Annotated in this window: 28 protein-coding genes and 1 pseudogene (2 of these 29 cut by a window edge); 19 read left to right on the top strand and 10 right to left on the bottom strand. The window is 72.8% G+C overall.

The window, feature by feature from the left end; translation table 11 throughout:
• The 4 genes from aztB to aztD form a co-directional block, all read left to right on the top strand.
• Positions 1 to 825, top strand: partial view of a zinc ABC transporter permease AztB gene (gene aztB / locus ACFIF2_RS23725; RefSeq protein WP_395575236.1) — the 3' portion only. The gene continues 72 nt to the left of window position 1, outside the view; only the last 825 of its 897 coding nucleotides appear in the window; its start codon lies beyond the left edge, outside the window; it ends in the stop codon at positions 823 to 825.
• Between the two features lie 10 nt (positions 826 to 835).
• Complete coding sequence (locus ACFIF2_RS23730) at positions 836 to 2,074, top strand: hypothetical protein (protein ID WP_395575237.1); 1,239 nt, start codon at positions 836 to 838, stop codon at positions 2,072 to 2,074.
• Positions 2,071 to 3,033, top strand: coding sequence for a zinc ABC transporter substrate-binding protein AztC (gene aztC / locus ACFIF2_RS23735; protein WP_395575238.1), 963 nt, complete (start codon positions 2,071 to 2,073; stop codon positions 3,031 to 3,033). Before ACFIF2_RS23730 ends, aztC begins: the two co-directional genes overlap by 4 nt.
• 89 nt (positions 3,034 to 3,122) lie before the next feature.
• Positions 3,123 to 4,325 (top strand): zinc metallochaperone AztD, encoded by a 1,203-nt coding sequence (gene aztD, locus ACFIF2_RS23740; protein ID WP_395575239.1) that lies wholly within the window; start codon positions 3,123 to 3,125, stop codon positions 4,323 to 4,325.
• An 89-nt stretch (positions 4,326 to 4,414) separates the two neighbouring features.
• Here aztD and ACFIF2_RS23745 read toward each other — a convergent pair whose 3' ends face one another.
• Positions 4,415 to 6,007, bottom strand: a complete 1,593-nt coding sequence (locus ACFIF2_RS23745; protein ID WP_395575240.1) for an MFS transporter — start codon at positions 6,005 to 6,007, stop codon at positions 4,415 to 4,417.
• A gap of 143 nt (positions 6,008 to 6,150) precedes the next feature.
• Positions 6,151 to 6,321: a hypothetical protein gene (locus ACFIF2_RS23750; RefSeq protein WP_395575241.1), complete on the bottom strand. Its 171-nt coding sequence runs from the start codon at positions 6,319 to 6,321 to the stop codon at positions 6,151 to 6,153.
• A gap of 118 nt (positions 6,322 to 6,439) precedes the next feature.
• Here ACFIF2_RS23750 and ACFIF2_RS23755 point away from each other — a divergent pair, with 118 nt between their 5' ends.
• On the top strand, positions 6,440 to 6,919 hold the full coding sequence (locus ACFIF2_RS23755) for a MarR family winged helix-turn-helix transcriptional regulator (protein WP_395575242.1): 480 nt from the start codon (positions 6,440 to 6,442) through the stop codon (positions 6,917 to 6,919).
• Between the two features lie 10 nt (positions 6,920 to 6,929).
• On the opposite strand, the gene ACFIF2_RS23760 is transcribed toward ACFIF2_RS23755, so the two are convergent.
• On the bottom strand, positions 6,930 to 8,204 hold the full coding sequence (locus tag ACFIF2_RS23760) for an APC family permease (protein ID WP_395575243.1): 1,275 nt from the start codon (positions 8,202 to 8,204) through the stop codon (positions 6,930 to 6,932).
• Positions 8,205 to 8,605: 401 nt separating this feature from the next.
• Between ACFIF2_RS23760 and ACFIF2_RS23765 the strand changes: the two genes are divergently transcribed.
• The 3 genes from ACFIF2_RS23765 to ACFIF2_RS23775 all read left to right on the top strand — a co-directional run bounded on the left by ACFIF2_RS23765 (position 8,606) and on the right by ACFIF2_RS23775 (position 13,569).
• Entirely contained in the window at positions 8,606 to 9,328 is a 723-nt protein-coding gene (locus ACFIF2_RS23765; RefSeq protein ID WP_395575244.1) for a class I SAM-dependent DNA methyltransferase, read from the top strand.
• Positions 9,329 to 9,651: 323 nt separating this feature from the next.
• Positions 9,652 to 12,459, top strand: a complete 2,808-nt coding sequence (locus tag ACFIF2_RS23770; protein WP_395575245.1) for an AAA family ATPase — start codon at positions 9,652 to 9,654, stop codon at positions 12,457 to 12,459.
• Positions 12,460 to 12,630: 171 nt separating this feature from the next.
• The gene (locus ACFIF2_RS23775; protein WP_395575246.1) at positions 12,631 to 13,569 is read left to right on the top strand and encodes a proline iminopeptidase-family hydrolase; all 939 of its coding nucleotides are present in this window, start codon (positions 12,631 to 12,633) and stop codon (positions 13,567 to 13,569) included.
• A 74-nt stretch (positions 13,570 to 13,643) separates the two neighbouring features.
• Here ACFIF2_RS23775 and ACFIF2_RS23780 read toward each other — a convergent pair whose 3' ends face one another.
• A complete protein-coding gene (locus tag ACFIF2_RS23780; RefSeq protein ID WP_395575247.1) occupies positions 13,644 to 13,892 on the bottom strand; it encodes a phosphopantetheine-binding protein in 249 nt (82 codons plus the stop codon).
• Between the two features lie 181 nt (positions 13,893 to 14,073).
• On the opposite strand from ACFIF2_RS23780, the gene ACFIF2_RS23785 reads away from it, so the two are divergent.
• From ACFIF2_RS23785 to ACFIF2_RS23805, 5 genes are read left to right on the top strand one after another with little or no spacing between them, the layout of a single operon-like run.
• Positions 14,074 to 15,621, top strand: a complete 1,548-nt coding sequence (locus ACFIF2_RS23785; RefSeq protein WP_395575248.1) for an AMP-binding protein — start codon at positions 14,074 to 14,076, stop codon at positions 15,619 to 15,621.
• Positions 15,618 to 16,925, top strand: coding sequence for a type III PLP-dependent enzyme (locus ACFIF2_RS23790; RefSeq protein WP_395575249.1), 1,308 nt, complete (start codon positions 15,618 to 15,620; stop codon positions 16,923 to 16,925). Before ACFIF2_RS23785 ends, ACFIF2_RS23790 begins: the two co-directional genes overlap by 4 nt.
• The gene (locus ACFIF2_RS23795; RefSeq protein ID WP_395575250.1) at positions 16,922 to 17,431 is read left to right on the top strand and encodes a cobalamin B12-binding domain-containing protein; all 510 of its coding nucleotides are present in this window, start codon (positions 16,922 to 16,924) and stop codon (positions 17,429 to 17,431) included. Before ACFIF2_RS23790 ends, ACFIF2_RS23795 begins: the two co-directional genes overlap by 4 nt.
• Positions 17,428 to 18,843 carry a methylaspartate mutase gene (locus ACFIF2_RS23800; RefSeq protein ID WP_395575251.1) on the top strand — a complete coding sequence of 472 codons (1,416 nt, stop codon included), beginning with the start codon at positions 17,428 to 17,430 and terminating at the stop codon, positions 18,841 to 18,843. Before ACFIF2_RS23795 ends, ACFIF2_RS23800 begins: the two co-directional genes overlap by 4 nt.
• 4 nt (positions 18,844 to 18,847) lie before the next feature.
• Positions 18,848 to 22,039: an AfsR/SARP family transcriptional regulator gene (locus ACFIF2_RS23805; RefSeq protein ID WP_395575252.1), complete on the top strand. Its 3,192-nt coding sequence runs from the start codon at positions 18,848 to 18,850 to the stop codon at positions 22,037 to 22,039.
• 211 nt (positions 22,040 to 22,250) lie between these two features.
• On the opposite strand, the gene ACFIF2_RS23810 is transcribed toward ACFIF2_RS23805, so the two are convergent.
• The 3 genes from ACFIF2_RS23810 to ACFIF2_RS23820 form a co-directional block, all read right to left on the bottom strand.
• Positions 22,251 to 23,816, bottom strand: a complete 1,566-nt coding sequence (locus ACFIF2_RS23810) for an MFS transporter (RefSeq protein WP_395575253.1) — start codon at positions 23,814 to 23,816, stop codon at positions 22,251 to 22,253.
• A 96-nt stretch (positions 23,817 to 23,912) separates the two neighbouring features.
• Positions 23,913 to 24,785 carry a glucose-1-phosphate thymidylyltransferase RfbA gene (gene rfbA / locus ACFIF2_RS23815; RefSeq protein ID WP_395575254.1) on the bottom strand — a complete coding sequence of 291 codons (873 nt, stop codon included), beginning with the start codon at positions 24,783 to 24,785 and terminating at the stop codon, positions 23,913 to 23,915.
• A complete protein-coding gene (locus ACFIF2_RS23820; RefSeq protein ID WP_395575255.1) occupies positions 24,782 to 26,065 on the bottom strand; it encodes an activator-dependent family glycosyltransferase in 1,284 nt (427 codons plus the stop codon). Before ACFIF2_RS23820 ends, rfbA begins: the two co-directional genes overlap by 4 nt.
• Before the next feature lie 260 nt (positions 26,066 to 26,325).
• Between ACFIF2_RS23820 and ACFIF2_RS23825 the strand changes: the two genes are divergently transcribed.
• Complete coding sequence (locus ACFIF2_RS23825; protein ID WP_395575256.1) at positions 26,326 to 27,288, top strand: ACP S-malonyltransferase; 963 nt, start codon at positions 26,326 to 26,328, stop codon at positions 27,286 to 27,288.
• 21 nt (positions 27,289 to 27,309) lie between these two features.
• A complete protein-coding gene (locus ACFIF2_RS23830; protein WP_395575257.1) occupies positions 27,310 to 28,857 on the top strand; it encodes an AMP-binding protein in 1,548 nt (515 codons plus the stop codon).
• Positions 28,858 to 28,928: 71 nt separating this feature from the next.
• On the opposite strand, the gene rfbB is transcribed toward ACFIF2_RS23830, so the two are convergent.
• Genes rfbB through ACFIF2_RS23845 form a run of 3 tightly spaced genes read right to left on the bottom strand, consistent with a single transcriptional unit; the run spans position 28,929 to position 32,412 of the window.
• Complete coding sequence (gene rfbB / locus ACFIF2_RS23835) at positions 28,929 to 29,909, bottom strand: dTDP-glucose 4,6-dehydratase (RefSeq protein ID WP_395575258.1); 981 nt, start codon at positions 29,907 to 29,909, stop codon at positions 28,929 to 28,931.
• A complete protein-coding gene (locus tag ACFIF2_RS23840) occupies positions 29,903 to 30,925 on the bottom strand; it encodes an aldo/keto reductase (RefSeq protein WP_395575259.1) in 1,023 nt (340 codons plus the stop codon). The genes rfbB and ACFIF2_RS23840 overlap by 7 nt, the downstream gene beginning before the upstream one ends.
• Positions 30,922 to 32,412 (bottom strand): NDP-hexose 2,3-dehydratase family protein, encoded by a 1,491-nt coding sequence (locus ACFIF2_RS23845; RefSeq protein WP_395575260.1) that lies wholly within the window; start codon positions 32,410 to 32,412, stop codon positions 30,922 to 30,924. The genes ACFIF2_RS23840 and ACFIF2_RS23845 overlap by 4 nt, the downstream gene beginning before the upstream one ends.
• Positions 32,413 to 32,657: 245 nt before the next feature.
• On the opposite strand from ACFIF2_RS23845, the gene ACFIF2_RS23850 reads away from it, so the two are divergent.
• The 4 genes and pseudogenes from ACFIF2_RS23850 to ACFIF2_RS23865 all read left to right on the top strand — a co-directional run.
• The gene (locus tag ACFIF2_RS23850) at positions 32,658 to 33,830 is read left to right on the top strand and encodes a DegT/DnrJ/EryC1/StrS family aminotransferase (protein WP_395575261.1); all 1,173 of its coding nucleotides are present in this window, start codon (positions 32,658 to 32,660) and stop codon (positions 33,828 to 33,830) included.
• Between the two features lie 98 nt (positions 33,831 to 33,928).
• Positions 33,929 to 44,794, top strand: coding sequence for an SDR family NAD(P)-dependent oxidoreductase (locus ACFIF2_RS23855; RefSeq protein ID WP_395575266.1), 10,866 nt, complete (start codon positions 33,929 to 33,931; stop codon positions 44,792 to 44,794).
• 34 nt (positions 44,795 to 44,828) lie between these two features.
• Positions 44,829 to 49,709 (top strand): SDR family NAD(P)-dependent oxidoreductase, encoded by a 4,881-nt coding sequence (locus ACFIF2_RS23860; RefSeq protein WP_395575262.1) that lies wholly within the window; start codon positions 44,829 to 44,831, stop codon positions 49,707 to 49,709.
• A 162-nt stretch (positions 49,710 to 49,871) separates the two neighbouring features.
• Positions 49,872 to 57,671 (top strand): annotated as a pseudogene (locus ACFIF2_RS23865) (type I polyketide synthase); its annotated part runs 2,847 nt beyond the window's last position; the annotation flags it as partial.

The following is a 57,671-nucleotide window of genomic DNA, read 5'->3' on the forward strand; positions in this document are numbered from 1 at the left end:
GCGATATGCGCCCTCGCGGGGACGTGGGTGGTGCTGAGGGGGATGGCCTTCCTCGGTGACGCCATGTCCCACGGACTCCTGCCGGGCGTCGCGGTCGCCGCGCTGCTCGGGGGCAACCTGCTGGTGGGGGCGGTGGTGAGCGCGGCCGTCATGACGGCCGGCGTCACCGCCCTCGGTCGTACTCCGCGACTGTCCCAGGACACCGGCATCGGCCTGCTCTTCGTCGGCATGCTGTCCCTCGGCGTCATCGTCGTGTCGCGCTCCCAGTCGTTCGCCGTCGACCTCACCGGGTTCCTCTTCGGCGACGTCCTCGCCGTGCGGGAGAGCGACCTGGTCCTCCTCGGGGCGGCGCTGCTGCTGGCACTGGTCGTCTCGGCGCTCGGTCACCGCGCCTTCCTGGCCCTCGCGTTCGACGAGCGCAAGGCCCGGACACTCGGCCTGCGTCCCCGGACGGCGCACGCCGTGCTGCTCGGCCTGCTGGCCCTGGCCATCGTCGCCTCCTTCCACATCGTCGGCACACTGCTCGTCCTCGGCCTGCTCATCGCACCGCCGGCGGCGGCCCTGCCCTGGGCGCGCGGCGTGCGCGGCGTCATGGTCCTCGCCGCGGCCCTCGGCGCGACGGCCACCTTCGGCGGGCTGCTGCTCTCCTGGCATCTGAGCACCGCGGCCGGCGCCACCGTCTCGGCCCTCGCGGTCAGCCTCTTCTTCCTGTCCCACCTGGCGTCCGGGATCCGGCACCGGCGTCGCGCGCGCCGCGACGGTCTCCCCGCCGACGCGGGCCCCTTCACCCCACACGCCCCCACGATCCGACCGAACGAAACCTGAGGCGATCTCCTTGTTCGTCCGAAGAAACGTCACATCCCTGATGCCGGCGCTGCTGTCCGTGGTCCTGCTGACCGCGGGCTGCGCGGGCCAGGACGGCGCCAAGTCCGACCCTGAGAAGCCTTCTTCCTCCGCCACCCCCCACGGCTACGTCGCGGGTGCCACCGAGGCCGCCGAGCAGCAGTCCCGGCTCCTGCTCAGCGACCCCGGCACCGGCGGCACGCGAGTGCTGGACCTGATCACCGGCGAGGTCCACGACACCGCGCGCAAGGCCGGCGTCACCCAACTCACCACCGACGGCCGCTTCGGCTACCTCCACGGCACGGAGGGCACCCACGTTCTCGACACCGGTGCCTGGACGGTCGACCACGGAGACCATGTGCACTACTACAGCGCGAAGATCCAGGAGGTGGGCGGACTCCCGGGCGGCACCGGCACGAGCGTCCGCGGAGACGCGGGCGTCACCGTCGTCACCGCAACGGACGGTCAGGCGGGCGTACACCTCCGCGCCGACCTGGAGAAGGGCACCCTCGGCACCCCCGACCGGCTTCCGGGCACCTACGCCGGTCCCGTCGTGCCGTACGCGGACCACCTGGTCGCCCTCACGCGCGACGGCGACGCTCCCGCGAAGGCCGTCGTGCTCGACCGGTCCGGCAAGCGCGTCGCCACCCCCGAGTCCGCGTGCGAGGACCCGAAGGGCGACGCGGTCACCCGGCGAGGGGTCGTCCTCGGCTGCGCCGACGGCGCCCTGCTCGTCCACGAGGACGACGGCACCTTCACCGCCGAGAAGATCCCCTACGGCGAGGACGTGCCGCGGACGGAGCGGGCCGCGGAGTTCCGGCACCGCCCGGGCAGCGCCACGCTCACCGCACCCGCGGGCAAGGACGCCGTCTGGGTCCTGGACGTCACCGAGCGTGCCTGGACCCGGGTGGAGACCGGCCCCGTGGTCGCCGCCAACACCGCCGGTGAAGGCTCCCCGCTCGTCGTCCTGGAGAACGACGGAGCCCTGCACGGCTACGACATGTCCACCGGAAAGGAGACCACGGTCACCGACCGTCTGCTGAAGGACGTCCCCGAGGCCGCCACCGGCGAAGCCGCGGCACCGGTGATCGAGGTCGACCGCAGCCGGGCCTACCTCAACGATCCCGCGGGCAGGCGCGTCTACGAGATCGACTACAACGACGACCTCCGTGTCGCCCGCACCTTCGACCTGGACATCCGGCCCGCCCTGATGGTGGAGACGGGCCGATGAGGGTGCGGGTGGGGGCGGCGAAGGTGCGCGCCCTGGTGCTGACCCTGGTCAGCTTCTTCGTTCTCGCCGCAGCGGCGACCGGCTGCGCGAGCGGCGACGGCGACCGGCCCCGGGTCGTGGTGACGACCAACATCCTCGGCGACATCACCCGGGAGATCGTCGGGGACGAGGCGGAGGTCAGCGTGCTGATGAAGCCCAACGCCGACCCGCACTCCTTCGGCCTGTCGGCCGTCCAGGCCGCCGAGCTGGAGCACGCGGACCTGGTCGTCCACAACGGCCTGGGCCTGGAGGAGAACGTACTGCGGCACGTGGCGGCGGCCCGCGCGTCGGGCGTGGCCACGTTCGCGGCCGGTGAGGCGGCCGATCCCCTCACCTTCCACGCCGGCGAGGAGGGCGGTCCCGACGACGAGGCCGGCGAACCCGACCCGCACTTCTGGACCGACCCCGACCGCGTCCGCAAGGCGGCCGGCCTGATCGCCGACCACGTCGTGGAACACGTCGACGGCGTGGACGAGAAGGCAGTCCGGGACAACGCCGAACGCTACGACCGCCAACTCGCCGACCTCACCGCCTGGATGGAGAAGTCCTTCGCCGCCGTGCCCGAGGACCGGCGCGCCCTGGTCACCAACCACCACGTCTTCGGCTACCTCGCCGACCGCTTCGGCTTCCGCGTGATCGGCGCGGTCATCCCCAGCGGCACGACACTCGCCTCACCCAGCTCCTCCGACCTGCGCTCCCTGACCCAGGCCATGGAGAAGGCCAAGGTGCGCACCGTCTTCGCCGACGTCTCCCGGCCCACCCGGCTCGCCGAGGTCCTGCGCCGGGAAATGGGCGGCGACGTGGACGTGGTCCCGCTGTACTCCGAGTCGCTGACCGAGAAGGGCAAGGGCGCCGACACCTACCTCGACATGATGCGCGCCAACACCTCGGCCATGACCGAGGGCCTCACCGCCGGCTGACCGGCTTCCCCCGAGGACCGGCGTAGCGACCGCCGGCCGCCCCCACCACCCGAACCCGAGCCCTGAGGGCCGGAGAGGACACACCCACCATGAACAGGCCGACACGCGCCAGAATGCTCACGGGCACCGCCCTCGCGCTGACGACGTCCCTGGCGCTGACCGCCTGCGGCGGCGGCGACGGCGCCTCGTCCGGCGCCGAGCCGAAGAAGCAGACGAAGGGCAGCGCGGCCACCGCGGTCGAGAACCCGCTGGTGGCCTCGTACGACGGAGGACTGTACGTCCTCGACGGCGAGACCCTCGAGCTGGCCGAGACCGTCGAGCTGCCCGGTTTCAACCGGGTCAACCCGGCGGGCGACGAGGACCACGTCATCGTCTCCACCGACAGCGGATTCCGCGTGTTCGACGCGGCCCGGCAGACCTTCACGGACGCCGAGTTCAAGGGTGCCAAGCCCGGTCACGTCGTGCGGCACGGTGGCAGGACGGCCCTGTTCACCGACGGCACGGGCGAGGTGAACGTCTTCGATCCCGCGGACCTGGCCGGCGGGAAGCAGCCGGAGGGCCGCACCTACACCTCCGCCGAGCCCCACCACGGCGTCGCCATCGAACTGGCCGGCGGCGAACTCGTCACCACCCTGGGCACCGAGGAGAAGCGCACCGGCGCCCTCGTCCTGGACGAGAACGACAAGGAGATCGCGCGGGCCGAGAACTGCCCGGGCGTGCACGGCGAGGCCGCCGCCCGGGACGACGTGGTCGGTCTCGGCTGCGAGGACGGCGTACTGCTCTACAAGGACGGCGCGTTCACCAAGGTCGACGCCCCCGACGACTACGCCCGCACCGGCAACCAGGCCGGCAGCGACGTCTCCCCGATCCTCCTGGGCGACTACAAGACCGACCCCGAGGCGGAGCTGGAGCGGCCGACCCGCATATCGCTGATCGACACCCGCACGGCGAAGATGAAGCTGGTCGACCTCGGCACCAGCTACTCCTTCCGCTCGCTCGGCCGCGGCCCGCACGGCGAGGCCCTGGTGCTCGGCACCAACGGTGTCCTCCACGTCATCGACCCGGAGACCGGGAAGGTGGAGAAGAGGATCGAGGCGGTCGGCGACTGGACGGAGCCCCTGGACTGGCAGCAGCCCAGGCCCACCCTGTTCGTCCGTGACCACACGGCGTACGTCTCCGAACCGGGCGAGCGCCGGCTGCACGCCTTCGACCTGGACTCGGGCGAGAAGCTGACGTCCGTGACGCTGCCGAAGGCCACCAACGAACTGTCCGGGACGGTGGACGGTCACTGACCGGCCCCTCCGGTGGCCCGGCCGGGGCGCAGAGGAGTGTCCGTCCCCACAGCCACTCCCTCGCCCCGGCCGGGCGGCCCGTCATGCCCTCAGTGACGGGCCGCCTCGGGGCTGCGCCGTACGCCGACGACGGCGAGCAGGGCGCCGAGCACACACAGGACGCCGGAGACCAGCACGGCGGTGTGGACGCCGTTCATGAACGCCTGGTGGCTGCCCTCGACGACCGCGGACGCGAACGAGGCGGGCATGTCGCCCGAGACCGGGGCGACCCCCATGGCCACCGCGTCCTTCGCCTCGGACAGGCCGTGGGCCGCGTCGGCGGGCACGCCGGAGGAGGTCAGCTCCCCGGTCAGGGTCGAGCCGACCCGGCTGCTGATGAGGGAGACCAGGACGGACGTGCCGAGCGCGCCGCCGACCTGGAGCGCGGTGGCCTGCAGACCACCGGCGACGCCGCCGTCCCTGACCGGCGCGTTGCCGACGATCGCGTCCGAGGAGGACGCCATCACCATGCCGACGCCGAGGCCGAGCGCGATGAACGGCGGCCACATGGCGGTGTACGAGGAGTGCGCGTCCCAGCCCAGCATCGCGAAGCAGGCGACGGCCTGGAGCGCCATGCCGAGCGGCATCGTCAGACGCGGGCCGAACTTGTCGGTGAGCGCGGCGCCCAGCGGGGAGGCGACCACGGAGGCGAGGCTGAGCGGCAGGGTGCGCACGCCGGCCTCGACCGGGCTGAAGCCCCGCACGTTCTGCAGGTACAGCATCACGAAGAAGATCACGCCGAGCAGGATGAAGAAGTTCAGGGCGGTGATGACGGTGCCGATGGTCAGCGCCGGGTTGCGGAAGAGGCGCATGGGCAGCAGCGGGTGCGCCACCCGGGTCTCGTACCAGCCGAACAGCAGCAGGACCACGATGCCCGCGCCGATGGCGCCCAGGGTGCCGGCCGAGGTCCAGCCCCAGGTCTCGCCCTTGACGACACCGAAGACGACGGCGAGCAGACCGAGCGCGAGCAGCACGACGCCGGGTATGTCGAACTTCTCCCGCGCCGCCGAGGTGTTCTTGCTCTGCGGCAGGACCGCCATGCTGAAGGCGAGCGCGATGACGCCGATGGGGGCGTTGATGTAGAAGACCGACTCCCAGTTGACGTGCTCGACCAGCAGGCCGCCCACGATCGGGCCGAGGGCTGTCGAGACCGACGACACCATGGCCCAGATGCCCACGGCCATGCCGAACTTCTTCGGCGGGAACACCGCGCGCAGCATGCCGAGGGTGTTGGGCATCAGCAGAGCCCCGAAGAAGCCCTGGAGGGCGCGGAAGGCGATGACGCCCTCGATGGACCCCGCCAGGCCGATGGCGACGGAGGCGAGCGTGAAGCCGGCGACGCCGACCAGGTAGAAGGTCCGGCGGCCGAAGCGGTCGCCGAGCTTGCCGCCGAGGATGAGGGCGGCGGCGAGGGCCAGGAGGTAGGCGTTGGTGACCCACTGGAGGTCGGCGGTGGACGCGTTCAGGTCGCGGCCGATCTCCGGGTTGGCGATCGACACGACGGAGCCGTCCAGGCCGACCATGAACAGGCCGAAGGCGACGGCGAGCAGGGTCAGCCACGGGTTGGCCCGGCGGCCGCGCGGCTCGGCGGCGGGCGCCGGACCGGTCTGCGGGGACGGTGAGTTCAAGACCTCGGAGGGCATGGGAGTGTGAGTCCTTGTTCAGGCAAAGGTGCAGGTGACAGTGGACGGCGGCGCGCGTCCGCGCAGGATGGCCGGCCGTGTCGGCGCGGGTGCGGCCGGACACGGCTCGGGCGGTGCGGGGAGCGAGGGGCAGGAAGGCGGGATCAGCCGACGGCGGGCTGAAGGCGCTCGTTCCGTGCGTGCAGTGAGGACAGCGCCGAGCCGAGGGCGTCGAGTTCGCCGTCGGTCAGGGCCCGGCGCCGCGCGGGCAGGCATGCCACGGGCCCGGAGGCTACGTGGTCGATGTCCTGGGCGGACGCGCTGGTCTCGGGCATGCCGACCACTGTAGGGCCGTAGATATAGCTATGTCAAGATAGCTATATGTGAGGCGGGGGTGGAGGCGGTGAGTGGGTATATTGACATACCTATATGTGCCTACCTATAATGCGGACCATGCCCGAGCCCAGCCGACCCGATCCGGACATCGACCACGTGGCCACCGGTCTCGTGGCGTTGCTGCCCGCCCTGGCTCGGGCCATGGAGCGGCAGATCGGTCCGGAGTTCGACCGGCCCAAGCCGTCCGAGGCGCAGATCGCGCTGCTCCGCCACGTCGAGGCGAACGACGGGGCCACGGTGCGCAGGGCGGCGGAAGCCCTGCTGATGAAGCCCAACAACGTCAGCGCACTGGTGACCCAGCTGACCGAGCAGGGCCTGCTGGAGCGCCGTCAGGACCCCGCCGACAAACGCGTCGCGCACCTCCATCTCACGCCCACCGCGCGCAAGCAGCTCGCCGAGGTGCAGCACCTGATGAGCGGCCTCCTCGTCCGGGCGCTGCGCACGATGTCCGTGAGCGAGGTGGACGCCCTCGGCTCGGCGCTGAACGCGCTCCGTTCGCTGAACGACCGTATGCATCCCGCCCGTTCGACGCCGTGAGCGCCGGCTGTCACATCCGGCGGGCGGCCCACGTCCGGCGTGCCGCGTGGGCGACGGCTCCGGCGGCCAGTACCGCGGCGCCGAGGGCCACCGACGCGAGCGGCAGGGCGAAGGCCAGCGCGAGGCAGCCGGCCAGTCCGACGGCGGGGACCGCGCGCGGCGGGCGGCCCTCGCTCGGACGCAGGGTCCAGGCCGAGGCGTTGGCGACGGCGTAGTAGGCGAGCACTCCGAACGACGAGAACCCGATGGCGTCCCGCACGTCCGCCGTGGCCGCGACCACGGCCACCACGGCGCCGACGGCCAGTTCCGCGCGGTGCGGCACCTGGAAGCGGGGGTGGACCGCGGCCAGCGCGTGCGGCAGGTGCCGGTCGCGGGCCATCGCCAGCGTGGTGCGGGACACGCCGAGGATCAGGGCGAGGAGTGAGCCGAGCGCGGCCACGGCGGCACCGGTCCGCACGACCGGCGCGAGCCAGCCGGCGCCCGCCGCCTTCGCCGCGTCGGACAGGGGTGCCGCGGAGTCGGCCAGCCCTCGCGGGCCGAGCACCGTCAGCACGGCGACGGCGACGACGGCGTAGACGACCAGGGTGATGCCGAGGGCGAGCGGGATCGCCCGGGGGATCGTCCGGGCGGGGTCGCGGACCTCCTCCCCGAGGGTGGCGACGCGCGCGTACCCGGCGAAGGCGAAGAACAGCAGGCCCGCCGCCTGGAGCACCCCGCCGAACGAGGCGTCCGGGCCGATGTCCAGCCGGGCCGCGTCCGACTCGGCCGAGGTGAGGGCGGCGGCGGCCACGGCCGCGAGCACGGCCAGGACGACCGCGACGATCGCGCGGGTGAGGAGCGCGGACTTGCGCACCCCGGCGTAGTTCACGGCCGTCAGCGCCACCACCGCCGCGACCGCTACCGCGTGTGCCTGGCCGGGCCACACGTAGGAGCCGACGGTGAGCGCCATCGCCGCGCAGGAAGCGGTCTTGCCGACCACGAATGCCCAGCCGGCGAGGTAGCCCCAGAAGTCGCCCAGGCGTTCACGGCCGTAGACGTAGGTGCCGCCGGAGGCCGGGTAGCGGGCGGCCAGCCGGGCCGAGGACGTTGCGTTGCAGTACGCGACCACGGCGGCCAGGGCCAGGCCGAGCAGCAGCCCGGAGCCGGCCGCGCGCGCCGCCGGGCCGAGCGCGGCGAAGATGCCCGCGCCGATCATCGATCCGAGGCCGATCACCACGGCGTCGGGCACGCCGAGCCCGCGCCGCAGTTCGGCCGGTCTGCCGACGGGGGGTGACGGCTTGCTCATGGGCGCTCTCCTCGGCGGGCCGGGGGACCCGTTCCTGACGGTCTCGGACATCAGGAGACGATAGAGGAGCCGCCGCACCGGTCCCGTGGCCGCCGGCTGAACGGCGTGTGGCAAGAGGTGCCCGCGCGCCGTGGTTCTCTACGGGGAAGGGTGCGGCGGCCGGTCCTGTGTGGACGGGACCTCGTAAGGCGTGATCCATTTTCTTACGCGAATTCGCACGCGGTCAACGAGGGCCCGCAAAAGCAAGTATGACAATGTGACAGTGTGACTCTCCTGTGATAGCCTGCCGATATCGGTGAAAACCGACTGGTAGCTTGGCAGTTGTGCTTCGGGGGAAGCTGGCGAGGACGGCCGGTATGCGCGGGCTCCTCCATGTTCTCAGTGAGACAGGGTGAGCAAGCTTGTATGACGACCAGTTCGCCGATGTATACGATCGGGTCTATTGCGCCCTCTACGACTATGCCGAGCACGCCGAGTTGATCGGCGCTCTGGCTCGACGGCATGTCGACAGTCCCAGAACCCTGCTGGACGTGGGGTGTGGCACGGGCGAACATTTGAGATACCTCGCCAAGCAATTCTCGGTGACCGGTGTCGACCTCTCCGAATCCATGGTCCGGGTGGCCCGCCGGAAGCTCGCTGACATCGCGGTTCATCAGGCCGACATGCGGGATTTCGACCTCGGTCGGACCTTCGACGTCGTGTGTTCGATGTACAGCTCGGTCGGATACCTGGGCGGTCCCGAGGAGTTGCGGGCGGCCACGGCGCGCATGGCGGCCCACGTGGCCCCGGGCGGGGTGCTCGTCGTCGAACCCTGGATTCTCCGGGAGAAGTGGAACGGCGGGGTTCTGGCGCACGCCACCGTCGAGCACGAGGGCATGACCATCTCCCGGATGGGTCACTGGCGCACCGAGGGTGCCCGCTCCCGGGTCGACATGCACTATCTGGTCTCCGAGCCGGACGGCGTGCGTCATTTCGTCGACCGTCAGGACCTCGCCCTGTACTCCCTGGAGGAGTACCAGGAGGCCTTCGCCCGGGCCGGTATGGAGGCCACGCTGCTGCCGGCGGGCCGCGCGGACCGGGGGGTCTTCGTGGCCGTGCACCGGACCGGGGCGCAGCGCGGCTGACCCGCCTCTTCTCCCGACCCGCGACGGGCGGGATCCGCACCGCCGGGTCCGCCCGGGGGAGAGGCGTGCCCCTCGTCGCGAGACGCCCGCCGACGCCGGCGCCGGCCGCCGCGAATCCCTTTTGCAAAACCTTGACGAAACGCTTGCGATTGGTAGAGCATCACGGTGGGTCACCGGGGTGCAGGAGTGTTATCGCCAGTCGGCACGGAGTGCCGGCATGCGCGAAACCGAGAAGTGTGAGTAACCGGGTGCTTTGACCGCCGGGGCGAGTTGTGTCATGGACAGGGGACGCTCGCGGTCAACAGGGGGAACACGGGAGAGAGATGTTGGTCGAACGTGCACGCATACTTTCCGAACTAGGCGAACTCATACGGTGTGTCCATAGCGGCCGGGGTGGCGTCGCCGTCATCACCGGACCCGTCGCCGTAGGTAAAACAGAATTGACGCATTCGCTGGCCGAGATTGCCGAAGAAGGCGGACTGAAAGTCCTTCGAGCGCGCATGTGCAGGCCCGGCAGTCAGGGTCACCGGGAATTATTCGAGCAGCTCACCGACAGTCTGCGCCCAGAAGCCCGGCGAAGTGCCGGGATGTTCGCCGGCGAAAAGCCCGACGCCGTCGACGACACGCACCCGGTCCCCGGCCGGGCCGTCGCGCCGAGCCCGGTGCGGGCCGCCGAGGAGATCGCCCGGCACTCCCACCGGTCACCGCTGCTCGTCGTCATCGACGACCTGCACCACGCCGACCCCGACTCCCTCGACGGCATCCTCCACCTGGTCCGGATCTGCCGCACGGCCCGCATCATGATGGTGCTCGTCGCATCCGACTCCTCCTACGAGCACATGCCCCTGTTCCACGCCGAGTTGCTCCGCGCCCCCCACTACCGGCGCGTCCGCCTGCGCCCGCTGTCCCGCGTCGGCGTCGCCGAGGTCGTGGCCGACAGTCTGGGCCCCGAAGTCGCCGACCGGGCCGCCGCCGACTACTACCGCTACAGCGGCGGCAACCCGCTGGCACTGCGGGCCCTCATCCAGGAATGGTCCTCCACCCGGTTCATCGACGAGGCCGGCCCCGAGACCGCCCGGGGCGGTGTGCTCACGCCCGGCAAGGCGTCCGCGCTGGCCGTCTTCACCTCGCTGCACCGCAGCGGTCCGCAGGCCATGGCGGTGGCCCGGGGCATCGCCCTGCTGGGCCCGGCGGCCGGCCTCGACCCGCTGTGCCAGCTCCTGGGAAGCACCCCCGAGGACGTCACCCGACAACTGCAGGACCTGGAAGCGGCCGGCGTGCTGGGCGGGTTCGGCTTCCGCCACCCGGGCGTCGCCCAGGTCGTGCTCGCCGACCCGGAGTTCCACGGGATCAGGGAACTGCACCAGGAGGCGGCCGCCCTGCTGGAGGCGGACGGACACAGCTCGCTCCAGGTGGCCCGCCACCTGATCGCAGCCGACATCGTTGCCGAACCCTGGACCATCCCCGTACTGCGGGAGTCGGCCAGGGAAGCGGTCGGCCACAACGACTGGGACTTCGCCCTCAAGTGCCTCCAGCTCGCGCTGCGCGGAGCCCTCACCGACGAGGAGAGAGGCCTCGTCGTCAGCGAGTTCCTCCGCGTCGGATGGCGGCAGAACCCCGCCCGCGTCACCAAGTACTTCCAGGAGTGCTTCGAGCTCCAGCAGAAGGGCCACGTCCCGGACGCCGAGACGCTCACCCTGCTGACGATCTTCCTGTGGCACGGGCACGTCGAGGACGCGGTGACCATGCTGCTGGACGTGGCCGACCGGTGTGCCGACGGCCCGCTCCGCACCGAGATCCAGCACTTCCTGGACTGGGCCCGGCTCAGCCACCCCGGCCTGCTGGACCGGATCCGCCGGGCCGACGAGCACCTGCTGAACCGGCTCCTGGAAACCTCCGCGACCTCGCTGCGCCCGCTCACCTCCCTCTCCCTGGCCCTGTGCGAGACGGGCCACGCCAACGTCCCCGCCACCGCCCAGGAGGTCCTGGCCGACCGGCGACTGACCGGTGACACCGCGGGAGCGGTCCTGCAGGCCCTGCTCTACGCGGGGGAGCCGGGTCCCGCCGAGCGCTGGGTCGCCCGGGCCGTCCAGGAGCCCGGACGGCTCGCCACCCCCCTGGCCCGCGGCATGCACCAGGCGGTCTGCGCCGAGATCGCCCGGCGGCGCGGTGACCTGCCGGGCGCACAGCAACTGGCCGAGCGGGCCCTCACCCACCTGGCCCCGCGCGCCTGGGGCGTCGCCCTCGGACTGCCCCTGAGCGTCCTCGTCGCCGTGCACACCGCCCGGGGCGACACGGAACGCGCCGCGGAGCACCTGTCGTGGAGCGTGCACCCGGAGATGTACCAGACGCTGTACGGCCTGCACTACCTCCAGGCCCGCGGCCGTCACCACCTGGCCGTCGGCCAATACCCGGCCGCACAGCGGGACTTCCGGGCCTGCGAGGACCGCGTCCGCTCCTGGGGACTGGCCCCGCCCGTCCTCGCGCCCTGGCGGCTCGGCCAAGCCGAGGCGGCCCTCGCCCTCGGCGACCGGGGCGAGGCCCGCCGCGTGACCGAGAGCGAACTGCACCAGGCCCGGGGCCGTCACCCGCACCTGCGCGGCGCGCACCTGCGCGTGTACGCCAGGCTGGTGGACCGCAGCCGTCGGCGCGACGTGCTCACCGACGCGGCCGAGCTGGTCGCCGACGGGCGCGACCGGTACCAGCACTTCCTGGTACTGACCGACCTCAGCCGTGCCCACCAGGAGGCCGACGACACGGCGAGGGCACGCGTCACCGGTCAGCAGGCCTGGCACAGCGCGGTGCGCTGCGGCGCCGAACGCCTGGCCCGGACGCTCCTGCCGGAGAGCGCCGTCACCGCCGCCGACGAGCCGGCGGCCGTCCCCGACCAGCGGCTGAACACCGCCATGCTCAGCGAGGCGGAGCTGCGCGTCGCGGAACTGGCCGCGGCCGGCGAGACCAACCGGGAGATCTCCGGAAAGCTGTTCATCACCGTCAGCACCGTGGAACAGCATCTCACCCGGGTCTACCGCAAACTGGGCCTGTCCGGACGGGCCGATCTGCGGGCCTGCCTGGCCACCGAGCCCGGGGTCGGCGCGGGAATCCCCGAACACTGCGCGCCGGGCGGCTGACCGGGCGCGCCCGGGCCCGGCCCGCCACGTAGGGGGCCGGGGAGCCGGGTAGGGGTTGGCCGCCGCCCCGACCGTGCGTAGCGTCCCGAATGCCCCGGGGAGGGCCGCCGCCCGTCGCCGCGCGGTCCGACGCACGCCCGGCTCAGCCGCCCACTGCAGAGGTGATCGACCATGGCAACCGCTCCCCGCCTCGCCGCCCCCAGCGCCAAGGGGCAGCTCTCCTTCGGCGAGTGGCACACCTGGTACCGGGTCACCGGCGACCTGGGCAGCGGCCGCCCCGCCCTCGTCGTCGTCCACGGCGGCCCCGGATCCACCCATGACTACCTGCTGCGGATCGCCGAACTGGCCGAGGACGGCTGGCCCGTCGTCCACTACGACCAGCTCGGCAACGGCGGCTCCACCCACCTGCCGCACAAGGGCGCCGACTTCTGGACCGTACGGCTCTTCCAGGACGAACTCGCCAACCTCCTGCGGAGCCTGGGCATCGCCGACGACTACGTGCTCTTCGGCCACTCCTGGGGCGGGCTGCTGGCCGCCCGGCACGCCGCCGAGCGCCCCGCGGGGCTGCGGGGCCTGGTCATCGCCAACTCACCGGCCTCCTACCCGCTGTGGCTGAGCGAGATGAAGGTGCTCAGGGCGCGGCTCCCGGCGGGCACCGACGACACCCTGCGACGCCACGAGGAGGCCGGCACCACCGACAGCGAGGAGTACCGGGAGGCCGTCAAGGTCTTCTACGCCCGCCATGTGTGCCGGCTGCGGCCGTGGCCGCGTGAGTTCATGGCGTCGTTCTACGAGATCGCCAACGACCCCACCGTGTACCACACCATGAACGGCCCCAACGAGTTCCATGTGATCGGGACCCTCAAGGACTGGTCGGTGGTGGAACACTGTTCCGCCATCGCGGCGCCCACCCTGCTCATCTCGGGCCGGCACGACGAAGCCACCCCCGTGACGGTGCGGCCCTACGCCGAGCACATTCCGGATGTCCGCTGGGAATTGTTCGAGGAATCCAGTCATCAGCCGCACCTGGAAGAGCCGGAGCGTTTCCGGGCCGTACTCGGGGATTTCCTCGCGAGTGTTTCGGCGCAGCCGCCCGGCGCGGGGCGATGACCTGAGGGACACGCACGACGACCGGGCCGGAACCCCTCGGGGCTCCGGCCCGGTCCGTGTCCCCGGCGCGGTTCTCAGGCGGCCGACGCGTCGAGCCCGCGGAGGGTCAGCCACAGCCGCTCCGGCGTCGCGAACGTCGACAGGGTCAGCGCCTCGTCGACGAACCGCAGGTCGTAGGCGTGCTCCAAGTCGCTCAGCAACTCCACCGTGGCCAGCGAGTCCAGGCCCAGGTCCCGCAGCGCGGTGCTCGCGGTCAGCTCCTCGTCATGGCCCAGGAACGGCAGGTGCCTGCGCACGATCGCTTCGAACTTCTCGTCCCACATGGTGTCTCCGCATCCGAGAAATGGCTTGTAGCCATAGCAGTCCCGAACGCCCGCGGTGACAACCCTTATCACCGTCCTCTGGGGTCGGCTAGGGGTGTTTCAGTCGCCGTTCCGTTCTTACTGTTCCGGGGAAGCGGAAACAACGCGGTGCGAATACGCGCGAATGCGAAGCGGAGAGACCATGACGGAACTCGCGGTTTCAGAGACCGCCCCGGATTCCCCGGTGACGGCGCCGTCCCTGGTGCACGAGCTGCTGGACGAGGCCGCGCGAGCCGTACCCGACGGCACCGCCGTCCGCGACGCGGCCGGCGCCTGGACGTACCGGGAACTCCACCGGACGAGCCGCGCCTTCGGCGCCTGGCTGGACGCGCGGGGGCTGCGTCCCGGGGACCGCCTGGTCGTGCAGGCGCCCAGCCGCCGCGACCTGGTCGCCCTGTTCTACGGCGCGGTCTCCCGCGGTGTGGTCTTCGTGCCGCTCAACCCCGGGATGAAGCCCTTCCACCTCCAGTCGGTGCTGGGCAACGCCGAGCCCGCCCTGGTGATCGGATCGGGCCCGACCGTGCCGCGGCTGCGGGAGCTGTCCACCGTCCCGGTCCACGACCTCGCCGACCTCTGGCCCGACGTGACCGGACGCGCCGAACGGGGAGAGTCCGCGCCGCCCGTCACCGTCCACCCCGACGACATCGCCGTACTGATCTACACCTCGGGGTCCACCGCCGCCCCCAAAGCCGTGATCTGCCCGCACGCCCAGGTCACCTTCGCCTCCCGGGCCATCGTGGACGCGCTCGGCTACCGCGCCGACGACGTGGTCTTCTGCCGCTTCCCGCTCTCCTGGGACTACGGCCTCTACAAGGTGCTGATGACCTGCCTGGGCCGCAGCGAGATCGTCCTCGCCGACGAGGAGTCGGACCTGACGCTGCTCGACCGGATGCGGCGGACCGGCACCACGGTGGTGCCCATCGTCCCGTCCCTGGCCCAGATGATCGTGTCCCTGGCCCGGCGCGACGCGGACGCGCTGCCGCCCGTGCGCATGTTCACCAACACCGGCGCCGCCCTGCCCGCCCCCACCATCCGGGCCCTGCGCGACCTGTTCCCCGGCGTCCGGGTGGTCCGCCAGTTCGGCCAGACCGAGTGCAAGCGGGTCTCCGTCATGCCCCCCGCCGAGGACGCCGGCAGACCGGACTCGGTCGGGCTGCCGCTGCCCGGCACCCGGGTACAGATCCTGGACGAGGACGGCCGGGACGCCCCCACCGGTGACATCGGCGAGATCGTGGTCGGCGGACCGCACGTGATGCCGGGTTACTGGCGCGACCCCGAGCAGACCGCCCGCTCCTTCCGCCGGGACCCGCACACCGGTGAACTGCGCCTGCACACCGGCGACTACGGCAGCCTGGACGAGGACGGCTACCTCTACTTCCAGGGCCGGCGCGACGACATGTTCAAACGCAAGGGCATCCGGATGAGCACCGTCGAGATCGAGGCCGCCGCCATGGACGTCCCCGGGGTGCGGGCCGCCGCCGTCGTGCCGCCCGCCGACGGCGCCGACCTCGCACTCGTGGTGGAGGCCGACGACCTGCAGCCGCACACCGTGCTGCGCGCCCTGGCCGCCCGCCTGGAGCCCGCCAAGGTACCCGCCCTGTGCAAGGTCGTCGCGAGCATGCCGCTCACCGGCCACGGCAAGAACGCCCGGCACGAACTGGCCACGCTCGTCCGGGAGGGCGCCCGGTGACCGCCACGCCCTCCGACCCGCACGGCGCGCTCGTCGAGCGCTTCGGCACCCCGCTCTACGTGTACGACCTCGACGAGGTCACCGCCGCCCGCACCGAACTGCTGGACGCCCTGCCCGACGGGTCCGCCCTGTACTACGCGCTCAAGGCCAACCCGCACCCCGACGTGGCCCGCGCCCTGCGCGGCGACGACGGCCGGGTCCGCGCCGAGATCAGCTCCAGCGGAGAACTCCACGCCGCCCTGGAAGCCGGCTTCGATCCCGCCCACTGCCTCTACACCGGCCCCGGCAAGACCACCACCGAGATCGGCCACGCGCTCGACCTCGGGGTGCGCACCTTCTCCACCGACTCGGTCAGCGACGTACGCCGGGTCGGCCGGGCCGCCACCGAGCGCGCGGTGACCGCCGGGTGCGTCCTGCGCGTCAACGCCGTCAACACCGACACGGGCGGCGCCACCACCGGCATCCGCATGACCGGGCGGCCCAGCCAGTTCGGCTTCGACGCCGAGAGCCTGCCCGCCGCCCTGCCCGACCTGCGCCGCGTCGAGGGCGTCCGGCTGACCGGACTGCACTTCTTCCCGCTCAGCAACGCCAAGGACGAGGCCAACCTCGTCTCGGAGTTCCGGCACACCGTGGCCGCCGCCGTCCGCCTCGCCGACGACCTCGGCCTGCCACTGGAACTGCTCGACCTCGGCGGTGGCTTCGCCGCGCCCTACGGGACACCCGGCACCCGCGACAGCTACCCCGCCCTGCGCGGCGAGCTGGAGGCCATGCTCGACACCGCCCTGCCCCGCTGGCGCACCGGCAGCCCCGAGATCGCCTTCGAATCGGGCCGCTACCTCACCGCCTGCGCCGGCACCCTGCTGCTGGGCGTCAGCAACGTCAAGATCGGACGCGGCCGCACCCACGTCATCCTCGACGGCGGCATCAACGCCTTCGGCGGCATGTCCGGCCTCGGCCGGCTCCTGCCCACCCACGTCGAGCCCGCCACCACCACGGCCCCCGCCGACGCCCCCACGGTGACCGCCCGGCTGGTCGGCCCGCTGTGCACACCCGGCGACGTCCTCAGCCGCGACCTGCCCGGCCCCGCGCTGCGCCCCGACGACGTGGTCACGGTCCCCAACACCGGCGCCTACGGCCCCACGGCCAGCCTGCTGGCGTTCCTCGGCCGCCCCGCCCCCGCCGAGATCGTCCTGCGCGGCGGGGAACTCGTCTCGGCCACCCGCATCGACTACCGGCGTACGCCCGTCGAGGACGCCGGCCTCCCGGCCCCCGCACGCCGATCCGCTCAGGAGCCCGCCCCGTGACCCACCTCTCCACCGCCCCGCCCCGCCCCGGCGACGTACACCCCGCCGAGACCGCGGGCACGGTGATCGTCACCACCGTGGCGTCCGACTCCCACACCTGGAACCTGGTCTTCCTCCAACTCCTCCTGGAGGAGCGGGGCTACCGGGTCGTCAACCTCGGCCCCTGCGTACCCGACGCGCTGCTGCTGTCCGAGTGCCTGCGCCACGAACCCACCCTGGTCGTCGTGAGCAGCGTCAACGGCCACGGCCACGTGGACGGGCTGCGGCTGGCCCGCACCCTGCGCGCCCACCCCGCGCTCGCCACCGTCCCCGTGGTCATCGGCGGCAAGCTCGGGGTCTCCGCGTGTGCCGCCGAGCGCGGCCGCCAGGCGGCGGCCCTGCTGGAGGCCGGCTTCGACGCCGTCTTCGACGACGGCCAGGAGGAGGACCTGCGCCGCTACCTGGACACCGCCCGGCCCGCGCCCGCCCTCACCGGCGCCCGGTCCGGAGCCCCGGGTACGCCTTGACCCCCGACAGCCGGCCCGCGCCCCGGCCCGGCCCGCTCGCGGGCCCGGCCGGCGGCGTCGCGCACGCCTCGGACTTCGGGAACTTCGTACGGCGGGAGGGCGGGGCCGGGCGCCTGGTCGTCCAGCCCCGCATGGGCTTCGACGACCCCGGCCGGATGCGCGCCGGACTCGCCGCCACCAAGGCCGCCCGCGCGGTCACCGTGGGCACCGTGACGCTGGACAGCTACACCCGGCTCGGCAAGAGCGAGGCACTCGCCGACGCCCTCGCCCAGGGCCGCGAACTCAACGGCTACCCGATCACCACCCACGCCCCGGCCGTCACCGCCCGGATGCTGGCGGGCATCCGCGACCGTACCTTCCCGGTGCAGGTCCGCCACGGCTCCGCCGTCCCCCAGCACATCTTCGCCGCCCTCATCGACCAGCGCATCGACGCCAGCGAGGGCGGCCCGGTCTCCTACTGCCTGCCCTACGGGCGCACCCCGCTCGCGGACTCGGTGCGCAACTGGACCGAGGGCGTACGCCGCTTCGCCGCCCTGCGCGACCTGGGCAGCGAACCCCACCTGGAGTCCTTCGGCGGATGCCTGCTCGGCCAGCTGTGCCCGCCGAGTCTGCTCGTCGCCGTGTCGGTGCTGGAGGCGCTGTTCTTCCACCGGCACGGGGTGCGCGACGTCTCCGTCAGCTACGCCCAGCAGACCGATCCGGCACAGGACCGGGAAGCGGTGGCCGCGCTGCGGCGGCTGTGCGCCGAACTGCTGCCCGCGCCCACCTGGCACGTGGTCGTCTACGCCTACATGGGGCTGTACCCGGTCACCGAGCGCGGCGCCTACGGCCTGCTGTCCGACGCCGCCGCGCTGGCCGTGCACTCCGGCGCCGAGCGGCTGATCGTCAAGACCGTCGCCGAGTCCCGTCGCATCCCCACCATCGAGGAGAACGTCGCCGCGCTGGAGGCCGCGGCCCGGTCGGCGCGGACCGCCGTGCGGGGAACCACGCCGCCCACCCGGCAGGAGTCGGCCGCCGCGGACAGCGAGACCTACGAGGAGGCCGCCGCCCTGGTGCACGCGGTGCTCGACCTGCACCCCGACCCCGGCGTCGGCCTGGCGAGGGCCTTCGCACGCGGCTATCTCGACGTCCCCTGGTGCCTGCACCCCGACAACCGGGGCCGCACCCGCAGCTACATCGACGGCGACGGCCGGCTCCGCTGGGCCGACACCGGATCCCTCCCGTTCGGCCGCACCGCCTCCCGCTCGGCCCCGGCGCGCCGGATCGGCTCCGCCGACATCCACGCCGACCTCCACCACGTGCAGCGCCGCTACGACACCGCGGGCGGCCGGCTCCCCGCCGCGGCCGGGGCGGAACCGGAGTCCCCGGAGATCACCGGGGGTGGGAACGGCTCGCGGGTAAGCCATAATTGACGCCATGTGGTTCGGGGTCCTGGGCGAGTTCGTGGTGCGGCGCGATGACGGAAGCTCGGTGGCCGTCCGAGGCCCGCGAGCCCGGTCCCTGCTCGTCCTCCTCGCCCTGGAGGCCGGCCGGCCCGTCACCGTCGACTCCCTCATCGAGGGCCTCTACGGCGACAAGCCGCCCGGTGACGCCCTCAACGCCCTCCAGTCCCAGGTCTCCCGGCTCCGCCGCGACCTGCGGGGGGCGGCGTCGCACGAACTGGTCGAGTCCCACCCCCTCGGCTACCGGCTGGCCGTCGACCCCGACAGCGTCGACGCCCACCGCTTCGAACGCCTGGCCGCCGAGGGCCGTCGGCAACTCGCCGCCGGCGACCACGCCGCCGCGGCCGCCACCCTCCGCCAGGCCCTCGACCTGTGGCAGGGCCCGGTCCCCGTGGAACTCGGCGAGGCCGTCACCGCCCGCGCCCGCGCCCGACGCCTGGAGGACCTCAGGCTGGCCGCCGCCGAGGACCGGGCCGAGGCCGAACTGGCCCTCGGCGGCCACCGCGAACTCGTCGCCGAACTCCAGCAGCTCGTCGCCGCACACCCGCTGCGCGAACGCCCCCGCGGCCAGTTGATGCGGGCGCTGTACGGCTGCGGCCGGCGCGCCGACGCCCTGGCCGTCTACGACGACGCCCGCCGCACCCTCGCCGAGGAACTGGGCAACGACCCCTCCGAGGAACTGGCCGCCGTCCACCTGGCCGTGCTCCGCGGCGACCCGTCCCTGACCACCCCGGCCGCCCCGGCCCCGTCCGAGCCCGCCACCGTCGCGCGGACCGGGCCGCCCGCCCAGCTCACCACCTTCGTCGGCCGGCGCGACGAACTGGAACGGGTCTCCCGGCTCCTCGGCCCGCTGGACCGCGGCGGCGGCGCCCGCCTGGTCACCGTCGTCGGCTCCGGCGGCTCCGGCAAGACGCGCCTGGCCATCGAGGCCGCCGGCCGCGACCCCGGCGGCGTCGTGTTCGCGGACCTCGGCGGCCTGCGCGACGGCGGGGACCTGCCCCGGCAGGTCCTCGACGCGTTCGGCGTCCGCGAGGGCGTGCTCAACGCCGGCGGCCGCCAGAACCAGCCGCCGGACACCGTCGAGCGCCTCGTCGCCGCCCTGTCCGACACCGAGATCCTGCTCGTCCTGGACAACTGCGAGCACATGGTGGAGGAGGTGGCACGCCTCGTCTTCCGGCTGCTCACCTCCTGCCCCCGCGTCCGGGTCCTGGCCACCAGCCGCGAGGCGCTGGGCATCACGGGCGAGGTCCTGTGCCCCGTACCCCCGCTGGCGGCCCCACCGGAGGGGGTCAGCGCGGCCGAGGCCCTGGAGTACCCGGCGGTGCGCCTCTTCGCCGACCGCGCCATGGCGGTCCGGCCCGACTTCACCGTCGACGCCGCCACCGTCGCCCCCGTGGTGCGGGTCTGCCGCGCCCTTGACGGCCTGCCCCTGGCCATCGAACTCGCGGCCGCGCGGCTGCGGTCGCTGCCCGTGGACGAGGTCGCCGCCCGCCTCGACGACCGGTTCCGGCTGCTCAGCCAGGGCAGCCGGACCGCCTCGCCCCGCCACCAGACCCTGCGCGCGGTGGTCGGCTGGAGCTGGGACCTGCTGGAGGAGGACGAACAGCGCCTCGCCCGCCGGCTCACCGTCTTCGCCGGCGGCTTCACGCTCGGCGCGGCCGGACGGGTCTGCGAACTGTCCGATGCCGAGGCCGTCGAGCGGCTGACCGGCCTCGCCGACAAGTCCCTGATCGAGGGCGACGGCGGCCGCTACCGCATGCTGGGCACCGTCCGCGCGTTCTGCGCCGAACGGCTGGCCCAGGCCGGTGAGGAGGAGGAGGTCCAGGCCCGGTTCACCCGGTACTTCCTGGACCTGGCCCGCACCGCGGAGCCGTACCTGCGCAGCGCCGACCAGCTGGCCTGGCTCGAGCGGCTGGCCGCGGAGCACGCCAACCTCCAGGCCGCCCTGCACCGGGCGGTCCGCGCCGACCAGGACACCGCGCTGCGTCTCATCGCCGCCCTGACCGGCTACTGGTGGCTGCGCGGCCTGCGGGGCCACGGCGCCGCGGCCGCCGCCGAACTGCTGCGCAAGGTCGGCACCGAGCCGCCGCGGGAGCTGCGGGAGGAGTACGTGCTGTGCGTGCTCAACGCGGCCGCCGGCGGCGACGACGGCGCCGGCGGCTCCACCCTCCAGCCGCACTGGCTGCGGGCCGAGGAGATCATGGCCGAGCTGGAGTGGCCGCCCCGGCACCCCTTCCTGACGGTCCTGTGGGGCATGGGCACGGGCGCCCCGCGCGCCGCCCAGGCCGGCGGCCCCCGGCGGCCCGACCCGTGGTCCGACGCGCTGGCCCGGCTCGGCCGGGGGCACATGGCGCTGTTCGGCGGCGAGGTGGACGAGGCGGCACGCCAGTTCGAGGACTCCCTGACCGGGTTCCGGTCCACCGGCGACCGCTGGGGCATGGCCCTGTGCCTCGCCGAACTCGCCATGCTGGCCGGGTGGCGGGGCGAGGGACGGCGCTCCATGGCCCTGTACGACGAGGCGCTGGAGTCGGCCGGACAGCTCGGCGCGGTCGAGGACCTGGCCGACCTGCTGTGCCGCAAGGCCGACGGACTGGTCCGGGCCGGGGACTTCGCCGCCGCCCGCACCGCCTACGAACGGGCGGCGCGTACCGCCCGGGAGGCCGGCGCACCCACCCTGCCCGCCGCCGTGGAGTGGGGACTGGGCGAGATCGCCCGGCTCAGCGGCGACCTCACCGAGGCCCGCCGGCTGGTGGAGGCGGCCCTCGCGGGCTGCGCCACCGGATGGTTCGCCGTGGAGGAGCTGCGGGCCCGGGTGTTCGTGGCGCTCGGCCGGATCGCCGAGGCCGAGGACGACACGGCCCGCGCCCGGGAGTGGCACCAGCGCGCGCTGAACGTGATGATCGGCAGCCGCAATCTCGCCGGCGCGGCCGGAGCGGTGGAGGCGCTGGCCGGCGTGGTGCTGCTGGAGGGCGACGCGGAAGGGGCCGCGCTGCTGCTGGGGCTGGGCGCGGGACTGCGCGGCGTCTCGCTGGCCCAGGACCCGGACGTGGCACGCACCATGAGCCGGGCGCGGGAACTGCTGCCGCCGGACGTCTACGAGGCGGCGTACACGCGCGGACGCGCCATGACCGGCGAGGAGGCACTCGCCTTCCTCGGCCGGCCCTGACGGTCCGGATCGCCGGGGGACCGCAGACAAGGGGAGGCCCGGGCCGCGCGAGCGCGGCCCGGGGGGGGCAACGAGCGGATGCCGCCGCCGTCGGAACGGGGGATGGCCGCGGCGGCGGCACCCGGTGCGGGCCGTTTCCCGCGCGACAGGGACACGCGGGAGGACACAGGCACCGCGTCCGGCGCCCCGTGGGGGCGCCGGAGCCGGAGGTTCAGCGGGTCGTGGGAACGGGCAGGGCGGGCTCGTCGCCCGGCTCCTCCTCCTCGATGACCTTGGGGACGCCGCGCAGGGTCACCAGCGAGACCACCGCCACCGAGGCCATCACGCCGGCCGCGACCAGCGCGGAGAGGTGGAAGGCGTCCACGAACGCGTGCCGTGCGGCCTCCAGGACCTGCGCGGCGAGTTCCGCCGGCAGCGAGGCGGCCACCTGCGCGGCGGAGGCGATGGAGTCCTCGATCGCCGGCACCGCCGAGGCGGGCACCCCGTCGGGCACGTCCAGGCCACTGGTGTAGGCGGAGTTCAGAGCGCTGCCGAGCACCGCGATGCCCAGCGCGCCACCCACCTCCATCGCCGTCTCGGAGATCGCCGCGCCGGAGCCGGCCCGCTCCTTGGGCACGGTGGCCAGCAGCGTGTCCCCGGTGACCGCGAAGGCCATGCCGAAGCCCACGCCGACCGGCACCATCGCCACGACCAGCATCAGGTAGTTCGACTCCATGCCCGCCGTCGTGTAGAGCGCCAGGCCGATCGAGCCCAGCCCCAGCCCCAGCCCCACGGTCCTGGCCCGGCCGATCGCCGAGATCAGCGGCGCCGCCAGCGCGCCGCCGCCCACCGCGGACGCCGCCGCGCCCGGCAGTCCGGCCAGGCCCGCCTTCAGCGGCGACCAGCCGAGGACGAGCTGGAAGTACTGCGCGAAGATCAGCGACTGCGCCACCATCGCGAACATCGCGAAGAGGTTGGCGAGGACCGCGCCGGTGAACGCCGCCCTGCGGAACAGCCGCACGTCGATCAGCGGGTGCGTCAGCTTCGTCTGCCGCACCACGAACACCGCCAGCGCCGCGGCGCCCAGCAGCGCGGTCGCCCACACCTTCGGCTGGTCCACGCCGCCGTGCGCGGCCTCCTTCACCGCGTACACCAGGGCGATGAGGCCGCCGGTGGACAGCACCACGCTCGGCCAGTCCAGCCGCCCGGGACGCGGGTTGCGGGACTCCGGCAGCACCAGCAGCGCGGCGATGAACAGCACCAGCAGGATGGGGATGTTGATCAGGAAGACGGACCCCCACCAGAAGTGGTTCAGCAGCACCCCGCCGATGATCGGCCCGAGGACGAACCCGGAGGCCGACATCCCGCTCCACAGACCGATCGCCGCGGTGCGTTCCTTGGGGTCGGTGAACACGTTCCGCAGGATCGACAGGGTGGACGGCATGATGGTGGCGCCGGCCACGCCCAGCAGGGTCCGCGCCACCAGCAGCGTCTCGGCGTTGGGCGCGTACGCGGTGAGCAGCGAGGCCGCGGCGAACCCGACCGTACCGATCAGCAGCAGCTTCTTGCGGCCGATCCGGTCACCGATCGAACCCATGGTGATGAGCAGACCCGCCAGGACGAACCCGTAGATGTCCGCGATCCACAGGATCTCGGTGGCCGAGGGGTCGAGATCGCTGATCAGCTTCGGAATGGCGAGGTGCATGACGGTCAGGTCCACCGTCAGCAGGACCACGGCCGCGCAGGCGATGGCCAGGACGAGACCCTTGTGCAGGCGTCCGTTGACTGGAGTGTGCATGCTCCCAGCCTGGGGGGCCGCGCTTACCGCCCGCGCACCGCGCGCTTACCGCGCGCGCACCGCCCGTACGCCGGGCGGTGCGCGCGGCCCCGCGGGCTACGCCAGCTCGGAGGCGATGGCCCGGACGTACGCGCCGTAGGCCGAGGACGGAAGCCGCGCGCCGAGCCGCTCGCACGCCTCCGCGTCGATGAAGCCCATGCGCAGCGCCACCTCCTCCACACAGGCGATCCGCACACCCTGGCGCTGTTCCAGCACCGACACGTACTGGCTCGCCGCCAGCAGCGAGGACGGGGTGCCGGCGTCCAGCCACGCGAACCCCCGGCCCAGGTCGACCAGACTGGCCTTCCCGCGCCGCAGGTAGTGCAGGTTCACGTCGGTGATCTCGAGTTCGCCGCGCGGCGAGGGCCGCAGGTTCTTGGCGATGTCGATCACGTCGTTGTCGTAGAAGTACAACCCCACGATGGCCCGGTTGGAACTCGGCCGGGCCGGCTTCTCCTCGATGGAGACCAGCCGTCCCTCCGCGTCCGTGACACCGACCCCGTACCGCTCCGGGTCCTCGACCGGATACCCGAACAGCACGCACCCGTCGACGTCGTGGGCGGCCCGCTGGAGGATCTCGTAGAAGTTGTTGCCGTGGAAGACGTTGTCCCCCAGCACCAGTGCCACCGGATCCCCGCCGATGTTGTCCGCGGCCAGGATGAACGCCTCGGCCAGACCGCCGGGCACCGGCTGCTCCACGTAGTCGAGCCGGAGCCCCAGCGAGGACCCGTCGCCCAGCAGCCGCCGGATCTGCGGCAGGTCGTGGGGTGTGGAGATGATCGTGATCTCCCGGATGCCGGCCAGCATCAGCACCGACAGCGGGTAGTAGATCATCGGCTTGTCGTTCACCGGCAGCAGCTGTTTGGACACGGCGAGCGTCAGGGGATGGAGCCGGGAGCCGTGTCCGCCCGCCAGCAGGATGCCCTTCATGCCCGCTCGGCCGCCAGCCGCTCCAGCTCGGGCACGATGTCCCGTGGCGCCGGCGCCGACAGCAGTTCCTTGGCCAGCCGCTCGGCGCTGTCGGCGAAGGAGGGCTCGCTCAGCACCCGTTCCACCGCGGCCTGCAACGTGTCGGCCCGGAACTCCCGGGGCTCGATCATCAGACCCGCCCCCTGCGCCTGGACCGCGAGCGCGGTGGCCCGCTCGTCCCACAGCCAGCCCGGCACGATCACCTGGGGCACACCGTGCCGCAGGGTGTTCTGCAACGTGCCCATGCCCCCGTGGTGGATGATCGCCGAACAGGTCGGCAGCAGTTCGTTCAGCGGCACGAAGTCCACCAGCCGCACGTTCTCGGGCAGCTTGGTTCCCGCCAGCGACTCGACCACCGCGGGGCCGACCGTGGCGATCAGCTCCACGTCCATCTCGGCCGCCGCCGCCAGCAGGTCGGTGACCGGGAAACCGTCGTTGTACGCCTCGGGCAGGGTCAGCCCGAGGGTGAGCACCACCCGCGGCCGCTCGGGCTTCTCGTGCGTCACCCAGTCCGGCACCACCGACGGCCCGTTGTACGGCACCGGGCGCACCGGGACGCGGTTCAGCCCGGCGTCGATCCGCAGGAACGACGGCAGCGGGTCGATGGTGCGCTGACCGACCACCAGCTCCTCGTCGAACCGCCCGTCGCCCTCCGGGTCGCAGCCGAGCCCCGCCAGCCGGCCGGTGATCCAGTCCCGCAGCACGTCCACCCGGGCCTCCTCGGGCTGCTCCGCGGCCAGACGCAGGAACAGCTCCCGCATCCGGGCCCAGTGGTCGGTGCCGAACAGCAGCCGCGCGTGTGCGGCGCCCGAGGCCCGGGCGACGGCCGGGCCGACGTAACTCATCGCGTCCCACAGCACCAGGTCCGGCTGCCACGCGCGGGCGAACCGGGTCAGGTCGGTGAGCATCTCGGTGTTGGTGGACAGCTCCGCGATGTGCGCGTAGGCACCCAGCGTGTCCCGGACGTACTCCCAGGTCAGCTTGGCGGGGTCGGTCTCGGCGATGTTGAAGCCGCTGCCGTAGCCGGCCTCCGCCGACTCCGGGGCCTGCTGGGACTGCTCCATCAGGTTCAGTGCCTGGCCCACCGGAACGGCCGTCAGGCCGGCCCGGGTGATGGCGGGCACGAGGTCGGGCTGGCTGGCCACCCGGACCTCGTGCCCGGCGCTGCGCAGCGCCCAGGCGATCGGCACCGTGTTGTAGAAGTGCGAATCGAGCGCGAGTGTCGTGACGAGGACACGCATGTGACATCTCCCTGGTGAACGGAATGCCGGGTGCGACGAGTCCGGGTTCGGCGCCGGGCTCTTTCCCATCTCCGATCAGCGGGGAACGCACCACACGGCTTCCCTCATGTGCGAAGTCACGGTATTCCGGCCACCCGGGCCGCCCAACCCCTAGCGTCCGGGGCCTGCCCCTACGGACCGCCAAGGGCCCCTAGGGGTTTTTCCGGCCATCGGTGTTCCCTACTTTTGACGCCTGCGGCAGGAACGAAAGGCGGTCGGCCATGCACATGGAACCGAGCACGGAATCGTCGTCCCGCTCCGCGATCGTCTTCCCCGGCATGGGGGCGATGTCCTTCGCGGACGTGGGCCGGTTCATGGTGGCCAACCCGTACGCACGGCGGTTGGTCGCCATCGCCGAGGAAGTCCTCGGCTATTCACTCATCGACGGATACCGGCAGTCCGAACACGACTACAGCGAAGCCGCCCAGGTCGCGTTCCTCGTCAACTGCCTGGCGCTGGCGGAATGGGCGGAGGCCGAACTCGGCGTCGCGCCCGACCTGTGCGCCGGCCCCAGTTTCGGCGGAAAGGCCGCCGCGGCCTACACCGGCTGTCTGCCCTTCTCGGACGCGGTGCTGATGACCACGCGGCTGGCCGCCTGCCAGGACGACTACTTCGCCGAGCACCACACGGACGTGGTCACCCACTCCTTCGTCCGCACGCCCGAGCCGAAGCTCCGTGAGCTGCTGGCCGAACTCGACGCGCGCGACGAGTGGTATGAGATCTCCTGCTACGTCGACCACGACCTCTACATGGTCTCGCTGCGCGAGGGCGGCCTGGAGCGGTTCAAGAAGCGGATCCGCTCTCTCGGCGGCCTCTCCCTCTACACCATGCGCCCGCCGCTGCACGCGGCCCTCTTCGCCGGCCTGCGCCGCCGGGCCGAGGACGAGGTACTGGGCAAGCTGCCCTTCGCCGACCCCCGGATGCCCGTCGTCTCCGACCACGACGGCACCCTGCTGACCGAGGGCGACCAGATCCGCACCCTGCTGCTGGACGGCATCGTCCGGCCCATGCGCTGGCCGGACGTCGTGGACACCCTGCGCCGCGAGGACGTGGCCACGGTGCACGTGTCCGGCCCCGACAACCTGTTCGGCCGGGTCGCCCGCACCACCGACCACTTCGACGTGGTGCGTGTCAACCCGCGGCTGGCGCTCCAGCCGCGCAGCCGGCCCCACGCCGAGGCGTGACGACCCGTCCGAGGAGCACCCATGCCCGAGGCGTACGCCGACGCCCTGCACGCGCGGTTCCTGCGCGGACTCGCCCTGGCCCCCGAGCGGGTCGCGGCCCGCGGACCCGGCTGGGCCCTGACCTACCGGGAGCTGCACGAGCGCGCGCTGACCTGGGCCGGTGCCCTGCTGCGGGCCGTCGACGGTGACGCCCGGGGCGGCCCGGGCACGGTCGCGGTGCTGGCGGACAAGGGACCCGACGCGTACACCGGCGTCCTCGCGGGACTGTGCGGCGGCCTGACCGTCGTACCGATGAGCACCGGCTTCCCCGCCTCCCGCATCCGGCAGATGCTGGACGCGGCCGGCGTGTCCGCGGTCGTCGCCGACGCCGCCGGACGGGCACTGCTCGCCGAGGCCGTCGGGCCGGACGGCCGTACCCCGCCCGTGCTGGCCGCCGAGGGCGGCACCGTCCGGGCCGACGCCGCCCACGCGCTGACCGAGCCCCGCCCGGTCCGGGCCGACGACACCGCCTACGTCCTGTTCACCTCGGGTTCCACCGGCCGGCCCAAGGGCGTGCGCGTCACGCACGGCGCCACCGACCACTACTTCCAGGTGCTGGACACGCGTTATCCCTTCACGCCCGAGGACGTCTTCTCCCAGACCTTCGACCTCAACTTCGACTGCTCCCTGTTCGACCTGTTCTGCGCGTGGGGCGCGGGAGGCACGGTCCAGCAGATCCCCGCGACCGCCTACCGGGACCTGCCCGGGTTCGCCGCCTCGGCGGGACTCACCGTGTGGTTCTCCACGCCCAGCGCCGTGGCCCTGGCCCGCCGCACCGGAGGACTGGCCGAGGGAGCCCTGTCCGGCCTGCGCTGGAGCTTCTTCGCCGGCGAGGCGTTCACCTGCCGCGACGCCGGGGACTGGCACCGGGCGGCCCCCCACTCGCACGTGGAGAACCTCTACGGGCCCACCGAGCTGACGGTCACCGTCACCGGCCACCGCTGGTCACCCCAGGACCCGGCGGACCGGGCCGGCAACGGACTCGTGCCCATCGGCACCGTGCACAAGGGCCACGACTGGCTGCTGCTCGGCGAGGACGGCGGACCCGTGCCCGACGAGGGAGAACTCGTCGTCACCGGACCGCAGATGACCCCCGGCTACCTGGACCCGGCGGACGAGGAGGGCCGCTTCCTCGAACGCGACGGCCGCCGCTGGTACCGCACGGGCGACAGGGTGCGCCGCGTCCGCGGCGAGGTACTGGCGTACGTGGACCGCCTCGACGCCCAGGTGCAGGTCCAGGGCTGGCGGGTCGAGCCCGCCGAGATCGACCAGCGGCTGAGGGGACTGACCGGCGTGCAGGACGCGGTCACCATCGCGGTGACCGGGCCGGACGGCCAGACCGCGCTGGTCGGCTTCTACACCGGCACCCGGCAATCCCCGGCCGTCCTGGTCCGCGGCCTCCGCGCCCACCTGCCGGAACGCATGATCCCGCGCCGCTTCGAGCACCTCGCCGAGTTCCCCCTCAACGCCAACCGCAAGACCGACCGGAAGGCGCTGCGCGCCGTCGCCGCCGGACTGCTGGGCGCGTGACCGGCCCCTGACCGCCCGCAGGCCCCGCCCGTCACGGGCGGGGCCTGCGGGCGCACCCGCTCAGGCCGTCGTCAAGCCGACGTCAGACCCTCGCGCAGCGGCTTCCACCAGGCCGGGTTGTCGACGTACCAGCGGACCGTCGCGGCCAGGCCCTCGTCGAAGGGGACACCCGGCCGGAACCCCAGCGCCCGCAGCTTGCCGTCGTCCAGGGAGTACCGCCGGTCGTGCCCCTTGCGGTCCGGCACCCGACGCACCATCTCCGGACCCACGTCCAGGGCCCGCAGCAGCCGTTCGGTCAGCTCCAGATTGGTCAGCTCCGTACCGCCCGCGATGTGGTGCACCTCGCCCGGCACACCCCGCTCCGCCACGAGCTGGATGCCCCGGCAGTGGTCGTCCACGTGGATCCAGTCCCGCACGTTCAGCCCGTCCCCGTACAGCGGCACCGGACGGCGCTCCAGCAACCGGGTCACGAACAGCGGGATGACCTTCTCCGGATACTGGTACGGCCCGTAGTTGTTGCCGCACCGGGTGACCCGCACGTCCAGTCCATGGGTACGCGCGTACGACAGCGCCAGCAGATCCCCGCCGGCCTTCGCCGCCGCGTACGGGGAGTTCGGCGACAACGGCGCCTCCTCCGTCCACGAGCCCGCGTCGATCGAGCCGTACACCTCGTCCGTGGACACGTGCACCAGCCGCGCCCCCGCAGCCAGGCAGGCCGCGGCAAGACGGTGCGTCCCCACCACGTTGGTCAGCGTGAACACGTCCGCCGCCGTGATCGACCGGTCCACATGCGTCTCGGCCGCGAAGTTGACCACCACGTCGTGCCCCGGGACCAGCGACGCCAGCAGCCCGCTGTCGCAGATGTCGCCCCGCACGAAGGCGTACCCGCCCGCGACCGGCTCGAGATTCGCCATGTTGCCGGCGTACGCCAGCTTGTCCAGGACGGTCACCTCGGCGTCCGCCCAGGCGGGGAACCCGCCCGTCAGCAGGGTGCGCACATAGTGCGAGCCGATGAACCCGGCCCCGCCCGTCACCAGCACCCGCGTCACCATGCCCACGCCTCCGGTCCCGGACCGCCGTTGCCCAGCGGCGGGAACAGCTCCTCCAGCTCGGCCAGCAGCCCCTCGTCCAGCCGCAGACCCAGCGCCCGCCGCGCCCCGTCCAACTGCGCGGTGGTGCGGGGACCGACCACCACCGACGTCACCCCCGGACGGTTCAGCACCCACGCCAGGCCGACCTCCGCCGGATCCAGCCCCGCCTCGGCGCACAGCTTCTCGTAGCGGGTCACCGCCGCCCGGTGCTGCTCCAGCGCCACCGACGCCCGGCCCTGCGCCGTCTTCACGGCCGTACCGTCGGCCAGCTTGCGCAGGGCCCCGCCCAGCAGCCCGCCGTGCAGCGGGGACCACACCAGCACACCCATGCCGTACGCCCGCGCGGCCGGCACCAGCTCCAACTCCACATACCGGGTCACCAGGTTGTACACGCACTGCTCGGAGACGATGCCCAGGAAGTGCCGCCGGTTCGCCGCCTCCTGCGCCGCCACCAGGTGCCAGCCCGCGAAGTTGGACGACCCCACGTACCGGATCTTGCCCTGCTGGACCAGCACCTCCATGGCCTGCCACACCTCCTCCCAGGAGGCCGCGCGGTCCACGTGGTGCATCTGGTAGAGGTCGATCCAGTCCGTGCCCAGCCGCCGCAGCGACTCCTCGCACGCCGCGATGATGTGCCGGGCCGAAAGACCCTGGTCGTTGGGCAGATCACTCATCGGGTTGAACACCTTGGTGCCCAGCACCACCCGCTCGCGCCGGCCGCCGCCCTGGGCGAACCACGCGCCGATCAGTTCCTCGGTGAACCCCTTGTACTGCTGCCAGCCGTACTGGTCGGCCGTGTCGAAGAAGTTGATGCCGCGCTCCAGCGCCTCGTCCATCAGGGCGAACGCCTCCTCGCGCGTGGTGCGCACCCCCAGGTTGAGGGTGCCCAGGCACAGCCTGCTCACCTGGAGCGCCGTCCGCCCCAGCCGGGTGTACGCCATGGCGTCCGCGCCGCCGCCTTCGTGTGCCGTGCTCATCGTGCGGGAACCTCCTCGCCCGGGCCGGCCGCCGGGGCGCCGCCGGCCAGACTGTGCAGGCACGCGACGAGACTGCGGGCCTCGATGTTCAGGTAGTGACCGTGCCGGAGAAGCCCGGCGAGCTGATGAAGGGCGACCCAGCGGAACGTCTCGTCCTCGATCCGGTGATCACCGTGCCAGTCGACGACCAGATAGCGGTTGACCGCGTGATGGAACCGGCCCCCCTCCTCCGACAGACGGCTGTCGAAACGGACCCGCTCCGCCGGCGCGCCCAGCACCTCGTCGAGGAAACGCAGCGGCGGCGGACGGTCCGCCCGCGCGTAGTTCGACGGCACGCACTGCACCGTCGGCGCCAGCTCCACCTTGTCGACCAGACCCGCCTGCGTACGGGCGTGGACCAGGGCGTGCACCACTCCGCCGATCTCGGTGACGAGGAACGCCACCACGCCCTGCGCGACCGGCTCGATCAAGGGCTGCGTCCACTGCCGCACCTCGCGGCCCGCGGCCCGCACATCCACCCCGATCACGCGGAAGAACCGCCCGTCCTCGTGGGTCACGGACTCCTCCGTGCGCTTCCACCCCCGCACCTCGTCCAGCGGCACGCGCCGCACCGACAGGCCGCTGCCCGCCCGCAGACCGGCCAGCCAGCTCAGGATCTCCCCGGTGGTGTGCAGCGCGCCCGCACCGTCGGCGCAGGAACGCAGCAACGCCGTGGACGCCGGCGCCGTGACGTCGGCGCCACCGAAGGGCAGACAGGCCAGGACCGACCGGGCGTCCATGTTGATCACGTCGTCCTCGGCCAGCAGCCGGTGGATCTGGCCCAGGGTGAGCCACCGGAAGCCCTCCCCGGCCTCGACCTCGACCTCCTCCGACACCTCCACCACGATGTTCCGGTTCCGCTTCCCGGCGAACCACGACCCCTGCTCCGACTGGAGCGAGTCGGCCAGCACACGGTGCCGCTCCGGCCGCTGGAAGAACTCCAGATACGGCACCGCGGCACCCCGGTGCACCCGGGTGTAGTTGCTCCGCGTCGCCTGCACCGTGGGGGACAACTGGACCCCGTTGTGGTTGCCCGGCTCGTTCTTCGCCTGCATCAGGAAGTGGAGCACACCGCCGAACTCCCGGGCGAGAAGCCCCAGGACGCCGATCTCCGGCTGCCGGATCACCGGCTGGTCCCAGCCCGGCAGACCACCCTCGGCGTCCTCGGCCGCCAGCCCCTCCACCGAGAAGAAGCGACCCGAGTCGTGCACCAGGTTGCCGGTGCCCGGCTCGGCACGCCAGCCGGACAGCTCGGCCAGCGGTATCCGGCGGACCTCCGCGACGTCCTCGCGCACCCGCCCGGCGTACCAGTCCCGGAACTCCCGGCTGCCGGTGGCCACACCCTCCACCGCGAGCGCCGACTCGGCCAACCGCGCGGCGGTGCGCGACGCGCCCTGCCGGTCCGGCGGTTTCAACGGCGGCGCCACCGCGGGAAATACATCGGCCATGGGAGATCCCCTTCGGTCGTACCTTTCCCATTCGCCGGCGAGCCTATTGAGGACCGGACCGCGCTGGGAATGCTCCACGACCCCGGGAATACCGCCCCCCGCCACGGTCAGCGTCTTCCACCCAAGATTAGGGGTGGTCTCCGACGACCGCCTCGCCCACCGCGGCCAGGGAGGGCACCGCGTAGGGGGTGGCCCCGAAGACCTAGGGGTTAACACCGCGCGTTCCCGCTCTTTAGGCTCCCCCCGTGTTCCGACCTCCCGTATTCCGCGAGCCACTGCACGTCGGCCGCCCCAATATCGGTGACCGTGAAAAACTCCGGGAAAAAATCGACGAAGCGCTGAACCGCCGGTGGCTGAGCAGCGGCCCGCTGGTGCGCGAACTCGAGGACCGGGTCGCCGAGCTGGCCGGCACCGCCCACGCCGTGGCGACGTGCAACGCCACCGTCGCCCTCCAGCTCGCGGCCCGCGCCACCGGTGTGCGGCCCGGCGCCGAGGTGATCGTCCCGTCCTTCACCTGGGTGGCCACCCCGCACGCGCTCGACTGGATCGGTCTCACACCCGTCTTCGGCGACATCGACGAGGAGACCGCCGGCCTCGACCCGGCCCACGCCGAGAAACTTATCGGCCCCGCCACCGGCGCCATCCTCGCCGTCCACGCCTTCGGCCGCCCCTGCCCGGTCGACGAACTCACCGAACTCGCCGACCGCCACGGGCTGCCGCTCCTGTTCGACGCCGCCCACGCCCTCGGCTCCACCCACCACGGGCGCCCGATCGGCTCCTTCGGCAGCGTCGAGGTCTTCTCCTTCCACGCCACGAAGTTCATCAACAGCTTCGAGGGCGGCGCCCTGGTCACCGACGACCCACAGATCGCCGAACGCGCCCGCGCCATGCGCAACTTCGGCATCGGCGAGGAACGGGAGGTCGTCTCCTGTGGCACCAACGCCAAGATGAGCGAGGCCAGCGCGGCCATGGGGCTGGTCTCACTGGAACGCGTCGACGCCCTGATCGAGCAGAACACCCGCAACCACCGCCTCTACGAGGAGGGCCTGGCCCAGCTGCCCGGAGTCTCGGTACGGGGACAGGCGGCGGGGGAGCGGGCCAACCACCAGTACCTGGTCATCGAGATCGACCAGGCCCGAGCCGGCGTGCACGCCGACCACGTACGTGCCGTACTGGAACGCCACAACGTGCTCTCCCGCCGCTACTTCCACCCCTGTTGCCACCAACTCGCCCCCTACCGCGATCGGCCCGAGGCCCACGCCCCCCTGCCGCTGCCGCGCTCCGAGGCACTGGCCGAGCGGGTGCTGGCACTGCCGACCGGAGAGGTCATCGGCGAGGAGGAGATCGACGGCGTCTGCCGCATCATCCGCTGGGCCGTCGAGACCGGCGCGGACGGCGACGCGAGCACGACGGACTGAGACGACGGGAACGCCGGCCGCCGGACGCGGCCGCGCCCACGACGGGCCGGGTCCGTGACACCTGGCCCCTGCCATGTACGGAAGAGGCTGGTGTGCGGATGCCGAACGAGTCGAGTAAGCCGAACGAGTCGAGTAGGTCGAGTAAGTCCAGTGAGTCCAGTGAGTCGAACGAAGCGAAGCTGCTCGATTACCTCAAGCGGACCACGGCCGACCTCCGCGAAGCCCGGCGGCGTCTGAGCGAGGCCGAACAGTCCGCACGCGAACCGCTGGCCATCGTGGGCATGAGCTGCCGACTGCCCGGCGGAGTCACCAGCCCCGACGAACTGTGGCAGCTCGTCGCCGACGGCCGCGACGGCATCACCCCGTTCCCGCGCGAGCGCGGCTGGGACGTCGACGGCCTGTACGACGCCGACCCCGACAAGGCCGGCAAGAGCTACGTGCGCGAGGGCGGCTTCCTCGAGGGCGCCGCCGAGTTCGACGCGGGCTTCTTCGGGATCAGTCCGCGCGAGGCGCTGGCCATGGATCCGCAGCAACGGCTGCTGCTGGAGGCATCCTGGGAGGCACTCGAACGTGCCGGCATCGACCCGGCGTCCCTCCGGGGCAGCCGCACCGGTGTCTTCGGCGGCGTCATGTACTGCGACTACGGCTCCGGCCGGACCGTCGTCCCCGAGGACCTGGAGGCGTACCTCGCCGCGGGCAGCGTCGCCAGCATCGTGTCCGGCCGCGTCTCCTACACCCTGGGGCTGGAGGGCCCGGCCGTCTCGATCGACACCGCGTGCTCCTCGTCCCTGGTCAGCCTGCATCTGGCGGGCCAGGCCCTGCTCCGGGGCGAATGCTCCCTGGCCCTCGTCGGCGGCGTGACCGTCATGACCCAGCCCAACATGTTCGTGGAGTACAGCCGCCAACGCGCGCTGTCCCCGGACGGCCGCTGCAAGGCGTTCTCGGCGGAGGCGGACGGCACCGGCTGGTCCGAGGGTGTGGGTGTGCTGGTGGTGGAGCGTCTGTCCGATGCCCGTCGCAATGGGCATCGGGTGCTGGCGGTGGTGCGGGGTTCGGCGGTGAACCAGGACGGCGCCTCCAGCGGCTTCACCGCGCCGAACGGTCCGTCGCAGCAGCGGGTGATCCGGCAGGCGCTGGCGGCTGCGGGGCTGCGGGCCTCGGATGTGGACGCGGTCGAGGCGCACGGCACCGGGACGACGCTCGGGGATCCCATCGAGGCGCAGGCGCTGCTGGCCACTTATGGTCAGGAACGGCCGGGCGAGGGTGCGCCGTTGTGGCTGGGGTCGTTGAAGTCGAACATCGGGCATGCGCAGGCGGCTGCGGGTGTGGCCGGTGTGATCAAGATGGTGATGGCGATGCGGCACGGGGTGCTGCCGCGCACGCTGCATGTGGAGGAGCCGTCGCCGCATGTGGACTGGTCGGCGGGGGCGGTGGAGCTGCTGACCGAGGCCCGGTCGTGGGAGAGCGAGGGGCGTCCGCGCAGGGCGGGTGTGTCGTCGTTCGGGATCAGCGGGACTAACGCGCACGTGATCCTGGAGGAAGCGCCGGTTGATGAGGTGGTGGAGGAGGAGGGTCCTCGTGTGCCGCTGCCGGTGGTGCCGTGGGTGTTGTCGGGGCGTGGTGAAGGTGCGTTGCGGGCGCAGGCGGAGCGGCTGGCGGGGTATGTGGCCGGGCGGGACGATCTGACGCCGCTGGATGTGGGGTTCTCGCTGGCCACCACGCGGAGCGCGCTGGAACGCCGGGCCGTGGTGGTAGGGCGCGACGCTGAGGAACTGCTGCGTGGGCTGGGTGCGGTGGCGTCCGGTGAGACGCCGGGTGTTTCGTCGGTGACCGGTCGTACGGCGTTCGTGTTCTCGGGGCAGGGCAGTCAGCGTGCGGGTATGGGGCGGGAGTTGTATGAGGCGTTCCCGGTGTTCGCGCGGGCGCTCGATGAGGTGGTCGAGGCGCTGGGGTTGCCGTTGCGGGAGGTGATGTGGGAGGGCGGTGACGACCTGGACCGGACCGGGTTCACGCAGCCCGCCCTGTTCGCTCACGAGGTCGCGCTGTTCCGGCTGCTGGAGTCGTGGGGTGTGCGCCCGGACGTTGTGGCGGGGCATTCCATCGGTGAGCTGACGGCCGCGCATGTCGCGGGAGTGTTGTCCCTGGAGGACGCGGCGACGCTGGTGGCGGCCCGGGCCAGGCTGATGGAGGCGCTCCCGACGGGCGGCGCGATGATCGCCGTACAGGCCACCGAAGAGGAAGTACGTCCGCATCTCACCGACGGTGTAGCGGTGGCCGCCGTGAACGGGCCGCGCTCTGTGGTGATCTCCGGGGACGAGGACGCGGTCACCGAGTTGGCCGGGCATTTTGAGCGGACGACGCGGTTGAAGGTGTCCCACGCGTTCCACTCCCCGCTCATGGAGCCGATGCTCGACGAGTTCCGGCAGGTGGCATCCGGGCTGGCGTACCACGAGCCGGCGCTGCCGGTGGTGTCGAACGTGACCGGCACTCTCGCCGATCCGACAGCTCTGTGCGATCCCGAGTACTGGGTCCGTCATGTCCGTGAGACCGTCCGCTACTACGACGGGATCCAGGCGCTGGAGGAGCAGGGCGTCCGCACGTTCGTGGAGGTCGGCCCGCAGGCGGTCCTCGCCGGCCTGGGCTGCGGTGAGGACGCGGTGTTCCTGGCCGCCCAGCGACGCGACCGCCCCGAGACGCACCAGCTCCTCACCACCCTGGGCGACCTGCACACCCGAGGCGTCACCGTCGACTGGGAGGCGTTCTTCGACGGGCGCGGTGCCCGCACCGTCGATCTGCCCACCTACCCCTTCCAGCGTGAGCGTTTCTGGCTGGATGCCGCGCTCGACGTCGGGAATCCCTCCGGCCTCGGACAGCGGTCCGCGGAGCACCCGCTGCTCGGCGCCATGGTGCCGTTGCCCGGCAGTGACGGCGTGGTGCTGACCGGCCGTCTTTCCCTCACCACTCACCCCTGGCTCGCCGACCACACGGTTCTCGGCACCACACTGCTGCCCGGGACCGCGTTCGTGGAACTGGCGCTGCACGCCGGCCACCAGGTCGGCTGCCCTGTCCTGGACGAACTGACCATCCAGGAACCGCTGGTCCTGCCCGCGCACGAGGGCGTGGCCGTGCAGGTCGTGGTGGAGGGGCCCGACGACGCCGGCACCCGGCACCTGCTCATCCACTCCCGGCCGGAGTCGGCGCCTCTGGACGAGCCGTGGGCGCGCAACGCCACCGGCGTTCTGGCCCCCGGCGGCCCGGAGGCGGCCGAGCCTCGGACCGACCTGCGGGCCTGGCCTCCTCAGGGGGCCGTCCCGCTGCCCGCCGACGGCTTCTACGAGCGGCTCACAGAGCGCGGCTTCGGCTACGGGCCGGTGTTCCAGTGCCTGCGCGCCGCCTGGCGGCGGGACGGCGAACTGTTCGCCGAGGTGGCGCTCCCCGACAGCGCGCTGGACGAGGCGTCGGCCTTCGGACTGCACCCGGCGCTGCTCGACGCCGCCCTGCACGTCAGCATCCTGGAGGAGCAGGAGGGCGAGGAGAGCCCCTCGATCCCCTTCTCGTGGAGCGGGGTCCGGCTGCACGCCACGGGTGCCGCCGTCCTGCGGGTGCGGGTCTCCGCGGACGGTGGCTCCGTCACGGTCGCCGATGCCCACGGGGCGCCCGTGGCCGACGTACGGGACATCACCGCCCGCCCCGTGTCGGCCGACCGGCTCGGTGGGGGCTCCGGCGAAGAGCGCGAGGCCCTGTACCAGGTGGAGTGGCTGCCGGTGCCTGGGCCGGTCACCCCGGTCACTTCGTGGGCGATCCTGGGGGAGGATCCTCTCGCCGCCGGCCACGACGTTCCCGTCTTCCCGGACGTGGCCGCCCTCGCCGCCGCCGTCGTCGAAGGCGCTCCGGTCCCCGAGGCGGTCGTCCTCGACGCCGACCACCTCGGCGACACGGCCGACTCCACCCCGTATCTGCCGGACCGGACGCGCTCCTTCACCAGCCGGGTCCTGCCCGTCCTCCAGCAGTGGCTGGAGCACGACGTGCTCACCGCCGCCCGCCTGGTCGTAATGACGCGGGGCGCGGCGGGGGCGGCGGACACTGGCGCGGTCGACGTGGCACAGGCGCCCGTCTGGGGTCTGGTGCGGGCCGCCGCCGAGGAGATGCCCGGCCGCTTCGGCCTCCTCGACCTGGACCCCGCCACGGACGGGGAGGCACCCGACCCGGCGGTCCTGGCCGAGGCGCTCGGCAGCCACGAGGGTGAACTCGCCGTGCGCGGAAGCCGTCTGCTGATGCCCCGCCTCTCCGCGATCGACCCCGGCACGGGCGTCGAGGCGGCCGGGCCGTGGGACCCCGCCGGTACGGTGCTGATCACCGGCGGCACCGGGGGGCTGGGGTCGCTCGTGGCCCGTCATCTGGTCGTCGAGCACGGCGTCCGGCACCTGCTGCTGGTCAGCCGGAGCGGCATGGCCGCGGGCGGCGCCGCGGACCTGGTGGCGGAGCTGTCGGAGGCGGGCGCCGAGGTGCGAGTGGAGCGGTGCGACGTCGCGGACCACGAGGCGCTGGCCGAGCTGCTCGCCACCGTCCCCGCCGACCGCCCCCTCAGAGGCGTCGTGCACACGGCCGGCATCGCCGAGGGCGGGCTGGTCACCACCCTCACACCGGCCTCCATGGAACGGGTCATGCGGCCCAAGGCCGACGCTGCGTGGAACCTGCACGTCCTCACCCAGGACGCGGACATGACGGCGTTCGTCATGTTCTCCTCGTCCGGCGGTCTCATCCTGGCGGCGGGACAGGGCGACTACGCCGCCGCCAACGTCTTCCTCGACGCCCTCGCCCAGCACCGTCGGGCGACCGGACTGCCCGCCACCTCACTCGCGTACGCCACATGGGACCCGCCCGTCGGCCTCACCGCGCAGCTCACCGACGTCGATCTCAACCGCATCCGCTCCCTGGGCGTCCCCGCGATCAAGGCACACCAGGCGTTCGCCCTGTTCGACCAGGCGTTGACGACCGAGCACCATCTCCTGGCCCCCCTCGTGCTCAACACGGCCGTCCTGCACACCCGGCGCCGGGGTGCCTGGATCGGCGGCGGCACCGAACTCCCGCCCCTGCTGCGTCCGGCCACCCGCTCGGCGCACCGCGCGGCACGCCCGACGGCGGGCGGCCCCACGACCGCGGGTGAGGGAGCGACCGGCGCCGGAGGTCTCGCCGGACAGCTGGCCGGGCTTCCCGAGTCCCAGGCCCGCGAAACCCTGCTCGACCTGGTCCGCAGCCACGCCGCGTGGGTACTCGGACACGCCTCGGCCGACCCCATCGACCCTGACCGGGCCTTCCTGGAACTCGGCTACGACTCGCTGACCGCGCTGGAACTGAGGAACCGACTCAAGATCGTCAGCGGCGTGCCGTTGCCGACCACCGTCGTCTTCGACTACCCGAGCGCCCGAGCCCTCGCCGACCGGCTGCTGGAGGAACTGCTCGAGGACGCCGGGGCCCCTGATACCTCGGTCACGGCACCCGGGAGGGCGACGACCGTCACCGACGAACCGATCGCCATCGTCGGCATCGGCTGCCGGTACCCGGGTGGCGTCACCGGCCCCGACGACCTGTGGCGCATGGTCGCGGAGGGCATCGACGGCATCACCGAGTTCCCGGCCGACCGCGGCTGGCAGGTCGAGCGGCTCTACGACCCGGACATGACCGTGCCGCACAGCAGTTACGTCAGGCACGGTGGTTTCCTGCACGACGCCGCCGACTTCGACCCGGCCTTCTTCGGGATCAGCCCGCGCGAGGCGCTGGAGATGGACCCGCAGCAGCGGTTGCTGCTGGAGACCGCCTGGGAGGCCCTGGAGCACGCGGGCATCCGGCCGTCCGGGCTCAAGGGCAGCACCACCGGTGTCTTCGCCGGCGTCATGTACCACGACTACCTGACCGGTCGCAGCTCCGGGAGTGTCGTGGCCGGTCGCGTCTCCTACGCGCTGGGCCTGGAGGGCCCCGCGATGTCGGTGGACACCGCCTGCTCCTCCTCCCTGGTCAGCCTGCATCTGGCAGCCCAGGCCCTGCGCAACGGGGAGTGCTCCCTCGCCCTGGCGGGCGGCGTCGCGGTCATGGCCACGCCCGACAGCTTCGTGGAGTTCAGTCGTCAGCGGGGGCTCTCTCCGGACGGCCGCTGCAAGGCGTTCTCGGCGGGGGCGGACGGTACGGGCTGGTCCGAGGGGGTGGGTGTGCTGGTGGTGGAGCGTCTGTCGGATGCGCGGCGTAACGGTCATCGGGTGTTGGCGGTGGTGCGGGGTTCGGCGGTGAATCAGGACGGTGCGTCGAACGGACTGACGGCGCCGAACGGTCCGTCGCAGCAGCGGGTGATCCGGCAGGCGTTGGCGGCTGCGGGGCTGCGTGCCTCGGATGTGGACGCGGTCGAGGCGCACGGGACCGGGACGACGCTCGGGGATCCCATCGAGGCGCAGGCGCTGCTGGCCACTTATGGTCAGGAACGGCCGGGTGAGGGTGCGCCGTTGTGGCTGGGGTCGTTGAAGTCGAACATCGGGCATGCGCAGGCGGCTGCGGGTGTGGCGGGTGTGATCAAGATGGTGATGGCGATGCGGCATGGGGTGCTGCCGCGGACGCTGCATGTGGAGGAGCCGTCGCCGCACGTGGACTGGTCGGCGGGGGCGGTGGAGTTGCTGACCGAGGCCCGGTCGTGGGAGAGCGAGGGGCGTCCGCGCAGGGCGGGTGTGTCGTCGTTCGGTTTCAGTGGGACCAATGCGCACGTGATCCTGGAGGAAGCGCCGGTACTGGCGGAGGAGGACGTGGAGTCTTCTGGACCGTTGCCGGTGGTGCCGTGGGTGTTGTCGGGGCGTGGTGAGGGTGCGTTGCGGGCGCAGGCGGAGCGGCTGGCGGGGTATGTGGCCGGGCGGGACGATCTGACGCCGCTGGACGTGGCCTACTCCCTGGCCGCTACGAGGTCGGTGTTCGAGCACCGGGCCGTGGTGGTGGGCCGCGACACCGAAGAACTGCTGCGCGGACTTGGCGATGTGGCGTCCGGTGAGAAGCCGGGTGTTTCGCCGGTGACCGGTCGTACGGCGTTCGTGTTCTCCGGGCAGGGCAGTCAGCGTGCGGGCATGGGACGGGATTTGTACGAGGCGTTCCCCGTCTTCGCGCGGGCGCTCGACGAGGTGGTCGATGCGCTCGGGTTGCCGTTGCGGGAGGTGATGTGGGAGGGCGGCGACCTCGACCGGACCGGGTTCACGCAGCCCGCCCTGTTCGCCCACGAGGTCGCGCTGTTCCGGCTGCTGGAGTCGTGGGGTGTGCGCGCGGATGTGGTGGCGGGGCATTCCATCGGTGAGCTGGTCGCCGCGCATGTGGCGGGTGCGTTGTCCCTGGCGGACGCGGCGACGTTGGTGGCGGCGCGGGCGCGGCTGATGGACGCGTTGCCGAGCGGTGGCGCGATGATCGCCGTACAGGCCACGGAAGAAGAAGTACGGGGACGCCTCACCGACGGTGTGACCGTGGCAGCCGTCAACGGGCCGAGGTCTGTGGTGATTTCTGGGGACGAGGACGCGGTCACCGAGGTGGCCGGGCACTTCGAGCGGACGACGCGACTGAAGGTGTCCCACGCGTTCCACTCCGCGCTCATGGAGCCGATGCTGGCGGAGTTCGGGAAGACCGCCGCTCAGCTCACCTACCGTGAGCCCACCCTGCCCGTCGTCTCGAACGTGACCGGCGGCCTCGCCGAGCCCGGTGACCTCCAGGACCCGGAGTACTGGGTCCGCCACGTCCGCGAGACCGTCCGCCACCACGACGGCATCCAGGCCCTGGAAGAGCAGGGCGTCCGCACATTCGTCGAGGTCGGCCCGCAGGCGGTTCTCGCCGGCCTGGGCTGCGGCGATGACGCCGTCTTCCTCGCCACTCAGCGACGCGACCGCCCCGAGACGCAGCAGCTCCTCACCACCCTGGGCGACCTGCACACCCGAGGCGTCCCGGTCGACTGGGAGGCGTTCTTCGACGGGCGCGGTGCCCGCACCGTCGATCTGCCCACCTACCCCTTCCAGCACCAGCGCTTCTGGATCAACTCACTCGACACGGGGGCGGACATCTCCGCCGCGGGCCTGGAATCGGCGCAGCACCCTCTCCTGGGGGCCGTGTTGGCGACGCCCCAAGGTGACGGGGTGACGCTCACCGGGCGTATCTCCCGGGAGTCCGAGCCCTGGCTGGCCGATCACACCGTGATGGGTGGTGTGCTGCTGCCCGGGACGGCGTTCGTCGAGATGGCCGTACGCGCTGGCGACGAGGTCGGGTGCCCGGTGGTCGAGGAGCTGACCATGGAGGCTCCACTCGTCCTGCCGGAGCGCGGTGCCCTCATGATCCAGGTGACGGTGGCCGAGCCCGACCACGCGGGCCGGCGGGCGGTGGCGGTGCACTCCCGGCCCGAGGGCGACGCGTCGGAGACGGCGTGGACCCGGCACGCGGACGGTGTCCTCGCGGAAGCGGCCGACTCCGTACCGCCCACCGGGGCAGCGGACATGACGACCTGGCCGCCGCCGGGAGCCACCTCGTTCGACCTGGACGGTTTCTATGACGCGCTGACGGACCACGGGCTGCGCTACGGGCCCGCCTTCCAGGGGCTGCGCGCCGTCTGGCGGCGGGACGACGCACTGTTCGCCGAGGTGAAGCTGCCGGACCACGTCATCGACGGTGGTGCGTACGGTCTGCACCCGGCGCTGCTCGACGCCGCCCTGCACGCCCACCTGGTGGCTGTCGTCGAGGGCCCGGGCGAGACGGACGGCGGGGACGGGCCGGCGATTCCGTTCACGTGGAACGGAGTCCGCCTGCACGCCGCGGGCGCCACGGTGTTGCGGGTCCGTCTCACCGGCGACGGCCTGGAGGCGTTCGACTCCACCGGTTCGCCGGTCGTCTCGGTGGAGTCCCTGTCGACCCGGCCCCTGCCCGCCGATCCGCACGGGTCCGGTACCCCTGCGGAGTCCGGTGACGGCGGCGCCCTCCACCGGGTGACCTGGGTCCCGGTCCCAGTCCCGGAGACGGACGGCCAGGGCGCCACCGCCCCCAGCTGGGCGGTCCTCGACGGGACCAGGTCCGGCGGCGACCGCTATCCGGACGTGGCCGCCCTGATCGAGGCGGTCGGCGGGGGAACGGTGCCCGTGCCGGACGTCGTACTGCTTCCCGTCGCGTCGGCCGGAGCGGTCCCGCAGACCGGGCCGGAAGCCGGAGCCGAGGACATCCCCACGCGGGTCCGCGCGGCCGTGCACCACACCCTCACCGGCCTCCAGGGGCTGCTGAGCGAGGACAGGCTGGCCGGTTCCGTGCTCGCCGTGGTGACGCACCGCGCGGTCGACACCGGTGAAGGAGACGCGGCGGGTGACCTGACCGGCCTGGTACAGGCGGCGGTGTGGGGTCTCGTGCGTTCCGCGCAGGAGGAGGAGCCCGGCCGGGTCGTCCTCCTCGACCAGGACACGCCGGACACCCCGTACGCCGTACTGGCCGCGTACGCGGTCCTCGGCGAACCCCAGCTGGCCCTGCGGGACGGCCCGCGCGCGCCGCGACTCGGACGCGTCGAGAGTGCTCCGGAGCAGGAGGCCGAGAGCGCGCCGGCCGGCGTCGGCGGAACCGACGGCTGGAAGCCCGACGGCACGGTGCTCGTCACCGGCGGCACGGGCGGTCTCGGACGGCTCGTCGCCCGCCATCTGGTCACCGACCACGGCAGGCGCGACCTGCTGCTGGTCAGCCGTCGGGGGCCCGAGGCCGCCGGCGCCGAGGCCCTCTTCGCGGACCTGACCGCGCTCGGCGCCCGGGTCCGGATCGAGGCCTGTGACACGGGTGACCGTGAGGCGCTCGCCCGCCTGCTGGCCACCGTTCCCGCCGAACACCCCCTCACCGCCGTCGTCCACGCCGCCGGTGTCATGGACAACGCGCTGATCGGCGGCCTGAGCAGGGAGCAGACCGAAACCGTACTGCGTCCCAAGGCCGACACGGCGTGGCACCTGCACGAGCTGACCCGTGACCACGACCTGGGCGGCTTCATCATGTTCTCCTCCGCCGCCGGCGTACTGGGCGCCGCCGGGCAGGGCAACTACGCGGCGGCCAACGCCTTCCTCGACGCCCTGGCCCGGCACCGCCGCGGACAAGGGCTGCCGGGTCAGTCGCTCGCCTGGGGCCTCTGGCAGGGCGGGGTGGGCATGACACGCGAAATGAGCGACGCGGACCGCTCCCGGATGCGGCGTGGCGGGGTCGGCTCCCTCACCGTCGAGGACGGGCTGCGGCTGTTCACGGCGGCCCTGACCGTCGACGAGCCCGTACTGCTCCCGGTGCGGCTGGACCCGGCCGCGCTGCGGGCCGCCGGACCGGACGTGCAGGCCATGCTCCGCGAGCTGGTGCCCGTCGGCACCCGCCGTCGTACCCCCGCCCGTACCCGTGCCGGCGACGGCGCGGACGGTGGCCGCGCCCTGACCGAACGCCTCGCGGGTCTGCCGGCCGGCGAACGGGCGCACGCGGTGGGCGAGCTGGTCCGTGCCCATGTCGGAGCCGTCCTGGGCCACACCGGACCGGACGCGATCGATCCGGAGGTCACCTTCCAGCAGCTCGGCTTCGACTCCCTGGCGGGCATCGAGCTGCGCAACCGGCTCAAGGCGGCCACCGGACTGCACCTGTCCGCCGCCGTGGTCTTCGACCAGCCCACCCCGGCCGCCCTGGCCCGCCACCTCACGGAGGAACTCACCGCGGACGACGCGGCCGTCTCCCGTGCGGTGCTGGCCGACGTCGACCGGCTGGAGGCCGCCCTGGCCGCCCTGCCGCTCGCCGACGGCGGCGACTCCACCCGCATCACCGGCCGCCTGGAGGCCCTGCTCCGCACGTGGCAGGGCCGCCTCGGCGACCGCCCGCGGGCGACGGGCGGCCGACCCGACGACGACCTCGCGGCGGTCACGGACGAGGAGCTGTTCCAGGTCCTCGACAACGAGTTCGGGCTCTGACGCACCTGTGGTACCTGACGAAACGGTGGGACCGATGTCCAACGCGATGCCGAACGGAATGTCGCACAACGGAATGCCGCACAACGGAATGCCGCACAACGAGATGTCGCACAACGAGATGTCGAACGACGACAAGCTGCGCGACTACCTCCGACGCGCCACGACGGACCTGCGCGAGACCCGACGCCGCCTGCGCGAGGCCGAGGAACTCCAGCACGAGCCGATCGCCGTCGTCGGCATGGGCTGCCGTATGCCCGGGGGCGTCCGCACCCCCGAGGACCTGTGGGAGCTGATCGCCGGCGGTCGCGACGCGATGTCCCCGTTCCCCACCGACCGGGGCTGGAACCTGGACGGGCTCCACGGCACCGACCCGGAAACCCCCGGCGCCAGCCTCGCGCACGCCGGGGGTTTCCTCGACGACATCGCCCACTTCGACGCCGGGCTGTTCGGCATCAACCCGCGCGAGGCGCTGGCCATGGACCCGCAGCAGCGGCTACTGCTGGAACTCACCTGGGAGTCCCTGGAACGCGCGGGCATCGACCCGCTCTCCCTGCGCGACAGCCGCACGGGCGTCTTCGCGGGCGCCATGTACCACGACTACAGCACCCGCCCGATCCAGGTGCCGGAGGACGTCGAGGGCTACCTGATGATCGGCAACTCGGCCGCCGTGCTGTCGGGCCGTGTCGCCTACGCCTTCGGCTTCCAGGGACCCGCCGTCACCATCGACACCACCTGCTCCTCCTCGCTGGTCACCCTCCACCTGGCGTGCGCCGCACTCCGCCGCGGCGAGTGCACCCTCGCCGTCGCCGGCGGCGCCACGGTGATGTGCACCCCGGACGTCTTCGTGGAGTTCAGCCGGCAGGGCGCGCTGTCCGCCGACGGCCGCTGCAAGGCGTTCTCGGCGGGGGCCGACGGCACCGGCTGGTCCGAGGGCGTCGGCCTGCTCCTGCTCGAACGCCTCTCCGACGCCCGCCGCAACGGTCACGAGGTGCTGGCCGTCGTCCGCGGGTCGGCGGTCAACCAGGACGGGGCCTCCAACGGCCTGACCGCTCCGAACGGACCGGCCCAGCGCCGTGTCATCGAGGACGCCCTGCTCGACGCCCGAGTGAGCCCCGACGACGTCGACGCCGTCGAGGCGCACGGCACCGGCACCGTCCTCGGTGACCCGATCGAGGCCGACGCCCTGCTCGCCACCTACGGCCGTGACCGGCCGCACGACCGCCCACCGCTGCGGCTGGGATCGGTCAAGTCGAACATCGGGCACACCCAGGCGGCCGCCGGTGTGGCGGGTGTGATCAAGATGGTGATGGCGATGCGGCACGGGGTGCTGCCCCGGACGCTGCACGCGGACGAGCCGTCGCCGCACGTGGACTGGTCGGCGGGAGCGGTGGAACTCCTCACCGAGGCCCGCCCCTGGGACCGCGCGGGCCACCCCCGCCGGGCCGGCGTCTCCTCCTTCGGCATCAGCGGTACCAACGCCCACGTCATCCTCGAAGAGGCTCCGCCGCAGACCGGACCGGCGGGAGAGGACCCGGGCCCCGGCACCGTGTCAGGACGGCTCCGCGCTGTGCCGTGGGTGGTGTCAGGCCGTACCGACGCGGCCCTGCGCGCCCAGGCCGCCCGGCTCGCCGAGCACCTGCACGGCCACCCGGATCTTCGCCCGGCGGACGTCGGCCACACCCTCACCACCCGCCCCGCGCTGGACCGCAGGGCCGTGGTGGTGGGGTCCGACCGTGAGGAGTTGCTGCGAGGGCTGGCGGCGGTGGCGTCCGGTGAGGAGCCGGGTGTTTCGCCGGTGACCGGTCGTACGGCGTTCGTGTTCTCGGGGCAGGGGAGCCAGCGTGCGGGTATGGGGCGGGAGTTTTACGAGACGTTCCCCGTCTTCGCGCGGGCGCTCGACGAGGTGGTCGATGCGCTCGGGCTGCCGTTGCGGGAGGTGATGTGGGAGGGCGGTGACGACCTCGACCGGACCGGGTTCACGCAACCGGCTCTGTTCGCCTACGAGGTCGCGCTCTATCGGCTGCTGGAGTCATGGGGAGTACGCCCGGATGTCGTGGCCGGGCATTCCATCGGTGAGCTGACGGCCGCGCATGTGGCGGGTGTGTTGTCCCTGGCGGACGCGGCGACTTTGGTGGCGGCGCGGGCCAGGCTGATGGACGCGCTCCCGGCGGGTGGCGCGATGATCGCCGTACAGGCCACGGAAGAGGACGTACGGGGACGCCTCATCGACGGTGTGACCGTGGCTGCCGTGAACGGGCCGCGCTCCGTGGTGATCTCCGGGGACGAGGCGGCCGTCACCGAGGTCGCGGGGCATTTCGAGCGGACGACGCGGTTGAAGGTGTCCCACGCGTTCCACTCCCCGTTGATGGAGCCGATGCTCGACGAGTTCCGGCGGGTGGCTTCGGGGCTGACGTATCGCGAGCCGGTCCTGCCGGTGGTGTCCAACGTGACCGGCACTCTCGCCGGCCCGGGGGACCTGTGCGATCCCGAGTACTGGGTCCGTCACGTCCGTGAGACCGTCCGCCACCACGACGGACTGGACAGCCTCGTGGCCCGCGGCGTGCGCCGCTTCCTGGAGGTCGGGCCGGCGCCCGTGCTGACCGCGCTCGCCGCCGAACGTCCCGAGGCGGACGGCGCCGTGCACGTCTCCACCTCGCGCAGGCGGGGCGACCCGACGGAGTGCCTGCTGCGGGCCGTCGGGCGGCTGCACGCCAGTGGCCTGCCCCTGGACTGGGACGCCGTTCTCGCTGCCGCCGGCCCCGTCCGCCGCGTTCCTCTGCCCACCTACGCCTTCCAGCGCAAGCGCTACTGGCTCGACGCCACGCCGGGTGGCGGGGACCGGGAGGCCGGTCCCGAACGCCTCCGTTACCGGATCGCCTGGCACCCGGTGGCGCCTTCGACGGCGGAGCCCCGACTGGAGGGGACATGGATCATCGCCGTCCCCGCTTCCCATCAGGAGCACCCGCTCGTTCCGGCCCTCGTGGACGCCGTCACCCGGAGCGGCGGGCACCCGTCCGTACTCGTCACGGACACGGCCACGGACACCGTCAGTGCCGGCACCGGCACCGGCACCGACACCGATCTCGACCTCGACGTGTTGACCGGGCGACTGGGCACCCCTGCCGGAGTGCTCTCCCTGCTGGCGCTGGACGACGCTCCGCATGCTCACCACGTCGGCCTCTCCCGGGGTTTCGTGCACACTCAGGCGCTGGTCAAGGCGGTTCGCCGACTGGCCGGACCCGCCGTGCTCTGGTGTGTCACCAGTGGGGCCGTCGCCGTCGACGCCGGTGAGGACGTCCGGTGCGACCAGGCCCAGTTGTGGGGGACCGGGACCGTCCTGGCCCTGGACCACCCGGACACCTGGGGCGGCCTCGTCGACGTGCCCGGCCCCGGCGTCCTCCCGGCAGCCGAAACCGCCCTCCGCGTCGTCGGCCTGCTGGCCGATCCCGGCGGTGAGGACCAGGTGGCCGTACGGTCCGGCGGCGTGTTCGGCCGGCGCATGGTCCGGGCTCCCCGGCCCCGGTCCGGCGCGGAGGCGTGGCAGCCGCGCGGGACCGTGCTGGTCACCGGGGGGACCGGCGTTCTCGGCGCGCACACGGCCCGCTGGCTCGTCCGCCACGGCGCCCGTCACCTCCTGCTCACGAGCCGACGCGGCCCGGACGCCCCCGGCGCCGCCGAACTGGCCGCCGAGCTGACCGCCCGGGGCGCCCGGGTCACCGTCGTGGCCTGCGACGTCGCCGACCGGGACGAGGTCGTCGCCCTCCTGGACCACGTGCCCGACGAGCACCCCCTGACCGCCGTGGTGCACGCCGCCGGCGTCCTGGGCGAACCCGTCGACCTGACGGACATGACACCGGAATCCTTCGCCGACGTCATGCGCGCCAAGACCGAGGGAGCACGCCACCTCGACGAGGTCCTCCGTGACCGGCCGCTGGACGCCTTCGTCCTGTTCTCCTCCGGCGCCGCCGTCTGGGGCAGCGCCGGGCAGGCGGCCTACGCCGCGGGCAACGCCCACCTGGACGCCCTCGCCCACCGGCGCCGCGCCCGGGGCCAGGCCGCCACGTCCATCGCCTGGGGGCCCTGGCGCGGCGGCATGGTCGACGCCGGGGCCGAGGCCGCCCTGCGCCGCGCCGGAGTCCCCGCGATGGACCCCGAACCCGCGCTGGAGGTGCTCCGCCAAGCCCTGGACGACGACGAGACACAGCTCGTCGTCGGGGACTTCGACTGGCCGCGCTTCGCCGCCGTCTACGGCTTCGACCGCCCCCGGCCGCTGCTGCGGGCTCTCCCCGAGGCAACCGGCGCCGCGCGGGACCGTACCGCCGTCGAGGTCCCGTCGGCGTCGGCGGAAGACGCGGCGCACCTGGAGCCGCTGTCCGCCGTTCGCCTGGCCGCGCTCTCCGAGACCGAGCAGGAGCGGACCTTGGTGGAAGTCGTGACCGCCCAAGCCGCCCGCGTCCTCGGCTACGACCGCGACGAGGTCGAGCCCGACCGGGCGTTCAAGGACATCGGCTTCGACTCCATGACCGCCGTCGACTACCGCCAACGCCTGGCCGCCGTCCTCGGACTGGACCTGCCGGCCACCCTGATCTTCGACCACGCCACCCCTACCGCTCTCGCCCGCCACCTGCGGACCGAACTCCTCGGAGCGGACGCCGACCCGCTCACCGCCGTCCTGGCCGGCCTGGACCGGCTGGAGGCCGTGGCCCCCGGCCTGCCCCGGGACGACATCGACCGGAACCGGCTCGCCGCCCGCCTCCAGGCCCTGGCCTCCCGCCTCACCGCCGGCACGGGGACGACCGCCACGTCCGGTACGTCCACCACGTCCGAGGACGCCACCGACATCGCGGGCCGTCTCGAGGACGCCGGCGCCGACGACGTCCTCGCCTTCATCGACAAGGAACTCGGCGTCGGCTGACCCGCCCTCGCGGGGGCCGCCGCCGACACGGGCCTTCTAGGGGCGACTAGGGGTAGGCGGCCCCGTCGCCGCACTGAATTCTTAGGCATTGATCATTCATAAGCATTGATCACGGATCGTCATTATTTGCGCAGTGGGGTGACCTTGGTGCAGGACGAGAAAAGGGTTCTCGACTACCTCAAGAAGGTGAGCGCCGAGCTGCATCAGACGCGACAGCGGCTGCGGCAGAGCGAGGACCGACACCAGGAGCCCATCGCCATCATCGCGATGAGCTGCCGCTATCCCGGCGGGGTGCGCTCACCGGAGGACCTGTGGCGGCTCGTCGCCGAGGGACGGGACGCCATCGGCCCGTTCCCCGACGACCGCGGATGGGACCTGGACGCCCTGCTGCACCCGGAGCGGGACCGTCCCGGCACCTCGTACGTCCGTGAGGGCGGCTTCGTCGACGACATCGCCGGCTTCGACCCGGGATTCTTCGGCATCAGCCCCCGTGAGGCGCTGGCCATGGACCCCCAACAGCGGCTGGTCCTCGAGGTGGCCTGGGAGGCGTGCGAACGCGCCGGCATCGATCCCCACGCGCTGCGCGGCGCCCCCGTCGGCGTCTTCACCGGCTCGGGCGGCCACGACTACGGCGAACTCGTCGCCACCCGGCCGGAAGTGGCCGAGGCGTACATGATGACGGGCAGCTCCGGCTCCGTGATCACCGGGCGGGTCGCCTACACCCTCGGGCTGGAAGGGCCGGCCGTGACCGTGGACACGGCCTGTTCGTCCTCCCTCGTGGCCATGCACCTCGCCTGCCACGCGCTGCGCCGTCAGGAATGCTCGCTCGCCCTGGCGGGCGGCGTCGCGCTCCTCGTCAAACCCGAACCGTTCGTCGCCTTCAGCCGGCAGGGCGGCCTGGCAGCCGACGGCCGGTGCAAGCCGTTCTCCGACAGCGCCGACGGCACCGGCTGGTCCGAGGGCGTCGGCGTGCTGATGCTGGAACGCCTCTCCGACGCGCGACGCAACGGTCACGAGGTACTCGCCGTCATCCGCGGCTCGGCCGTCAACCAGGACGGTGCCTCCAACGGCCTCACCGCCCCCAACGGCCCCGCCCAGCGCGACGTCATCCGTCAGGCACTGGTCGACGCCCGCCTGACGGCCGGCGACATCGACGTGGTCGAAGGGCACGGCACCGGAACGACGCTCGGTGACCCCATCGAAGCCCAGGCCGTCATCGCCACCTACGGCCAGGGACGTCCGGCGGACCGGCCCCTTTGGCTGGGCTCCCTGAAGTCCAACCTGGGCCACACCCAGGCCGCGGCCGGGGTCGCCGGCGTGATCAAGATGGTCATGGCGATGCGGCACGGCCTGCTGCCCGAGACCCTGCACGTCACCGAGCCGAGCGCGCACGTGGACTGGTCGGCGGGCGCCGTCGAACTGCTGACCGAGGCCCGTCCCTGGCAGACCGACGGCCGGCCGCGACGCGCCGGTGTCTCCTCCTTCGGCGCGAGCGGCACCAACGCGCATCTGATCATCGAGGAGGCCGCCGCCCCGGACCCGCAGACCGAGCCGGAGGAGACGCCGGGGAGGACCGGGACGGGCTTCCTGCCGCCGTTCCTGGTCTCCGGCAAGGTCCCCGGCGCCCTGCGCGACCAGGCCCGCTCTCTCTCGGCCCTGCTGGCCGAACATCCCGAGCTCGACCTCACCGACCTCGCGTACGCCCTCGCCACCACGCGGGCCTCCTTCGAGCACCGCGCGGCCCTCGTCGCGGCCGACCGCGACGGACTGACGCGGTCACTCACCGCTCTCGCCACCGGCGAAACGGCCCCCGGCCTCCTCACGGGCACACCGAGGCCCGGCAAGCTGGCCGTGCTGTTCTCCGGGCAAGGGAGTCAGCGTGCGGGCATGGGGCGGGAGTTGTACGAGGCGTTCCCCGTCTTCGCGCGGGCGCTCGACGAGGTGGTCGATGCGCTCGGGTTGCCGTTGCGGGAGGTGATGTGGGAGGGCGGTGACGACCTCGACCGGACCGGGTTCACGCAGCCCGCCCTGTTCGCCCACGAGGTCGCGCTGTTCCGGCTGCTGGAGTCGTGGGGTGTGCGCGCGGATGTGGTGGCGGGGCATTCCATCGGTGAGCTGGTCGCCGCGCATGTGGCGGGTGTGTTGTCCCTGGCGGACGCGGCGACGCTGGTGGCGGCGCGGGCGCGGCTGATGGAGGCGCTCCCGACGGGTGGCGCGATGATCGCCGTACAGGCCACGGAAGGGGACGTCCGGGGACGCCTCATCGACGGTGTCTCCGTGGCTGCCGTGAACGGGCCGCGCTCCGTGGTGGTTTCCGGGGACGAGGCGGCCGTCACCGAGGTCGCGGGGCATTTCGAGCGGACGACGCGGTTGAAGGTGTCCCACGCGTTCCACTCCCCGCTCATGGAGCCGATGCTCGACGAGTTCCGGCGGGTGGCTTCGGGGCTGACGTATCGCGAGCCGGTCCTGCCGGTGGTGTCCAACGTGACCGGCACTCTCGCCGATCCGGGGGACCTGTGCGATCCCGAGTACTGGGTCCGTCACGTCCGTGAGACCGTCCGCCACCACGACGGGATCCAGGCGCTGGAGGAGCAGGGCGTCCGTACGTTCCTGGAGGTCGGTCCGCAGGCGGTCCTCGCCGGGCTGGGAGGCGGTGAGGACGCGGTGTTCCTGGCCACTCAGCGACGCGACCGCTCGGAGACGAGCCAGCTCCTCACCGCCCTGGGCGACCTGCACACCAGAGGCGTCACCGTCGACTGGGAGGCGTTCTTCGCGGGCCGTGGTGCCCGCGCCGTCGACCTGCCCACCTACCCCTTCCAGCGCAAGCGCTACTGGGTGAACCCGGCCGTTCGGACCGGCGATCCGGCGTCCATCGGACAGCGGGTGATCACCCATCCCTTGCTCAGTGCCGTCGTTCCGCTCGCCGACTCGGACGGCATCGTCCTCACGGGCCGCCTCTCCCTCCGTACTCACCCCTGGCTGGCCGACCACGCCGTCATGGGCACTGTGCTGCTGCCCGGAACCGGGTTCGTCGAACTGGCCGTGCGCGCCGGTGACGAGGTGGGCTGCCCGGTCATCGAGGAACTGACCATCGAGGCCCCGCTCGTCTTCGCACAGCGGGCCGGCGTCATGCTCCAGGTCCTGGTGGGTGCGCCGGACGGCTCGGGCACCCGTTCCGTGGCCGTCTACTCCCGCGACGAGGACGCCGAGGCCGGCCCGTGGCTGCGGCACGCCGCGGGTGTCCTCGCTCCGGGAGGGACTGCCGCCGACCGCGACGACGACGTGGCTGACGCCCAGGCCGACGGCGGGGCGGACGACCTGGCGCACTGGCCTCCGGAGAACGCCGCGCCCCTCACCGTCGACGGTCTGTACGAGCGGTTGGTGGAACAGGGCTTCTCGTACGGGCCCGTCTTCCAGGGCCTGCGGGCCGCCTGGCGGCGGGGCCAGGACCTTTTCGCGGAGATCGTCCTGCCCACCGACTCCGCCTCCGACGCCGCGGACTTCGGCGTGCACCCCGCACTGCTCGACGCCGCCCTGCAGACCCGCTTCCTCGACGACGGAGGACCGGACGGCAAGGGGATGGGGGAGACCTCCATCCCGTTCGCCTGGAACCGGGTGACCCTGCACACGGCCGGGGCCACCGCCGTCCGCGTCCGGGTCTCCCCGCACGGCGCGGGCCTGCGGATGGCGGTCGCCGACTCGGCGGGCACCCCCGTCGTGACTGTGGAGTCGCTGATCGCGCGACCCGTCTCCCCGGAGCAACTCCAGGCGTTCCGGGGCACCGAGGACTCCCTCTATCGCGTCGGCTGGATACCCGCACCGTCGTCACCGGACCCGGACCCGGACCCGGACACAGGCGACGCGACCGACGACTTCACCGTGCTGCACCTTCCCGCCCCCGAACCGGGCGCGCAGCCGCCCGCCCAGGTCCGTACGGCGACCCATCACGTCCTGACCGCCCTCCAGCGGTGGGAGGGACCCGGCCGTCTCGTCGTGGTCACCCGGGGAGCGGTCACCGTCCCCGGCACACAGGAGGCGGACGACGCCGAGCACACGGCGGCAACCGGCCTGGCAGGGGCGGCGGTCCGGGGTCTGGTGCGCTCCGCGCAGGCCGAGACCCCGGGCCGGTTCGTCCTCGTCGACCTCGACGGCCATCCGGACTCGGAGGCCGCCCTGGCCTCGGCGATCGCCACCGGCGAACCCGAACTGGCCATCCGGGCGGGAGCCTTGAGCGTTCCCCGGCTGGAAGCCGTGCCCGCCCCCGCCGTGCCCGCCCCCGCCGAGCCCGGCGGCACCACCCGGGCAGCTTCCCCGTGGGACCCCGCCGGTACGGTGCTGATCACCGGCGGCACCGGAGGGCTCGGGTCGCTCGTCGCCCGTCACCTGGTCGCCGAACACGGCGTTCGCCATCTGCTGCTGACCAGCCGGAGCGGCATGGCCGCGGACGGCGCCGCGGACCTGGCGGCGGAGCTGTCGGAGGCGGGCGCCGAGGTGCGCGTCGAGGCGTGCGACGTCGCCGACCGGGACGCGCTCGCCGGACTGCTCGCCGGTATCCGCACGGACCACCCGCTCACCGCCGTCGTCCACACCGCGGGCGTCGCCGACAACGGCGTCATCGGGGCGCTGACCCCCGGCCAACTCGACTACGTGCTGCGCCCGAAGGCCGACGCCGCCTGGCACCTGCACGAGCTGACCCGTGACCTGCCCCTGTCGGCGTTCGTCCTGTTCTCCTCGTCCTCCTGCGTGGTCGACGGCCCCGGGCAGGGCAACTACGCCGCCGCCAACCTCTTCCTCAACGCCCTCGCCGAACACCGGGCCGCCGCGGGCCTGCCCGCGCACTCCATCGCCTGGGGGCTGTGGGGCGGCGGCCAGGGCATGATCCAGCGGCTCACCCGCGCCGACATCCTGCGCGTCAACCGCTGGGGCGTGATCGAACTCGCCGTCGACGAAGGGCTCCGCCTGTTCGACGCCGCCCTGGCCACCGACACACCGGCACCCGTGGCGGTCCACCTGGACAAGACGGCCATCCAGCACCGCGCCGAGGGCGTCCCCGCCATGTTCCGCGGCCTGGTCGGTGCCGCACCCTCACGTCGGCCGGCGTCGTCCCGCCCCTCCGCCCCGGGCGGCACCACGCCCGGTGACACCCCGCTCGCCCAGCGACTGGCCGGGCTGCCCGACACGGAACGCGAACGCGCCGTACTGCGACTGGTGCGGGCGGAGGTCGCCGCCGTGCTCGGCCACGACTCCGCCGAGACGATCGAGCCGGAACGCGCGTTCCAGGAGCTGGGCTTCGACTCCCTCACCGCCGTGGAGCTGCGCAACCGCCTCCAGACGACGACGGGCCTGCGGATCCCCGCCACCGTGGTGTTCGACTACCCCAGTTCGCGCGTCCTGGCCGACTTCCTGTTCGCGGAGGTCTCGGGAACCGACCTCGACGCGGCCCACACGTCGTCGACCGTGCCCGCCCACGCCGGCAGCGACGACGAACCGGTGGCCATCGTGGGCATGGCGTGCCGCTACCCGGGCGGCGTCACCGACGTGGAAGGCCTCTGGCAGCTGGTCGTCGACGGGGTCGACGGTGTCACCGCCGACCCGCCGACCGACCGCGGCTGGGACCTCGAACGGCTCTACGACGCCGAACTGAGCCGCCCCGAGACGACGTACGTACTGGACGGCGGGTTCCTCTACGACGCCGCCGACTTCGACCCCGACTTCTTCGGCATCAGCCGACGCGAGGCCCACCGGCTGGACCCCCAGCTCCGTGTGCTCCTGGAAGCGTCGTGGGAAGCGTTCGAACGGGCCGGTATCGCACCGGGCACCCTCAAGGGCAGCCCCACCGGCGTGTACGCCGGTCTCATGCACCACGACTACGTCACCAGCGCCATCCAGGGCAGCACCATCTCGGGCCGCGTCTCCTACACCCTCGGCCTGGAAGGGCCGTCGGTGACCGTCGACACGGCCTGCTCCTCGTCGCTGGTCGCGCTGCACTTCGCCGCCCAGGCACTGCGCCAGGGCGAATGCTCGCTGGCCCTGGCGGGCGGCGTCTCCGTGATGGCCACCCCGGACATGTTCACCGAGTTCAGCCGGCAGGGAGCACTGTCCCGGGACGGCCGCTGCAAGGCGTTCTCGGCCGCCGCCGACGGCACGAGCTGGGGGGAGGGCGTCGGCGTCCTCGTCCTGGAACGGCTCTCCGACGCGCGGCGCAACGGACACCGGGTACTGGCCGTCGTCCGTGGCTCGGCGGTGAACCAGGACGGCGCCTCCAACGGTTTCACCGCACCCAACGGTCCCTCGCAGCAACGCGTCATCCGCAAGGCCCTCGGCACCGCCGGCCTCGGTCCGGCCGACATCGACGTGGTGGAGGCCCACGGCACCGGCACCTCCCTCGGCGACCCGATCGAGGCGCAGGCCCTGCTGGCCACCTACGGTCAGGGGCGCCCTGAGGACCGCCCCCTGTGGCTGGGCTCGCTGAAGTCCAACCTCGGTCACACCCAGGCTGCATCCGGTGTCGCCAGCGTCATCAAGATGGTGATGGCGATGCGGCACGGGGTACTGCCGCGCACCCTGCACGTGGACGAGCCGTCGCCGCACGTGGACTGGTCGGCGGGAGCGGTGGAGCTGCTGACCGAGGCCCGGGTGTGGGAGAGCGGTGACCGTCCGCGCAGGGCGGGTGTGTCGTCGTTCGGCCTGAGCGGGACCAACGCGCACGTGATCCTTGAGGAAGCGCCGGTTGATGAGGTGGTGGAGGAGGAGCGTCCTCGTGTGCCGCTGCCGGTGGTGCCGTGGGTGTTGTCGGGGCGTGGTGAGGGGGCGTTGCGGGCGCAGGCGGAGCGGCTGGCCGGGCATGTGGTCGGGCGGGACGATCTGGCGCCGCTGGATGTGGCCTACTCCCTGGCTGCTACGAGGTCGGTGTTCGAGCAGCGGGCCGTGGTGGTGGGCCGCGACACGGAGGAACTGCTGCGTGGGCTGGACGCAGTGGCGTCCGGTGAGCGGTCCGGTGGGACGCCGGTGCAGGGCAGGACCGCGTTCGTGTTCTCCGGGCAGGGCAGTCAGCGTGCGGGTATGGGGCGGGAGTTGTACGAGGCGTTCCCGGTCTTCGCGCGGGCGCTCGATGAGGTGGTCGAGGCGCTGGGGTTGCCGTTGCGGGAGGTGATGTGGGAGGGCGGTGACCTCGACCGTACAGGGTTCACGCAGCCCGCCCTGTTCGCTCACGAAGTCGCCCTCTTCCGGCTGCTGGAGTCATGGGGAGTGCGCCCGGACGTTGTGGCGGGGCATTCCATCGGTGAGCTGACGGCCGCGCACGTCGCGGGAGTGCTGTCTCTGGAGGACGCGGCGACGTTGGTGGCTGCGCGGGCCAGGCTGATGGACGCGTTGCCGAGCGGTGGCGCGATGATCGCCGTACAGGCCACGGAAGAGGACGTACGGGGACGCCTCATCGACGGTGTCTCCGTGGCTGCTGTGAACGGGCCGCGCGCTGTGGTGGTTTCCGGGGACGAGGCGGCCGTCACCGAGGTGGCCGGTCACTTTGAGCGGACGACGCGCTTGAAAGTGTCCCATGCCTTCCACTCCCCGGTCATGGAACCGATGCTGGCGGAGTTCGGGAAGGTCGCCGCCCAGCTCACCTACCGTGAGCCCACCCTGCCCGTCGTCTCGAACGTGACCGGCGGCCTCGTCGACCCGGAGGATCTGCGCGATCCCGAGTACTGGGTCCGCCACGTCCGCGAGACCGTCCGCTACCACGACGGCATCCAGGCCCTGGAGGAACAGGGTGTACGGACGTTCCTGGAAGTCGGCCCGCAGGCGGTTCTCGCCGGCCTGGGCTGCGGTGAGGACGCGGTCTTCCTGGCCGCCCAGCGACGCGACCGCGCCGAGACGCAGCAGCTCCTCACCACCCTGGGCGACCTGCACACCCGAGGCGTCCCAGTCGACTGGGAGGCGTTCTTCGCGGGCCGTGGTGCCCGC

It is taken from the genome of Streptomyces sp. BK79 (assembly GCF_044142145.1).
Taxonomy (GTDB): domain Bacteria; phylum Actinomycetota; class Actinomycetes; order Streptomycetales; family Streptomycetaceae; genus Streptomyces.

What these genes read in the sequence shown, in the direction of transcription:
- ACFIF2_RS23830 (WP_395575257.1), top strand. Translation starts at nt 27,310, where the DNA reads ATGCCCGAGGCGTACGCCGACGCCCTGCACGCGCGGTTCCTGCGCGGA.
- ACFIF2_RS23755 (WP_395575242.1), top strand. Translation starts at nt 6,440, where the DNA reads ATGCCCGAGCCCAGCCGACCCGATCCGGACATCGACCACGTGGCCACC.
- aztC (WP_395575238.1), top strand. Translation starts at nt 2,071, where the DNA reads ATGAGGGTGCGGGTGGGGGCGGCGAAGGTGCGCGCCCTGGTGCTGACC.
- rfbA (WP_395575254.1), bottom strand. Translation starts at nt 24,785, where the DNA reads ATGAAGGGCATCCTGCTGGCGGGCGGACACGGCTCCCGGCTCCATCCC.
- ACFIF2_RS23785 (WP_395575248.1), top strand. Translation starts at nt 14,074, where the DNA reads ATGACGGAACTCGCGGTTTCAGAGACCGCCCCGGATTCCCCGGTGACG.
- ACFIF2_RS23825 (WP_395575256.1), top strand. Translation starts at nt 26,326, where the DNA reads ATGCACATGGAACCGAGCACGGAATCGTCGTCCCGCTCCGCGATCGTC.
- ACFIF2_RS23820 (WP_395575255.1), bottom strand. Translation starts at nt 26,065, where the DNA reads ATGCGTGTCCTCGTCACGACACTCGCGCTCGATTCGCACTTCTACAAC.
- ACFIF2_RS23860 (WP_395575262.1), top strand. Translation starts at nt 44,829, where the DNA reads ATGTCCAACGCGATGCCGAACGGAATGTCGCACAACGGAATGCCGCAC.
- ACFIF2_RS23810 (WP_395575253.1), bottom strand. Translation starts at nt 23,816, where the DNA reads ATGCACACTCCAGTCAACGGACGCCTGCACAAGGGTCTCGTCCTGGCC.
- ACFIF2_RS23805 (WP_395575252.1), top strand. Translation starts at nt 18,848, where the DNA reads ATGTGGTTCGGGGTCCTGGGCGAGTTCGTGGTGCGGCGCGATGACGGA.
- ACFIF2_RS23750 (WP_395575241.1), bottom strand. Translation starts at nt 6,321, where the DNA reads ATGCCCGAGACCAGCGCGTCCGCCCAGGACATCGACCACGTAGCCTCC.
- rfbB (WP_395575258.1), bottom strand. Translation starts at nt 29,909, where the DNA reads ATGGTGACGCGGGTGCTGGTGACGGGCGGGGCCGGGTTCATCGGCTCG.
- ACFIF2_RS23840 (WP_395575259.1), bottom strand. Translation starts at nt 30,925, where the DNA reads ATGAGCACGGCACACGAAGGCGGCGGCGCGGACGCCATGGCGTACACC.
- ACFIF2_RS23780 (WP_395575247.1), bottom strand. Translation starts at nt 13,892, where the DNA reads ATGTGGGACGAGAAGTTCGAAGCGATCGTGCGCAGGCACCTGCCGTTC.
- ACFIF2_RS23855 (WP_395575266.1), top strand. Translation starts at nt 33,929, where the DNA reads ATGCCGAACGAGTCGAGTAAGCCGAACGAGTCGAGTAGGTCGAGTAAG.
- ACFIF2_RS23760 (WP_395575243.1), bottom strand. Translation starts at nt 8,204, where the DNA reads ATGAGCAAGCCGTCACCCCCCGTCGGCAGACCGGCCGAACTGCGGCGC.
- ACFIF2_RS23845 (WP_395575260.1), bottom strand. Translation starts at nt 32,412, where the DNA reads ATGGCCGATGTATTTCCCGCGGTGGCGCCGCCGTTGAAACCGCCGGAC.
- ACFIF2_RS23770 (WP_395575245.1), top strand. Translation starts at nt 9,652, where the DNA reads ATGTTGGTCGAACGTGCACGCATACTTTCCGAACTAGGCGAACTCATA.
- ACFIF2_RS23775 (WP_395575246.1), top strand. Translation starts at nt 12,631, where the DNA reads ATGGCAACCGCTCCCCGCCTCGCCGCCCCCAGCGCCAAGGGGCAGCTC.
- ACFIF2_RS23745 (WP_395575240.1), bottom strand. Translation starts at nt 6,007, where the DNA reads ATGCCCTCCGAGGTCTTGAACTCACCGTCCCCGCAGACCGGTCCGGCG.
- aztD (WP_395575239.1), top strand. Translation starts at nt 3,123, where the DNA reads ATGAACAGGCCGACACGCGCCAGAATGCTCACGGGCACCGCCCTCGCG.